The sequence below is a fragment of the Pedobacter sp. ASV28 genome (genome assembly GCF_016428855.1).
Taxonomy (GTDB): domain Bacteria; phylum Bacteroidota; class Bacteroidia; order Sphingobacteriales; family Sphingobacteriaceae; genus Pedobacter.
Genome location: NZ_JAELTN010000045.1, coordinates 1 through 41,873, shown reverse-complemented (window position 1 = coordinate 41,873; position 41,873 = coordinate 1). Strand labels below are relative to the sequence as shown.

At 41.3% G+C, this 41,873-nt stretch carries 45 protein-coding genes; 40 read left to right on the top strand and 5 right to left on the bottom strand.

Annotated features, from left to right (window positions below):
• On the bottom strand, window positions 1-522 hold a 522-nt coding region (locus JHD79_RS16135; RefSeq protein ID WP_199120334.1), incomplete at its 3' end, for a hypothetical protein.
• Window positions 523-793: 271 nt separating this feature from the next.
• On the opposite strand from JHD79_RS16135, the gene JHD79_RS16130 reads away from it, so the two are divergent.
• From JHD79_RS16130 to JHD79_RS16060, 15 genes are all read left to right on the top strand, one after another.
• A complete protein-coding gene (locus tag JHD79_RS16130) occupies window positions 794-2,059 on the top strand; it encodes a hypothetical protein (RefSeq protein WP_199120333.1) in 1,266 nt (421 codons plus the stop codon).
• 551 nt (window positions 2,060-2,610) lie between these two features.
• The gene (locus JHD79_RS16125) at window positions 2,611-3,780 is read left to right on the top strand and encodes a hypothetical protein (protein WP_199120332.1); all 1,170 of its coding nucleotides are present in this window, start codon (window positions 2,611-2,613) and stop codon (window positions 3,778-3,780) included.
• Between the two features lie 132 nt (window positions 3,781-3,912).
• Window positions 3,913-4,218: a hypothetical protein gene (locus JHD79_RS16120; RefSeq protein WP_199120331.1), complete on the top strand. Its 306-nt coding sequence runs from the start codon at window positions 3,913-3,915 to the stop codon at window positions 4,216-4,218.
• Between the two features lie 350 nt (window positions 4,219-4,568).
• Window positions 4,569-4,841, top strand: a complete 273-nt coding sequence (locus JHD79_RS16115; protein ID WP_199120330.1) for a hypothetical protein — start codon at window positions 4,569-4,571, stop codon at window positions 4,839-4,841.
• Window positions 4,842-4,862: 21 nt separating this feature from the next.
• Window positions 4,863-5,642, top strand: a complete 780-nt coding sequence (locus JHD79_RS16110; RefSeq protein ID WP_199120329.1) for a hypothetical protein — start codon at window positions 4,863-4,865, stop codon at window positions 5,640-5,642.
• A gap of 60 nt (window positions 5,643-5,702) precedes the next feature.
• On the top strand, window positions 5,703-6,680 hold the full coding sequence (locus JHD79_RS16105) for a toprim domain-containing protein (protein WP_199120328.1): 978 nt from the start codon (window positions 5,703-5,705) through the stop codon (window positions 6,678-6,680).
• A 691-nt stretch (window positions 6,681-7,371) separates the two neighbouring features.
• Window positions 7,372-8,427 (top strand): DNA cytosine methyltransferase, encoded by a 1,056-nt coding sequence (locus JHD79_RS16100; RefSeq protein WP_199120327.1) that lies wholly within the window; start codon window positions 7,372-7,374, stop codon window positions 8,425-8,427.
• Between the two features lie 9 nt (window positions 8,428-8,436).
• Entirely contained in the window at window positions 8,437-8,823 is a 387-nt protein-coding gene (gene mobC, locus JHD79_RS16095) for a plasmid mobilization relaxosome protein MobC (protein ID WP_199120326.1), read from the top strand.
• Between the two features lie 2 nt (window positions 8,824-8,825).
• Window positions 8,826-10,025, top strand: coding sequence for a relaxase/mobilization nuclease domain-containing protein (locus JHD79_RS16090; protein ID WP_199120325.1), 1,200 nt, complete (start codon window positions 8,826-8,828; stop codon window positions 10,023-10,025).
• A gap of 31 nt (window positions 10,026-10,056) precedes the next feature.
• A complete protein-coding gene (locus tag JHD79_RS16085) occupies window positions 10,057-10,803 on the top strand; it encodes a phosphoadenosine phosphosulfate reductase family protein (protein ID WP_199120324.1) in 747 nt (248 codons plus the stop codon).
• A 44-nt stretch (window positions 10,804-10,847) separates the two neighbouring features.
• Window positions 10,848-11,483, top strand: a complete 636-nt coding sequence (locus JHD79_RS16080) for a ParA family protein (protein ID WP_199120323.1) — start codon at window positions 10,848-10,850, stop codon at window positions 11,481-11,483.
• Window positions 11,480-11,833: a hypothetical protein gene (locus tag JHD79_RS16075; RefSeq protein WP_199120322.1), complete on the top strand. Its 354-nt coding sequence runs from the start codon at window positions 11,480-11,482 to the stop codon at window positions 11,831-11,833. Before JHD79_RS16080 ends, JHD79_RS16075 begins: the two co-directional genes overlap by 4 nt.
• Window positions 11,830-12,153 carry a hypothetical protein gene (locus JHD79_RS16070; RefSeq protein ID WP_199120321.1) on the top strand — a complete coding sequence of 108 codons (324 nt, stop codon included), beginning with the start codon at window positions 11,830-11,832 and terminating at the stop codon, window positions 12,151-12,153. The genes JHD79_RS16075 and JHD79_RS16070 overlap by 4 nt, the downstream gene beginning before the upstream one ends.
• 6 nt (window positions 12,154-12,159) lie before the next feature.
• Window positions 12,160-12,480 (top strand): DUF4134 domain-containing protein, encoded by a 321-nt coding sequence (locus JHD79_RS16065; protein ID WP_199120320.1) that lies wholly within the window; start codon window positions 12,160-12,162, stop codon window positions 12,478-12,480.
• A 38-nt stretch (window positions 12,481-12,518) separates the two neighbouring features.
• On the top strand, window positions 12,519-12,827 hold the full coding sequence (locus tag JHD79_RS16060) for a DUF4134 domain-containing protein (protein ID WP_199120319.1): 309 nt from the start codon (window positions 12,519-12,521) through the stop codon (window positions 12,825-12,827).
• Here the strand turns inward: JHD79_RS16060 and JHD79_RS16055 are convergent.
• Window positions 12,824-13,084, bottom strand: coding sequence for a hypothetical protein (locus tag JHD79_RS16055; RefSeq protein ID WP_199120318.1), 261 nt, complete (start codon window positions 13,082-13,084; stop codon window positions 12,824-12,826). The genes JHD79_RS16060 and JHD79_RS16055 overlap by 4 nt on opposite strands.
• Window positions 13,085-13,106: 22 nt before the next feature.
• On the opposite strand from JHD79_RS16055, the gene JHD79_RS16050 reads away from it, so the two are divergent.
• The 20 genes from JHD79_RS16050 to JHD79_RS15955 all read left to right on the top strand — a co-directional run bounded on the left by JHD79_RS16050 (window position 13,107) and on the right by JHD79_RS15955 (window position 33,988).
• Complete coding sequence (locus JHD79_RS16050) at window positions 13,107-15,608, top strand: TraG family conjugative transposon ATPase (protein ID WP_199120317.1); 2,502 nt, start codon at window positions 13,107-13,109, stop codon at window positions 15,606-15,608.
• Window positions 15,605-16,267, top strand: a complete 663-nt coding sequence (locus tag JHD79_RS16045) for a hypothetical protein (RefSeq protein ID WP_199120316.1) — start codon at window positions 15,605-15,607, stop codon at window positions 16,265-16,267. The genes JHD79_RS16050 and JHD79_RS16045 overlap by 4 nt, the downstream gene beginning before the upstream one ends.
• Window positions 16,264-16,920 (top strand): hypothetical protein, encoded by a 657-nt coding sequence (locus JHD79_RS16040; protein ID WP_199120315.1) that lies wholly within the window; start codon window positions 16,264-16,266, stop codon window positions 16,918-16,920. The genes JHD79_RS16045 and JHD79_RS16040 overlap by 4 nt, the downstream gene beginning before the upstream one ends.
• On the top strand, window positions 16,920-17,591 hold the full coding sequence (locus JHD79_RS16035) for a hypothetical protein (RefSeq protein ID WP_233164745.1): 672 nt from the start codon (window positions 16,920-16,922) through the stop codon (window positions 17,589-17,591). Before JHD79_RS16040 ends, JHD79_RS16035 begins: the two co-directional genes overlap by 1 nt.
• A gap of 3 nt (window positions 17,592-17,594) precedes the next feature.
• On the top strand, window positions 17,595-18,374 hold the full coding sequence (locus tag JHD79_RS16030; protein ID WP_199120314.1) for a hypothetical protein: 780 nt from the start codon (window positions 17,595-17,597) through the stop codon (window positions 18,372-18,374).
• An 8-nt stretch (window positions 18,375-18,382) separates the two neighbouring features.
• Window positions 18,383-19,519 (top strand): plasmid transfer protein, encoded by a 1,137-nt coding sequence (locus JHD79_RS16025; protein ID WP_199120313.1) that lies wholly within the window; start codon window positions 18,383-18,385, stop codon window positions 19,517-19,519.
• Complete coding sequence (traK, locus tag JHD79_RS16020) at window positions 19,519-20,139, top strand: conjugative transposon protein TraK (RefSeq protein WP_199120312.1); 621 nt, start codon at window positions 19,519-19,521, stop codon at window positions 20,137-20,139. Before JHD79_RS16025 ends, traK begins: the two co-directional genes overlap by 1 nt.
• Window positions 20,117-20,533: a hypothetical protein gene (locus JHD79_RS16015; protein WP_199120311.1), complete on the top strand. Its 417-nt coding sequence runs from the start codon at window positions 20,117-20,119 to the stop codon at window positions 20,531-20,533. Before traK ends, JHD79_RS16015 begins: the two co-directional genes overlap by 23 nt.
• 11 nt (window positions 20,534-20,544) lie before the next feature.
• The gene (traM, locus tag JHD79_RS16010; protein WP_199120310.1) at window positions 20,545-21,771 is read left to right on the top strand and encodes a conjugative transposon protein TraM; all 1,227 of its coding nucleotides are present in this window, start codon (window positions 20,545-20,547) and stop codon (window positions 21,769-21,771) included.
• A 12-nt stretch (window positions 21,772-21,783) separates the two neighbouring features.
• Complete coding sequence (gene traN / locus JHD79_RS16005) at window positions 21,784-22,626, top strand: conjugative transposon protein TraN (RefSeq protein WP_199120309.1); 843 nt, start codon at window positions 21,784-21,786, stop codon at window positions 22,624-22,626.
• Window positions 22,627-22,711: 85 nt separating this feature from the next.
• A complete protein-coding gene (locus tag JHD79_RS16000) occupies window positions 22,712-24,751 on the top strand; it encodes a TraM recognition domain-containing protein (RefSeq protein WP_199120308.1) in 2,040 nt (679 codons plus the stop codon).
• 47 nt (window positions 24,752-24,798) lie between these two features.
• Window positions 24,799-25,227, top strand: coding sequence for a hypothetical protein (locus JHD79_RS15995; RefSeq protein WP_199120307.1), 429 nt, complete (start codon window positions 24,799-24,801; stop codon window positions 25,225-25,227).
• 38 nt (window positions 25,228-25,265) lie between these two features.
• Window positions 25,266-25,661: a hypothetical protein gene (locus tag JHD79_RS15990; RefSeq protein WP_199120306.1), complete on the top strand. Its 396-nt coding sequence runs from the start codon at window positions 25,266-25,268 to the stop codon at window positions 25,659-25,661.
• Window positions 25,658-26,146, top strand: coding sequence for a M23 family metallopeptidase (locus JHD79_RS15985; protein ID WP_199120305.1), 489 nt, complete (start codon window positions 25,658-25,660; stop codon window positions 26,144-26,146). Before JHD79_RS15990 ends, JHD79_RS15985 begins: the two co-directional genes overlap by 4 nt.
• 171 nt (window positions 26,147-26,317) lie before the next feature.
• Window positions 26,318-27,526 carry an ArdC family protein gene (locus tag JHD79_RS15980; protein WP_199120304.1) on the top strand — a complete coding sequence of 403 codons (1,209 nt, stop codon included), beginning with the start codon at window positions 26,318-26,320 and terminating at the stop codon, window positions 27,524-27,526.
• A 29-nt stretch (window positions 27,527-27,555) separates the two neighbouring features.
• Window positions 27,556-28,359 (top strand): DUF4099 domain-containing protein, encoded by an 804-nt coding sequence (locus tag JHD79_RS15975; RefSeq protein ID WP_199120303.1) that lies wholly within the window; start codon window positions 27,556-27,558, stop codon window positions 28,357-28,359.
• Window positions 28,331-28,999, top strand: coding sequence for a hypothetical protein (locus JHD79_RS15970; protein ID WP_199120302.1), 669 nt, complete (start codon window positions 28,331-28,333; stop codon window positions 28,997-28,999). Before JHD79_RS15975 ends, JHD79_RS15970 begins: the two co-directional genes overlap by 29 nt.
• Window positions 29,000-29,110: 111 nt before the next feature.
• On the top strand, window positions 29,111-29,728 hold the full coding sequence (locus tag JHD79_RS15965; protein WP_199120301.1) for a hypothetical protein: 618 nt from the start codon (window positions 29,111-29,113) through the stop codon (window positions 29,726-29,728).
• A 156-nt stretch (window positions 29,729-29,884) separates the two neighbouring features.
• Complete coding sequence (dinB, locus tag JHD79_RS15960; RefSeq protein WP_199120300.1) at window positions 29,885-31,042, top strand: DNA polymerase IV; 1,158 nt, start codon at window positions 29,885-29,887, stop codon at window positions 31,040-31,042.
• 3 nt (window positions 31,043-31,045) lie between these two features.
• A complete protein-coding gene (locus JHD79_RS15955; protein ID WP_199120299.1) occupies window positions 31,046-33,988 on the top strand; it encodes a DNA polymerase III subunit alpha in 2,943 nt (980 codons plus the stop codon).
• Between the two features lie 90 nt (window positions 33,989-34,078).
• Here the strand turns inward: JHD79_RS15955 and JHD79_RS15950 are convergent, their stop codons facing one another.
• Window positions 34,079-34,399: an STN domain-containing protein gene (locus JHD79_RS15950; protein WP_199120298.1), complete on the bottom strand. Its 321-nt coding sequence runs from the start codon at window positions 34,397-34,399 to the stop codon at window positions 34,079-34,081.
• Window positions 34,400-34,688: 289 nt separating this feature from the next.
• On the opposite strand from JHD79_RS15950, the gene JHD79_RS15945 reads away from it, so the two are divergent.
• The 4 genes from JHD79_RS15945 (at window position 34,689) to JHD79_RS15930 (ending at window position 38,287) form a co-directional block, all read left to right on the top strand.
• Window positions 34,689-34,961: a helix-turn-helix domain-containing protein gene (locus tag JHD79_RS15945; RefSeq protein ID WP_199120297.1), complete on the top strand. Its 273-nt coding sequence runs from the start codon at window positions 34,689-34,691 to the stop codon at window positions 34,959-34,961.
• Window positions 34,962-35,102: 141 nt separating this feature from the next.
• Window positions 35,103-36,695 carry a vitamin K epoxide reductase family protein gene (locus tag JHD79_RS15940; RefSeq protein WP_199120296.1) on the top strand — a complete coding sequence of 531 codons (1,593 nt, stop codon included), beginning with the start codon at window positions 35,103-35,105 and terminating at the stop codon, window positions 36,693-36,695.
• A 131-nt stretch (window positions 36,696-36,826) separates the two neighbouring features.
• On the top strand, window positions 36,827-37,042 hold the full coding sequence (locus JHD79_RS15935) for a hypothetical protein (RefSeq protein ID WP_199120295.1): 216 nt from the start codon (window positions 36,827-36,829) through the stop codon (window positions 37,040-37,042).
• Between the two features lie 75 nt (window positions 37,043-37,117).
• Entirely contained in the window at window positions 37,118-38,287 is a 1,170-nt protein-coding gene (locus tag JHD79_RS15930) for a TlpA disulfide reductase family protein (RefSeq protein ID WP_199120294.1), read from the top strand.
• Between the two features lie 116 nt (window positions 38,288-38,403).
• Here JHD79_RS15930 and JHD79_RS15925 read toward each other — a convergent pair whose 3' ends face one another.
• Window positions 38,404-39,192: a hypothetical protein gene (locus JHD79_RS15925; RefSeq protein ID WP_199120293.1), complete on the bottom strand. Its 789-nt coding sequence runs from the start codon at window positions 39,190-39,192 to the stop codon at window positions 38,404-38,406.
• A gap of 769 nt (window positions 39,193-39,961) precedes the next feature.
• Between JHD79_RS15925 and JHD79_RS15920 the strand changes: the two genes are divergently transcribed.
• Window positions 39,962-40,816 (top strand): HD domain-containing protein, encoded by an 855-nt coding sequence (locus tag JHD79_RS15920; RefSeq protein ID WP_199120292.1) that lies wholly within the window; start codon window positions 39,962-39,964, stop codon window positions 40,814-40,816.
• A gap of 295 nt (window positions 40,817-41,111) precedes the next feature.
• On the opposite strand, the gene JHD79_RS15915 is transcribed toward JHD79_RS15920, so the two are convergent.
• Window positions 41,112-41,630: a DinB family protein gene (locus tag JHD79_RS15915; protein ID WP_199120291.1), complete on the bottom strand. Its 519-nt coding sequence runs from the start codon at window positions 41,628-41,630 to the stop codon at window positions 41,112-41,114.
• Window positions 41,631-41,873: the final 243 nt, after the last annotated feature.

Genomic DNA, 41,873 nt, shown 5'->3' with positions numbered 1-41,873 from the left:
CCTCAGCAGTTGCGCAACTTGATCATCAGTCATTGCCTTTTGCTGTTCAGGATTATGCTCTATGAAAAAAGCCAATCGTTCTTTTGCATTAGGAATATGTAACATTAATTCTCTATTTCGGCTTTCTAATAAGTTTTCCTCATAAATCTCTAAAAGCATTTTATAAAGATTAACATCATCCTCGGCCAACTTCTCTGCCCGTAGAAGATTTAAAGCATAGGCTTTTGTTGGTTTAAGCACTTCTATTACCTCAAGAATGCCTTTTTTGGAAAGAAAGCCGGTACTAGGAATTAAGAAACCGCTTTCCAGCATCCATATCGGGTATGACACTTCCCGGTACTCTACAGACCCTTTTAGAAGGCCACTAGATATATAGTAGAGCATGGGAACTGATTGCCATGCACCATTGCCAAACATCCATCCCTTTTTAAACTCGGTTTTGGTGAAAAGCTTTACAAGTACATCAATCGTTGCTTTGGTACCTGTATTGAGTTTTGATAATTTATCTATAAGAGCATTCATATTAAAGAATTGTTAATTACGAGGCAATTAACAACTAAAAAAGGACAGATTTACCTTACAGAATTTCAAAAAAAAATGTCACATATCTTATAAAACGTCTTTTAACGTGCTTGGAAGGCTACTTTTACCTGACAAAAATAAATTTCAAAATGTTCCACTTTTTTGTGATATTTACTATTTACAACACAGTCATCCCGAAATTAACGCATGTTCACAATGGCTGGTTTAAGTGGATATGCCCATATCTATGAAAAAATGAAAGGAACCAGATTTGTTAAATGTCTTCTCACAACTGCGCAACTTTGCCGAATTTTTTGGTGAACTACATAAAAACGGTAATGTAAACGAGGATTTTCTGATCCAAGCGGATTTGCTAAGGTCTAATTGGAAAGGCTTTAGGACAAAACTAGAAAAACGTATAGAGGAACAGGAAACTCCCGAAAAACTTTCTATACTAATTAGGGCCGTTCAGCACAACCTTACTTCATTCTCAAACACTATATATGATCTTTACAGAAGTTACGAGACCAACGATTATGGCGTTGTGCTAAAGGTAATGGAACTTTTCAGGGAGATTGGAGCGGAAGCAAACGAAATTTTGGATTTTCTGTACAGCAATTATCCCGAATACTATGATCTTACTTCGCCGGTTTCTCTATGGAAAATACGTGCCAACACAGAAGCGTATTCAAAGAACAGTTTAATTGTGTGGAATTTAGGAGATAGGAATGTCGAACCCGAATTGGTAGAGATCATAAAAGATCATTTAGGGATATTGTGCGATGCTAATAACGTGAGGGTGAAAAACTGGCAACAGTTCTTTTACATGGAGGTTTTGGCGGATCGTCTGCATTCATTTGTCAGGCTTCCCAAAGATAGCGACGATACCTTTAAGGTTATCAAATTGCTGATCGGTTATGACTTCAATCCACTTTCGTTTTACGAATTCATGCTCGAATACGCTACCCGCAAAGCCGGGCCGGATGGCCCATATGGAGATCAGGAAATGGAATTGCTATCGTTGTTGAGAACAATAGAAAATATCCGGCCAGAATGCAAGTATGGATATAATACAGAGGTACCACCTATTTCACAATCGATCAGCGGTTCCATAAAAAGAGAGCTAAAAATCATTGAGCGAATGAAAGCGGTGCATTTTCCATATCCAGATTCGAAGAAAAATATCATTACGAACTATTACTTCGAGACCAACACTACTTTAGAAGAATTGTTTCTTTTGATAAGGGTGATGCTTTCGGTTGACTTTATAAAAACGAGATTTAAATCAAATTTATACACCTTTATAGAAAGACATATCAGGACTGCCCGAACAAAGAAACCCTCGCCACAATATATGAGAAACATCATCGGCAGGGAGGTTCCAGATAGGGTGGTAAAAAAAATACGGCATTGGCTTGTAATAATGATAAATTATATAGATGCTAATTTTAAAGACCAGATTAAAATTTGGACGTTTGGAGGTTTTGCTATCTGGTTTCAAGAAGATGTAGCATACCTTTTGACTTTAATAGCCTAACGAGTTCGTTAAACCATTCGTAGCAGAAATGATCCATCTTCAAAACCTTTCCCCATCCTAAATCGGTTATTTCCCCAATCGTAATGAAGCCCATTTGTCTTGATTTTTGCTTAAAATATTCGCTTACGCCAAGTGTATCTATGGGCATGGATATTAATTCTTGACCGTCGTTTATATCGTACATACTAAGTGAATAACAGATATAGTGCTCTTTGTGTTCAACCAGAACCAAAACGACATAACTTTCCCACTATGGCGTATTCAATCAATCCAATAGCTCCCGTTTGATTGTTGATGCTAGATTTTTTCAGGCAACATAAATATTGCCAAGATATACTCCCCCTTTGCAATAGCATTTTGCTGATACTACAAATGTAAAAATACTGAACAACAAAAAAAACGTGTAATAAAATGTCATGTAAAAGTTTTGCCAAACTTGATTTTAGGGCTTATTGTGGCACTATGTGACATATTTCCAGTGTCACCCATTGCACTTTTTAAAGAGTGAAGGCATTTTCATTTTGTGGGAAAATTAACCTAAAATCCCTATTATGAATTTATCTTGCAAAATCTTTCATTGGACAGATGAAATCATCCATCCTAAAACTCTTAACAACAGCCAAATTACCAATGATGACCTTTTAAAATTGGAAAACGGTTTTTTGAAACAGCTTAAACAGGACGCAGACCTTGTTTTTTATAGTGGCAATTTTTCCAGAAAGCGAACGTTGGCGCAAGTCAGGCAAATGATAGTTATGAGCAACACCATCTATGGCTATCTTTTTCGGCTATCGCCAACCTGGAAGAGAAAAACCTGCCCACCTCAACTAAGGCAAACCTATCTGCATTTTCTATTTGCCATTGAAAAAATAATCGGAAAGGCCGAACAAATCATACCCGAATTATATATTGAAATCCCCCTTACCAATTATGGACTTTCGTTAAGGAAAATGCAGATCAGGGAAGCTGTTAAAAAGCTCTCCATTGCTTTAAACCATTTGGCTATCGATAAAAGACTTTATGAACTGGTAATACGGGACTTTTATTTATTTATTGGCAAAAAAGAAATTACCAGGTACGAGTATGATTATACGATCAACCTGATCAAAGAAATCGTGAGTTCAAACGTGGCCAATACCTTTGGCTTAATAAAAATGTTGTATCAACATGGATTTAACCCTAAGGGCTTTTTTTCCTACTATGCCAACGAGCTGGACAAAAAACTGATCGGCATTTCCGATCTTCACGACCAGTTGCAGATAGTCATATCCGAACAAGACATTTTTTTTGGCCTGCCAGAAAGCAATCAAAAAATGTTTATTAGCCAATTACCGATTGAAGATCAGTTTAAAATATTTTTATCCCAAAAGGAACGGCACTTAAAAGAAACCATAAATATTCGTAGAGCCCTAAACCTAGAAGAGCAGGGATCTAAACAAAAAAACAGGTTAAAGATATTTCTTTCAGTACCACAGCTAAGCCTGCTCATTAGGCTTTTTATTGAAAAGGGTCTTTTGCCAAAAGAGAACATTGGGGAACTGTTCGCTTTTTTTGCATCACATTTTTCAACTCCCCAGACTTCTTTAATTTCTGCAGAAAGTCTTCGTAAAAAATCTACAGACGTCGAATTTTCAACAGCTCAAAAACTCAAATCCCATATAATAGGGATGCTGAATTGGCTAAACGAAAATTACAATCTTTCCAATTTTAAAGGTTCATAGACTAATCCTTTACCGCTGAACTCCGACAGGGGGTGACCAATTTTCGGTCATCCCCTGTCCCTGTTTTTGCCTTGCCCTGAAGACTTGCTTTGTTCCAGAAATGATAGTTGAACCAACATTAAGGAACTTTTTATGAAGCTGAAGGAACTGTTTAACCTGTTAAAAGATGCAACCGAACAAGGAGCCAATAAAGCCCTTGGAAAAAGCAGATATTTTCAGGAGCAACATATCTGCAAGGCAGAAGCCTACAGGCTTTTTGGCCGGGGCAACATAGATCGATGGATCATTGAAGGGCTGATAAGCCTAAGCAAATCCCAATCGGGTTCCCGTTTATGCTTGGACCGAAAAAAACTCGAAGCGATCGCCGCTTCAAGTAACCGGATAACCTATCTGCCAGTAGCAGAGAGGCAAAACTCTTCATTTCCGAACGGTCTTTGACGTATAGGGATGAAGCATTATCCCGTGAGAAACGGGAAATTTTGCGAAGGTGAGGTTAAAGTATTCATTGTTTTGGCAATCATTGTCATTAAGACTACAATGAATTAAGCACCAATATCCGAAAGCGCATTGGCAGGCCGAGGGAATTATCGTGTATTGTTCCCAAATGGCCCGTATCGTAGGGTACGACGCTGGTAGTCCCGAATTTCAAACCGGCAAAGAGAATTTTTAACGGGTTCGTTGCCCGTTGCCGGTTCAATAGAGCCTGGTTGTCTACCTTAACTATCAGGTCTTAAACCTTCTCAAAAAATAGCTTAATCTCCTTATTCACCGCTTAATCCCAAATTTTAATGAATTCATTAACTGATCATCAGCTGTCGATGCTTTTGCGGGACGCTGCGGAAATGGGTGCTCTGCTTGCCCTAACAAAAGCCGGAAAAATCAGGCCTTATATGAGCAAATCAGAAGCTTTTAGGACTTATGGCCGGAAAAATATCGAAAGATGGATAGACCAGGGCCTAATAACTCCCCGAAAAGACGGCAACCACTCTGCACCCTGGCGCATCGAGCGCATTGAAGCAGAGGCAATCCGAAAAGCTGTTATTGCAATCCTCTACTTGTGAAACTTTTCAAAATAAAAAACTATGAATACAAATTCCCTAGATGCCAGTTCTATTTTAGAACGGGTCACCATTAGCATGCTCTTGGCATGTCTCGGCCACAGGCCGGTCAAGATTACCGGTAATGAAGAAGTGTTTTTTAACATCCTAAGAAATACCGACACCAAGCCTACTTTTATCGTTAATACACAATTGAATGTATGGTATGACAGCTCAACTAAACAAAACGGGAACCTTATCGATTTTTGCCATGCCTATTGGCCAGGGCTAAATGATGCAGAGATCACCGAAAAGATTGCCAAAATCGTTGCCGACTGCCAGGAACGACAAAAAAAAGAAAACCTCTGGAACAATAAAAGAAAAAGAAAAGCGGTAAAACTTCCTTATTACCAGATCGAGGAAACTAAACCGGTCGGTTGCAATATTGAATTAACAGCCTATTTACAAACACAAGGCCTTTGGGAAATAGCCATTGGCCAAATGAAAGAAGTATACTATTACTTCGTTGATGAAAAAGGCAAACGCAAAGACTTTTTCGCAGTCGGATGGCAAAATGAAAATGGAGGCTGGGAAGTCAGGAGCAAGAATTTCTCCGGCTGTTTGGGAAACAAGGGAATGACCTACATCCCCGGTAATAGTACCATGCTTGTTGTTTTCGATGATTTTTATGCCTACCTGAACTGGAAATACACCAACAAGTTGCCAGGCCCAAGCGTATTGATCCTGAACTATCCAGAATTTGCCAGCGTCGCCAACAAACGCGCGTCGAAATTCGAGGACGTAATTTTCTATATCGGAAATTAACGCTTCTTCTCAACAAATGTTCTCAAATCCGAGAACCATCAATCATTAAATTTTATTGCTATGCAGAGCTTCGTAGATGTTTCCACATTGAAGGACATTTCTATTGTCGATTTTTTGGCACGTCTTGGCCACCATCCAATAAGGAAAACAGGTAAGGAACACTTTTATCACAGCATGCTACGGGAAACGAAAAAGAACACACCCTCGTTTGCGGTTTGGGATGCAGGTTGTGTTTGGAAAGATTGGGGCGGAGCCAATGCCACGGGGATATTTAAGGGCGGTATCGTTCAGCTTGGTATGGCTTATTGGCCAGAACTTTCTTTTGTAGAGGTACTCAACAAGATACAGGAAGTGTGCAATATGGATATTTCCCTTATTCCCGAGTATGTTCCACCAAAAACATATGCGCCCGATCCAGAACCCGGCCTTTTCGAGTGGGAACTTGTCAAAACAAGCGAACTCGGCAATAATTACGTACTTGGAAAGTATCTGCGGGAAAGGGGGATTTTTGAAGAAGCCAAGAGCCAGGGCGTAAAGGAAGTCTATTACAAAAGAAAAAATTCCGAATACCCATCTATATTTTATGCAATTGCATGGCAGAACGAGCTTGGTTCGTGGGAGTACGCCAATCCCAAGGGCTTTAAGAGTTGCATAGGCCCCAAAGGAGTTTCAATAATACCAGGTGATAAAGATCATGTTGCCGTTTTCGAGGGCTTTATGGACTTTCTGACCTGGCGAAAACTACATCGGGAGACCCCAACGGTCATTGTCTTAAATGCCGTAACATTATTGGGCCGTGCAATCGACCGGATCAAGGAATTTCCAATCGTTGATGTTTACTTCGACAATGATGATACAGGCAGAAATTATACAGCGGGCCTATTGAAAATGGTTCCACAAGCCGTTGACCGAGCCTATCTGTATAATGGTTTTAACGATTATAACGATCTGTTGAAAGCGGAGCTGGCCAGGCAGGGAAATTCAATCGAGGCTGGCCAGCTTGGTACCATTCAGGAACTGCCATACCCAAAGCGATAGGAATAAGCAAACAACCCTTTATCTAACTCTTTAGCTATTTCAATATTTAATGCAATGTATATCCGACTATTAATATATGCCATTATATATGCCCCTATCTATCCATATATATGGATAGAGGCATTAACAACACAGCAAATATACTTCTATCTAATGGTATGGATATGCTGTTATCAACTTATCCCAATACCTGTATATCTGCTTATGTATATAGCCTGTTATCTAATAAATGTATATCTGTCTATCTGAATATTGGTTTATCCGAACAATTTATAAACAGATGGTGCTATATCCAGATATTTTATGCCCGACTATACCCAAATCCCGGAATTGCCCCGTTTTTTATCCCATAGGCATATGAACCTTTTTTGTTTTGTAGTCGGCAAGTTGTGTTTTTGTACGTACAGCCCGCCTTCGGCTGGGCTTCCCATACAAAAACTAACTTGCCTTAACCCGGCTAACCCCTTTGGGGAAAGCAGGGTTAAGGAAGAAAAAAGGTCGCAACTCCCTTTTTTCCGGCAAAGCGTTCCCCTCATTGAGACTACAAAAACCTAATTCTATTATAGTAAACCCTTAAAACAAAAAAATATGTAACAATCCATCTTTTATGGCCCAGGCCATCCGACAATCAATTTACCCAACGCTCTTTCGATCGGTTCAGTTGTAAACAACCAATTTCAAATTACAGCTTATGTTACTTAGACACGGAAGTTTGTTTTCCGGCATCGGCGGTTTCGACATCGCCGCTACCTGGGTGGGCTGGCAAAATGTTTTTTCCTGTGAGAAAAATACATTCTGCAAAGCACTGCTCGAATATTATTGGCCAAATGTATATCACTATGACGACATTTTTAATTTCACGGCAACTAAGTTTAGAGGACTTGTTGACATTATCAGCGGAGGGTTCCCCTGCCAACCTTTTAGTCAGGCAGGCAGGCGAAAAGGCAAAACAGATGATCGCTATCTCTTCCCGGAGGCTTGCCGAATTATCAGGGAAACACGGCCCAAGTGGATTGTTCTTGAAAATGTTGCTGGACTGTTCAGCATTCTCGAACCAGACAGTTTATCTGAAATGGAAATCAAAGCGGTTGAGCTATTTTGTCAGGACGATGACCAAAAAACTAACAGCACCATTGTTAAGCTCCAACGAAGAGTTATCGGAAGCATCATTTCGGAAATTATCGACGCAGGATATGTATTACCCCAGCTTGAAGACGGCACTCCAGTCATTCTGTGTATTCCGGCTGCTGCCGTCAACGCCCCGCATCAAAGGGATCGTGTGTGGTTTGTTGCCCACGCCGACGGCAACAGAGATCAGCAACAAAGGAACCACGGTCGAGCAGGTTCAGGACGGGCGTTCGCTGTCGGACAGAAAGAACGAAAAAGGGAACGGAGGCCAAGTATCATTGACGGATTTTCTAATCTATTATACCCTAAAGGCACCATCAATACCGCCACTTCAGGAACAGGAAAATATGCAAGCCTCGATTTTAAAACGGCTGATAAAAGTGCTTCCGAACCTAAAACAGATTGGCAAGACAAAATTCCCGGCTGGCAAGAGTGGCCAACTCAACCCCCGTTTTGTGGCGGAAATGATGGGCTTCCCACCGAACTGGACGGAATTACCTTTTCAGTTTGGCGAACAGAAAGCGTCAAGGCATACGGCAATGCAATAGTTCCGCAGGTTGCATTGGAACTTTTTCGGGTTATCGATGAGGTTGAACAGCTTTTCCATCAAACAAATTAATGCAAGAGTATGGCCTTCGGCGACATTCCCAACCGTAAAACAAGAAGATTTGAGCTAAGGCTAAGCGATCAAGAACTAAAAGAGTTCCTGGCTCTTGAAAAATCATTAGGCATAAGCAGGGCAGACATCGTTAGGATAAGGGTTCTGAAAAACTCTGCAAAAATGCTTGTAAATGCCAAAGACCTGCTGAAACATCTCGACCTTATCGGAACCGAGCTTGGAAGGTCTGGCAACAATATCAACCAGCTGGCCAAACATGCCAACACACTACAAAAGCATGGCCAGCTGGCCCCTGGTATTGCCACTGATTTTAATGCGCTTTTTTCCGAATATATAAGGCTTCAAAATGAACTTGAAAAATTAATCAGACAGCTGTTAAGGCAAATGAAAGGTTAGGAATGATAGTAAAAATACTTAATAAAAGCGAGACGTTCAAAGGGGTAACCTACAATACCAATAAAATGGAAATGGATAAGGGCGAGCTGATGAAAGTCGAGAACTTCGGAGCATTGCAGGGCATTGAACATTTAAGGCCAAAAGATTACATCAATTATCTTGAAGCTCGTTCGGCATCATCAGCCAGGATCAAGTACCCTCAGTTCCATGCGGTTATTTCATGCAAAGGAAAATCCCATACAAAAGAACAACTTACACAGCTTGCAACAGATTGGCTAAAGGGAATGGGTTACGAAAAACAGCCATATCTGTTGGTATTCCACAAGGATACCAATAATAATCATATCCACATCGTATCTACCCGAGTTGACCAAAACGGCAAAAAAATCAGCGATAGCTATGAGAAGTTAAGGGCCTATCAGGTGCTTAACAAGATAATGGGCCTCGATGAAAAGCAAAAAACAGATAACGAGATAAATAAGGCGCTAGCCTATAACTTCTCAACAAGGGCGCAATTTATGATGCTTTTGGAATGCCAGGGATATTCCCTACAGCTCGAAAACGACAAATACATTGTTTCCAAATATGGAACCAGACAGGGAGCTATCGATCTTCAAACGATTGATGCCCGAAGAAAATTGTACACAAAGGATATTAACCGCCTTGCGCAATTGCGTGCAATAATCGAAAAGTACAAAAAAACCCATAGCCCTGCAATCCTGCCAATTTCTACAGCCTTGCCCGAGGGCAGGCAGAGCAAGCCAACGGGCTATACTTCTGATCTTGCCGAGGTATTGGCATCGAAGTTTGGCGTACAGATACTTTTTCACGGCAAGCCCGGACTGCCACCATATGGCTATACGGTTATTGACCATTCCATGAAAACAGTTTACAAGGGCAAAGAACTGATGCCATTGGAAAACCTGATTGGAATGCCAAAAGATTTGACCAGCCAGGTCGAAGAGCCGTCAGCCGATTTTTCACGAGCAGACCAAGGCATTGTGATAGGCGAAGCCGAATCGCCTACTGGTAAAGGCGAACTTTTTATTCAACCCGATACAACTGCAGGGGTTCCCAATATAGAAGATACCACTTTCTTCCTGCCAGAAATAAATCTGGATTTGGCAGATGACATCGACGACGAAGCCATACTCGGCCGTAATCGCCAACGCAAGCGCAAAGCAAGAACAAACACCAGATAGCTACATAGCATTTTTCCGACGACAATTATTAATGAAACGCGTATTTAACCTTTCTGGCGGGAAGACTTCCGCCTATATGACCATTTCCGAAAAACCCAATTCCGATGACATCGTACTTTTTACAGATACAGGCAGAGAGCACCCTTTAACGTATAAATTTCTTGATGACATTGAAAAAAACGAAGGCTTCAAGATACATCGGGCAACCTATGTACATCGCCGAAGCCCGAACAAAACAGGGTTCGATGCGATGACCCATTGGAAAAGCTACCTGCCTAACCGGGTAAGAAGGATATGTACTGCCGAGCTAAAGATAAATACAGCCCGGAGGTACCTCAAGCCCTTCGTCGGAAGGCGCTTCGAGCAATATATAGGTTTCAGGTATGATGAACCCGAGCGGGTAAAAAAGTTCCGTAGTACCTACAAGAATACAGTTACACGTTTTCCGCTTTACGATAAAAAGATAACCAAGCCAATGATAGACCACTATTGGGGTTCCAAGCCCTACACGCTTGAAATCCCCTCTATTTTGGGAAATTGTGACCTATGTTTTTTAAAGGGCAAAAACAACCTCATAAAAATCATGGCCAAGTACCCGGAACTAGCGGATAAATGGATCGAGGATGAACGCAGATCTGCACAGATCAGAGGCAAAAAAGGGGGTACTTTTTTTAAGGATACTACCTATGAGGAACTTCTTAAGGTAGCCAAATCGCAGTTGACGCTATTTGACCTTGAAGAAGCATTGCCTGCCTATTCCTGTTCATGTACTACCTAGCAACTCTCAACAATATAACTCTACAACCCAATTACAGCACGATTATGTTAATATTGATAGGCAACCAAAAAGGGGGTGCGGGCAAAAGTACTATAACATTACTTTTGGCAAATTACCTCGCCCTGGTAAAAAAAAGGAAAGTAACGGTATTGGATATGGATTACCAGCAATCCATATCATCTAAAGCCGAAAAAGCAAAAATTTTAGAAAACGAGCCACTTTATGAGGTGGTTCCTGCCGATCTAAGACACTTTCCCGCCCTTCATTCATCTTTATCGAAAAGAGCCAATGAAATTGTAATTGTAGATCTCCCCGGTAAAATGGACGATGATGGGCTTTTGCCCATTTTCATCGCTGGCGATGTCATAATCTGTCCATTCGCCTATGATGAATTTTCCGTTGACAGTACCATTCTTTTTGCTATGGTATTAAGAAAGGTGAATGAGAGGGCACCATTTATCTTTATCCCAAACCGTATTAAGAATACGGTCAGGTACGAAACAAAGTCCGAAATCGAGAAAGTTATTAGGCGTTTTGGCCTCATTTCAGCAGGATTTGCAGATCGTGTAGACTTTCAGCGCATCAGCACCTTTCATACACCGCTGATCCTTATGCCCATCGTACTCCCGGTTCTCGACCTGATCTATGATCAGTTTCTAAATGGGGAGGAAAACGTATGAGCCAAATCAAATCCCTTGCGGACGAACTAAGGGAAACCATCAAGAAAGATGGCCAGTCCAAGCCTAAAGTACGGCCAGCCCATAAAGGCAAGCAGGAAGAAAAAGCTGAAAATACTGTTGGCCCAACACTCGAAAGGCTTTTTGATGATATTTTGGCTTTCGAACTTGATGGAAATGAAAAGCTCCTGATCCGCCTGAACGACAAAACCGTTTTTCTCCTCAAACAGCTAAAAATCGCCAAGTCCATTGATATGAACAAAATTATAGCCTACAGCCTGCAGGACTTTCTGAACCGGCATCCCGAACTAATACAATACGTCAAACAAAACATCAAAACAATCGAGTTATGAACTGGACACAATTTTTGCTAGGCCTTTCGGCCCTCTACCTTGTTTATTATTTTTTTAACATCCTATTTGACCTCTTTAAACCAAAGCCCGGCCAATCAACAGGCCCGGGCGCAGAAGAAATTACTTTTTACGAAGAAAACCTGCCCGAAACAGTCTATGCCGAAGAAAATGGCAAAGAGGAAATTGCACAAACCATCCCCGTAGAACGTCAGGCCATATCTTCGGGAGTTCTGCAGGCCACTGGGGGAATAAACCTAAAGCAACTTTTTTCTTTGGCTCAATCCGATCTGATCGAATATACGAAAGCCATTCCTTACTAAAATTCCATGAAGTTCAAGCATTTCCTATCAAAGACAACTCCGGTTGTCTTTTTTTTTGTCCTGCCATTTTTGGCTTCGGGCCAATCGCCCCCGGGTATAGGCGAGTTCTATAGCGCCAGTAGGGAAGTCAGCCGTTGGTACTTCAGCCTTTCGGACCTGGTGCTGGTACTCGGCGCAATCAGCGGAATGCTTGGAGGGCTTCGGGTCTATTCCAACTGGCAATCCGGCAAGCACCATATAGATGCCCAGGTTATGGGCTGGTTTTTTTCCTGCCTTTTTCTTTCCATGCTGGGCGCAGTTCTTAAAGCCCTTTTCGGGGTGCACTAATCAACAAAACCAATTTTTCACTTTTTAATTTCTTGACTATGACAGTAAAGACCAAAAAACTGTTTGCTTTTGCCGTGCTTTCCATGCTGACGCAATCCTCTTTTGCCCAAGGTGGCGGTTCGACAGGGATCAACGCCGCTACATCGTCACTGACCAGTTATGTTGACCCTGTATCAACCCTGATCCTTGCCATTGGAGCAGTGGTGGGACTGATCGGCGGTGTGCGAGTATACATCAAATGGAATGCGGGCGACCAGGACATCAACAAGGAGCTTATGAGCTGGGGCGGTTCCTGCCTTTTCCTTGTACTTGTTTCGGTAGTTATCAAAGCATTTTTCGGGGTTTAATGGCTACCGGGTATCCAATTTATAAGGGGCTTCAAAAGCCCCTTATCTACCGTGGCTTTAAGGGCAAATTTATCTATTGGGGCATTGGCTCCCTGGTGGGTGGCCTGCTGACAGGTGGCCTTGTAGGTGCTCTCACAAGCATGTACCTGGGCGGTTTCCTGACTATCATCCTGATCTGCGGTGGGCTCGGCTATACATTCTACCGCCAAAAAGACGGGCTCCATGCCAAAAAAAGGCATCACGGGGTCATTGTCCATCCTGTAAACCTAAAAATCACTTATGCAAAAAGAAAGAAAGACGGCATTTCAGATGCCATATGCAGGCATTGATGACTATAATGGCCTGCAACTTCTATATGGTGACCGGGGCGACTTCTCTGCCATATTGCACATTACCAACCCTGTACTGCAATACTCTGCCGACCCTGATAGCTATATGGTATACCAGGGCGTACTGCTGAATATCATCAAGGTATTGGGCGAAGGCCACATCGTGCAAAAACAGGATGTATTTATCCGCAAAAAATATAGGCCAGTGCCCGCTGAAGAATTTCTACAACAAAAATACCATCAGCACTTTGAAGGCCGGGAATACACCGAGATCAATACCTACCTAGTTATAACCCGGCAGATCAAACGGGGCGCGTTTTACACTTTCGACAAGAAAGTCCTTGCTGATTTTTCCCATAGCATGGATAAGCTTTTCGACCTTTTGGCAAACGCTGGATTTAGCCCATCGTACCTATCGGAAGCCGAAATCAACCGGTATATAACAAAGGTACTAAGTATGGAATTTGCACTCCCGAATATTACCCTAAACAATATTCAAAGTACCGACCGGCAGTTGAATATGGGCAACTTGGCAATCAGGTGCCTAAGCATGGTCAATACCGATTCCGTCGATCTGCCAGAAAAAGTTTCTCCCTACACCGAAAAGCAGGAGAGCAAGGGAATGAAGGACTTCCCGGTCGATAACCTATCATTTCTGCACCAGGTTCCCGGCTATAAAGTCATAATATACAACCAGCTATTGGAAATTCCATCCCAACAGGCCATTTTGAATAAACTTGAACTCAAGCGCAAACGGCATTCGGGTGTACCAGACCCTGCCAATCTGATCTGTGTCGAAGATATAGACCTTTTGCTTGTCGATGTTGCCAGGGAAAACCAATTGCTCGTCAATGCGCATTATTCGATGATAATCTGTGCTGAACAGGAAAATATCGGCAGAGCGGTAAACTATATCGAAGCCGCCCTTTTTCAGCAGGGCATTATTCCGTCCAGGAACGCATACAACCAGCTTGAACTGTTCCGTTGTGCATTGCCTGGCAATGGCGTAGAACTAAAAAAATACGACTGGTTTTTGACTACTGCGGACGCTGCGCTATGCCTGTTTTTCAAAGAGGCACTTCTAAGGGATGAACCATCTGATTTTCTGATCCGCTTTACCGACAGGCAGGGCGTGCCTGTAGCGATAGACCTATCGGATTTGCCACTTCGCACGGGTCGCATAAATGCGAGAAACCGTTTTTGTTTGGGCCCTTCGGGTGGAGGAAAGTCGTATCTTATCAATGCGCTCGTAGAGCAGTATATGCTTTACAATATGGATGTTGTCATTGTAGATACCGGCCATTCCTATTCAGGCCTTTGTTCTTATTACAAGGGAAAATACATTACCTGGTCGGATAGCAGGCCGATTACGATGAACCCTTTCGCCATTGCCGAAAGCGAGTACAACATCGAGAAGAAAGATTTTTTATGTACGCTGGTCAGCCTATTATGGAAGGGTGCCGAAGGCACTATTAGTACGGTAGAAAGGGACGTTATCTCAAATGTCATTTCGGCCTATTATAGCCAGTACTTTGATGGCGAAAACGATCAAAAGAATAGAATCGAGGAATTGGGCTTTAATTCGTTCTATGAGTTTGCACTAAAAAAAATACCTGAAATCAAAGCGGAGGAAAAGATACCCTTTGAGCTGGACGAGTTTCGATATGTGCTAAAGAAGTTTTACAGGGGCGGTGAATTTGAAACGATCCTGAACGAAGCGACTGACCAATCCCTGTTTTCAGAACGCTTTATCGTCTATGAAATCGACAACTTAAAGGAAAACAAGGTTCTGTTTCCCATAGTTACGCTTGCGATAATGGACGTATTCATCCAAAAAATGCGTCATCGATCTTCACAGCGAAAGGCGCTGATCATTGAAGAGGCATGGAAGGCAATCGCATCCCCATTGATGGCAGGCTATATATTGTACCTCTACAAAACAGTCAGGAAGTTTTGGGGCGAGGCAATCGTAGTTACGCAGGAACTAGCAGACATCCTCGGCAATTCGGTAGTCAAAGACAGTATAATCAGTAATTCGGATACAATTTTCTTGTTGGATCAAAGCAAATTCAAAGAAAACTACGGGGAGATCGCAAAACTTCTATCAATTACCGAAACCGAGCAGAAGAAAATATTTACCATTAACAACCTCGACAACAAAGACAACAGAGGCCGTTTCAAAGAAGTGTATATCCGCCGGGGTTCTACTGGCGAGGTCTACGGTGTTGAAACTTCGATTTATCAATACCTTACCTATACAACCGAAAAGCCCGAGAAAAGCGCTGTCGAGCTATATGCAAAAGCCAATGGAAGCTATCAGCAAGGGCTTGAAGCATTTGTTTCCGATTTTGAAAAAAGCGGGCTGGCGCTTGGTGCATTTGTCCGCGAGGTCAACACCAACGGAGTGCAAAGCCCATTGTCAACCGAATATTTTAAACCTGATTTTACATGAAAACAATACTTTTGATTGCGGGGCTCTATCTTTTTGTTTGCCCGGTATTCGCACAGATTTACTTTGACCCTGCAACCGCAGGTGCAATGGCCGCCCATTCGGGAGTTATTAACGGCCAGTTAAACAGAACAAATGACAACTTAACCCTGATCCAACGGGGACAGTTGGCCGTAACAGGCCAATTGGTCATTGTCAATGATCTTCAACAACAGATTTATAGGGGCCTTAGCGAGGTTTCATCGGCAGTTCGCTCATTGCTGGCAATAGAGGACATTGCCGAAATATCCGTAGATATTGTAACTGATGTAAACAAGGCTGTTACTTTGGCGCAGGCCAATCCGCTTTTGCTTTTGTTTGCAGAAAACGGAGCAAGGGAATTTAAGCGCCGGGGTACAGCCCTGGCTGTTGAAGTGGGTTCGTTCGTCCTGCAGGGCGGGCTCAACAACCTCATGGATAGCGGAGAAAGGGCAAAGCTCCTCAATCGTATAAGAACCGAACTTATGATATTACGGGGCGTAGCCTATGGAATGCAGAGGACAATGTATTGGGCCAGACAAAGAGGCATCCTAAATTCCCTTAACCCATATGCAGGGTTTATCAATATCGACAAACAGATCGCTGACGATATTATCAGAAACGCCAAATATTTAAAGCAATGAAAAAGTTAATGTTACTGGCCTGCCTGTTTGTTGGTGCCAATATAAATGCCTTTTCTCAATTGAACGTCGAGCTGTTGCACCAGCTTGTAGCAGAAAGCAAAAGCGAGCATAGCAGGCAGAATGAGGCAAGGAACAGGCAGGCCGTTGCCTCTGCTCACGAAGAGGTAAACAAAACCCAAATGGGGAAACTAAGGGCCAAGTATCGCGAACTGCAAAGCCGTTTCCATACCGTTGGCCTGGCGATAGACCTTGCACAGATTGGTTTAGAAGCAAGCCCCCTGCTATCCGAAATCATCAGACAGCAGGGCATAATCTACAACGTGGCCAAAGACAATCCCCTGCTAATTGCCATTGCCGTACAGACCGAAATCGATCTTGTAGACCGGGCGAGAATGCTTGGCAATTACATTGCCGGTATAGCATTGAGCATCGGCGAGATCAACCAAATGAAGGCAAGCGACCGGAAAATTCTTTTCTCCCATGCACTCACAGAACTTCGGCTGATCGAAGGGGCAAGCAAAGGGCTGGCTATCTGTATGCAACAGGCGAACTATAAAAGATCAATCGATCCGTTCAAAAACTTTATCGAGAAAGATAAACAGCTGGTCGATGATATAATCAGAAATGCAAAAATCCTAAAAGGCCCGAACTGATGAGACAGATCATATTTATTGCAATGTTTTTATCGGTAGCCGGAACAAGCATTGCGCTTGGCCAGCGGATCGTTTTTGACAGAAACCATTTCAGCATTGTCAACGAGAATGGGGCGGTGCGTCTTGGGGCTGAAAACACCCATAATAGTTATTTGAATACCATAAACAGCAGACTGGAAGATATTAACCTGAATATCGGTGCTGTTGTTGTAGTCCAAACCCTTATCCGAAATTCGCTTGTGCAGGTTAACCATGCGCTCAAAAGTGGGATTGCCTTAACACAGATTGCGGAGATAAGCGGTGAAATCATACGGGAAAGCAATGCGATGATCTCCATTGCCCAGGCAGACCCCTATCTGTTGCTTTTTGCCGAGGATGTAGCCCGCCAAATGAAGAGCAGGGGGATAAACCTGGTAAGCGAAGTTTCCGGGTTTGTTTTGCGGGAGGGAAACAATATCCTTATGGACTATGAAAAGCGCGAAGCATTGTTGCGCAAAATAACACTCGAATTAAAAGTCATAAGGGCGCTTTGCTTCAGCATGGCCAAGTCCATGTATTGGGCCAAAATGAACGGAGTGCTGAAAACCGCCAATCCGTTTCGGGACTTCATTAACCAAGACCTGCGAATTTCAGGTGAAATCATAGACAACATAAAACATTTAAAAAACTAAAAAATGAAAAAGCAAGTTTTAGCCATTCTATTTATCAGCATGTTTTTCCAATCATTTGGCCAGCGCCCGATCAGGGATAAACATATCACCAATCAGCAGGAGCGCATGGTATTTAAGCAGTGGGACAGAAAAAAGTTCACGCCAACAAGTGGTTTTTTGGGGCTTAATCCCGAATACTGGCTTACCTGGGCATGGCATCCCGACTACCCAAAAAAAGATTTGCGCCCTCTTGGTCCCGTTGGCCCCCAAACTCAACGCCTTGCCCTGGTCGCCGCAATGCAGGGGTCTACCAACGGATATAAACTACATTCCGATACATTAAAAAATACCGCAGTAACAGAGGCGGTAAACTATTCTGCTGTTTTCAGTACGGTAGATCCTTTGTGGCAACTTTACTACAGACATGAGTTTGAACCGCTACTAAGCCAGCAGGGAAACGACTTGCTTAACGGTATCCCTGCAAAGGAAAGGGATTATTTAGTGCGTACAGGGGTTTATGATTGGTACCGAGAAGAAGCCTCGGGTATCCGGGAAAGGCTTGAAGGCGCACAAAATGCGACAATGGACAGGGGGGCTAGGATAATTGCCTACCACCGTCTTTTCTTGGAATACCGAAAACTTTCGGCATCCTGGGAGGCCAAACGCCAATATGCCCGCAAATTCCTGGGCCTGAACGAAACTGCATCAAGGATCAGATCAAGGGAACAACCAATCATACCTGGCAACGGCTATCGAACAGACAAACAAATAGCCGATGATATTTTGGCAAAATCAAAACTTTAAACACAAAAATGAACGCAACAACTTTGATAACCGGCACAGCCGGTTTTTTTGTGCAATCAGGTTCAGGCAGTGTGCCGGACAACTTTAAAAAGACCTTTAATTTTTTGCAGGGCAATGGGGTCTACGAAGAGGGTATGATGCACTTTCTAACAAAAATGAAAAACACTATTTGGACACATTATGATGCCTTTATTGCCGATGCCCAGGCACTGTCCGCCATATTCATGCTGATTTTTTTTGCCATTAAATCCTATGAAATGATGTCAGGCGACAAAAAAATGGAAGTGATGCCCCTGCTTCGACCATTTGGCCTGATAATGATAATTCTATGGTGGTCAGCTTTTACCCGAACCGTCGCCTTTCCAACCAATATTATTGCAAACAAGACCGAGGCCATGTTTAATAGTAGCCAAATCCAGATTAACAACCTAAGGATGGAAAGGGCACAATTGATGGTTCAGGTAGCCGATCAACTGCTTACCGTTCAGGCCCAAACGGAAACGGCCAAGCAGGAGGCCGATACGTGGTACGAAAATGCCTGGGAAAGTGTAAAATCCAGCGTAAAAGAAGGATTTGCCGAAGTTTGGAACCCAATTGTCGAGCTTCGGAACCGTATGCAGGTTGGCTTTCAGCTTTTGGTTACTTCACTTCTCGAAACGCTGGCACTTTGGTTCCTGCGTATTTGTGTTTACGTTATTTTCATCATCCAGATTATATTTTCGACAATCCTGATCATATTGGGGCCGTTTTCAGTTGCCATCAGCATTATTCCCGCGTTTAGGGACAGTTTTAGTACATGGGTCGCACGTTTTATTTCGGTTAACCTTTATGCCGGTATAGGATACCTGGTACTTTATGTAGCGTCGTTGTTCCAGCACTTTGCCCTGGAAGCCGAGATCAGCAGGTATAAAGAATTGGTAGAGACTTCCGGCGAAAGCCTCGAAAAATTGGGATGGTTTGCAAGTAACGGGGTGCTTTCGTTCGGAATGGTTATCGGAACATTTCTAATCGGGGGCCTGACCATGCTAACAGTACCTAGCATCAGTACTTGGATCGTATCCACATCGGGCATCAGCTCTGCTACTTCAACAATGGGCCGAGGCGCCACCAATTTATCCAGGATGATAACTAGAATGATGAAATAATGATTATCAGAAACATTGAAACCAAAATCCGCCTGGCTACTTTTCTTTCTGCAGGTAGCTTTATCCTAACGGCTGTTATTGTTCTAATAGTAACGTTTTTTGCCTACAGGCAAGTTGCAGAAGCAAGGAAGAACATTTATGTACTCGATGCCAACAGCGTTCCGTTGCTTGCTAGGCAGACGAGTGTCCAGCTTAACCGGGGTGCAGAATACCGCTCGCACATCAATCTATTTCATGGGCTATTCTTTTCGCTGAGCCCTGATGACAAGTTTATCGAATATCAGATGAAAAGGGCCATGTACCTTATTGACGAAAGTGGTGCGCTCCAATACAATAATCTAAAGGAGAAGGGCTTTTTCAATTCGATACTTTCATCTAGCGCGGTACTGACCATTCAGACCGATAGCATCGTAGTCGATGAAGCTCGAAAGTATTTTCGTTATTACGGGAAACAAAAAATTGACCGAAGAAGTTCGGCAATCATACGATCTCTTGTTACAGAAGGTTACCTCAAAGACCTTGATATACGATCCGACAATAATCCCCACGCAGTGCTGATTACGCGTTGGAAAACATTGGAAAACAAAGACCTCGAAAATGTTCAGAAAAACTCATTTTAAACCTAAAAAAGCTCTTTTTGGCGAGATAGCAAAAGAGTTTGCAACCTATTTTTCCCGCTTTGGCAATTGGTTCGCCTGTATCTGCGCACGGTATCCCAAACCGATATTTTCGGGCATGCTTGCCTGCATGCTGGTTTCGGGAGTGCTTGCCTTTACAGTAATGCGGGTAAAAAGGGAGAAGCCAGTGCTTGCGCCAACAAACGCAACATCGCCCGTAGCCGACGGGTTTGGGCAAATAATGGATGCGGGGCAGTCTTTAAAAAGTGTGCTGGCCCTGCAAAACCAGGTCAATACCATATTGCATAAGGATAGTCTTACCGGCGCAGATAGCGCAATGGTAAAGGATGCTATTATGCAATTGGAGGCCATCCATAAACAGTTAAACGTAAAGTAAACCGAAAAGTTATGAGAATTGATATTAAGAAACCGCGCTATATGGTTCCGCTCATATTGTTTCCCTTTCTATGCCTGCTTTTTTACTCGTGGAAAAGCAGTTTTGGGAAAGAAGCGCCAATAACAGAAAAAGGCAACGCATTGCAGGAGAATTTGGCGGATGTTTCAGATGGCGTAAAAAAGAAGGGAATTGAAGACAAGCTCGATGCCTATCGCAAGCAGTTTAAAGATGCTGATGGTTATACGGCCGTTGGCGGAATTGGAGAAGAGCAGGCCATAAGGCAACAAATGCCAGATCTGTACAACCAGAGAGAAAAGCGTATGCTAGACAGTATTGACAGCGAAATGAAGAGGAAGTTTGGCACCGCAAGTGTTTCCACTCAAAGGCCAAAGACTTCTTTTTCCGATGCTATACCCAAAAGAAACAATACGAATGGCTACGATGCAGATCGCGATTTGGCAGTTGCGCTTTCAAAATTAAAACAACAACAGTCGTCTTCAAATGGTAATGGCCATGCCCAGCCTGGCGGTTCAGCTCAAACCGACCCTATGAAAATATTCCGTGAACAAATGGCCCTGATCGACAGTATGGGAAAAGCCAACGATCCCGAATACAAGGCTGAACAGGAAAAAAACAAGGCAATGGCCTTGGCAGAGCATGAGCGGAAGAGCCAAAAAAAGCTAAAGGTTTCCAAAAGCCCTATTTCTGCAGAATATTTTAATACAATCTTGCCGGCCACAGAAGAAAGCCCCATTAGGGCCATAGTAGATCAGAGCATTACTGGCTATTCAGGTTCACGGCTTCGCATAAGATTACTCGATGACATTAACGCTGGCAAGTTTCTCATAAAAAAAGGAACATATTTATATGCGCAAATCTCGGGCTTTACAAGCCAAAGGGTAAATCTGATGATCAGTTCCATTTTTTACAACAATAACATATTACCTGTGAGGCTTGAAGTATACGACAATGACGGTTTGCCCGGTCTTTATGTTCCGGCATCCGCCTTTAGGGAGTTCACAAAAGTGCTGGGCACAGATGCAAGTCAGGGAATGACCATCCAGCAACAGGCAGAAAACAACAATCAGCTTGTTATGAGCATGCTCCAAAAGATGTTCCAGTCAACCACTACTGCCGTTGGAAAGCTCATTCGGAGCAATAAGGCCAAGCTGAAATACGATACCCAGGTCTACCTGATCGATCCAGAAGAACTAAAACAGAAACAAAATTCATACTAAACATAATCCGTTATGAAGAGATTCATCGTCTTTTTGATGGCCGTACTATGCTTCGGCCAATTGCTTTTTGCCCAGCAGTCAGCGGGAACCAAAAGTACATCGCTACCCGATATTTTTATCACTGGAAGCAATTCCATACATTTTATTTCTCCGGAGAATATCCAGTATGTAGATATTACTTCCCATGCAGTTGCAGGCGATCTGCCCTTAAAAAATCTGCTCAGGCTAAAAATGAAGCCTGATACCATCCAAGCCTTTAAATCGGCTGGTGAATACCTTGGCATCGTGACCATTGTAGGAGAAAGTTTTATTGCACAGTACAACCTGCATTTTATTGATAACCCTACCTTTCCGTTTTTGGCGCAGATCAATATTTTGCCTGAACATTCCAGGCCTTTGGATATTCCCGGCATGAGCTTGACATCAAAAGAAATGCAAGCCTATGCAGTGCGAATGATGGAAGCGAAAATTGGCCGACCAAAAAGGAGTGCGAAAGACTTTGGCATTCAAGCAAGATTGAACAATGTTTTTACTGCCGGAGATTATGTTTTCCTTGACATAAGCTATTTCAATGATACTAATCTTTCTTATCAGATTGACGAACAGCGCTTCAAGATTGATGATAAGAAAATTACCAAAGCGACAAACGTCCAATCGGTAGAAGTCAAACCCGTATGGCAACTTTACAATATTCAGAGCTTCAAAAAGCATTACAGGAATATTTATGTAATTAAAAAGGCCACATTCCCAGGGAACAAGGTAATGAACATCGAACTTACGGAAAAACAACTTTCAGGCAGGATGCTAACCCTCAAACTGAAGTATGGCGATATTCTACGGGCCGACAGCTTTTAAAAAGGCATCTTTTACAATTAACCGCTAGAGACCTAGCGGTTTTTTTATGCCCTTTAGTCGAGATCGAACCAAAAACAATTTCTTTATGGAAGAAACAAAAGAACAGCAGAGCCTGCACAGGTTTCTACAGTTTGGTATCTATTTGTCCGTGCTTATCGAAATTTTCGTGTTTTTCTATGCTGAAAAGCTGTTTGGGGATATGCCCAACGACAAGTTTGGATTGCAGTTTTTTGCGGTAAAACTTACAAGGATACCAATTTATCACCAGTTGCTTTATAGCAAGCTGTTTACCCTTGCCCTGATCTGCTTAGTTTCAGTTGGTACCCTCAGCCGGAAAAAGAAAGACCTTAATCCAAAGAACCATATTGTTTACCCTTTGGCACTTGGGCTGTTGATTTTCTTTTCCGGCACTTGGTTCCAGGGCAGGCAACAAGGGCCTGTATTGATGAATGCCAATTGGTATGACCTGGCCTATATTGCCAGTGCCTTTTTAGGTACGTTACTGATCCACGTAGCGATGGACAACGTTTCAAAAATGATCAGTTCTAAACTTGGCAAAGACAAATGGAACATCGAAGGCGAGGCATTCATGCAACCTGTAAAGCCCATTGTTTCGCCCTATTCTGTAAACATACCCATGCTCTTTTATTATAAGAACAAGGTTCGTAATGGATTTATTACGTTGTCCAATTTGTTCAGGGGACTTTTGCTGGTTTCCGTGCCTGGGGGTGGGAAGACATTTTCGGTAATCATACCGATTATCAAGCAGTTTCTGGCCAAATCTTTTACCATGTGCATATATGATATTAAGTATCCCGACCTTGCAAAGGTAGCCTACCATCATTATTTGCTAGCCAAACAGCAGGGACGGTGCGCCAATTACGGGTTTAATGTACTTAATCTGAACGATCCCGAAAAAAGCAGAAGGGCAAACCCTTGGAAGCGGGCCTATCTGCAAACGTTGGCCGATGCATCAGAAACGGCGGAGGGATTAGTTGAAGCCCTGAAAAAGGGCGACAAGTCAAGCGGTAGCGACCAGTTCTTTACGCAGTCTGCCATAAATTTCCTTTCAGCGTGTATCTACTTTTTTAGCCAATTTGAACGGGGCCGGTATTCCAGCCTACCCCATGTACTTTCTTTTCTCAATCTGTCCTATGAGGATATTTTTAATACCCTTTTCTCTGAACCGGAACTAATCTCCTTGCTTTCGCCATTCAAAAGTGCCTACAATGCGAGAGCATTCGACCAATTGGAAGGCCAGGTCGGAACACTTAAGATTTTTATTAGTCGCCTTGCTACCAAGGAAACCTATTGGGTATTTTCCGGTGATGATTTTGATTTGAAGATCAGCGACCCGAAAAACCCATCCATTTTGGTACTTGCCAATGATCCGCTTACGCAGAGCATTAATTCTACCTGTTATTCGGTCGTTTTGAACAGGGTTACCAAATTGGTAAATACCAAAGGCAATTTGCCGGTAGGTTTGGTCATTGATGAGGCTCCTAGCTTATACATTTTTCGTATCGAACAGGTTTTGAGCCAGGCCAGAAGTAATTTAGTGGCTACCGTCCTGGGCATTCAGAGCCTTCAACAGTTCCAGCAACAATATGGAAAAGAAACCTCAGCAACCATAACATCAGTGGTCGGAAATGTGCTATCTGGATCGGTGCAGAACAAAGATACCCTTGATTGGCTGGAACGGCTGTTCGGGAAAGTGAAACAGCAAAGCGAGAGCCTTAGTATCGATAGGAACAAAACATCGATCTCAATTAGCGAAAAACTTGAACCGCTTATTCCCGCAGGAAAAATCGCCTCATTGAAATCTGGTGAAATGGTCGGATTGCTGGCAACGGATGCAGTAGAGAAATACACAGGCCAATTTAATTCATCGGCAGTCAACTGCAGGGTAAACCTTGATGTTCAGGCGATAAAAAAAGAAGAACAACATTATCGAGACCTGCCTACCTATTATGATTTCAAGGGCAAAAAAGATGAAATTCTCCGACAGAACTTTAACCGGATAAACCAGGAAGTACAGGAGTTGGTAAAGCAGTTCCGTTCGGCCCAGCCCTCAGTATCAATACCCCAGCCAAAAGGCATGATGAAGCAGGACTTTAAAAAGTAAACGACTTCGTACAAGACAATCTATTTGCTACCTAAAATTTTAAAGTTATGGAAAATGAAATCCTTGGCACCTACGCACAGGTGCACCCATTTTTAGACGATCCCATACAAAAACAGGGTCAATTGGGAATGATAACCTATGTCGATCCCCAAAGAGATGATGTGTATCTCGCTTTCGGAAATGGTGTACAGGGCCTATATAGCAGTGATAGTTTGATGGTCATGAGAAAATCGAATGAAATCTACCGCGATACCATTTCAAAAGTTGCTGAACTATCTACGCCCGATTTTAAAACTCTTTTAGAAATAAGCCTCAAAATGCAATCAGCCAATCCGAGAGAACATAAGAATGCATTGGAACTTTCCCTTACAAACGATGTCACGAGGAAGTTCAGCCAAATCAGTTTACAGGAGAAACTGGGTATTGATAACAGCCAACAATTGGAACAACAACCTGCCCACTCCCGTGGGCGATAAAATTTAGAATTATGGAAGAACTGTTTAACAAATCGGTTATGGTACATCCCCTGCTTACCAATGATCCGACACGCATGCAGGGCCAGATCGGACTGATCTCGGAAATTGATTATGAAAAAGGCGAAGCGCAGGTGCGGTTTCCTTATGAGGTAGTGGGAATTTACCCAATAAGTGCCCTTTTGTCGCTGTTGCCAAAGGAAATGATATTGGCGAGCATTCAGGAAAAACTGACGGAATTAGAGCCAAAGGAAATAAGGATACTGCTCGACATTTACAGATTGCAACAGGATGGCCGACCTGGTGCCATTGAAGAAGCATTGCGCTGGGCGATTGCCTATCAAAATGTGGGTAAACATTCGACCATTTCCTTAGAGGATTTCATTGAACGGGGGCTTTCCGAAAATATCGATAGGCAACAATCCCGTGGACGATGAAACGGAGCTTGTTTGCATGCAGTCTATTGTTCACCCTTTTGCTTTGCAAAACCGGCTTTGCCATTGCATCAGATACCACAAAAAAACAAATCAGCCTACCATTAATTAACCTACGGCTTACATCAGGCTTTGGCTACCGCATCCATCCGATAACCAAACAGCACGATCTGCACAAAGGCATAGACCTTTCTGCCCGATGTGATCCCGTATTAAGCATATTGAAAGGTAGGATAACCGATACCGGTTATAACCCTGTTTTAGGCAATTATGTAAGAATTGGGCATGGAGAATTTCAAAGTATTTACGGGCATCTTTCTCAAATTCTTGTGGGCAGGGATGAACCGGTTGAAGCCGGACAGCCTATAGCTGTTACGGGAGCCACAGGTAGGGTTACCGGAGAACACCTGCATTTCAGTATTAAATTCAAAGATCGGTATATCAATCCCCTTCACTTTTTATCGTCACTGTTACTACCTGAACAGTGACATCCACACAATAACGATTCATTATGGAACCAAGTTCAAGATCATTAGAGGACAAGCTCAATATGCTTGCCGATGGCCAGGCTATTGGCCTTACCGCAGTCGAAGCCTCAATTTACGGCGTAGACTACGCAGATGTATTGTCGGAGGAAGACCTGGAGGAGGAACGCGAGTATGACGAATGATAAAGTAAAGGCCCTGCATGTTGAAGTAGCAGAAAAGCTGATCGAACAGCTCAAAAAAGGAACTGCACCCTGGCAAAAGCCTTGGAGCAGTGGCAATATACCAGCATTTGAACTGCCATATAATGCAGTTACCGGAAACCGTTATAAAGGCATCAATACGCTTTCTCTATTGCTTCGCGGGCATGAAGACCCCCGTTGGCTTACTTTCAAGCAGGCATCAGCCAACGACTTGAAAGTAAAAAAAGGAGAAAAAGCCTCACTGATACAATTCGTCAAGACTACTTCTTTGGTAACAAAGCGGGATGAAAACGGAAAACAGGTGTTGGATGAGCAAGGCAAACCAATTAGGGTTAACGTAAAACTTGACCATCCAATGGTTACTACTGCCTGGGTATTTAACGCATCCCAGATCGAGGGCATGCCAGTCCTGCTAAAGGAAGGTGCCGATGATTTAAGCTGGAACCCCATTGAAAAGGCCGAAGAGCTTATTACGGCATCCGGTGCACAAATCGTCCACAAAGCAGGTGATGATGCTTTCTACGATCTATTTGAAGATAAGATTACCTTACCGCTAAAAGAACAGTTTGATGCTCCCGACAAGTACTATGCTATCCTTCTGCATGAGCTTGGGCATTGGACAGGCCATAAAAACAGGCTTGATCGTAGCATGATGAACCTGTTCGGTACCGATGCTTATGCTCGCGAAGAACTAAGGGCAGAAATCGCTTCGCTTTTGATAGGGCAAGAATTGAGAATTGGACACGACCCCGGCCAACATACCGCATACGTTGATAGCTGGATTAAGATTTTGAAAGATACACCTTTTGAAATCCACGCCGCTGCTGCTGACGCGGAGAAAATATTCAATTACATCATGGCATTGGGGCAAAAAAGGGAAATCGTTGCCGACAATCAAACCGCTTCCCAAAAGAAGCAGTCAAAAACTGGTACGACCTCAAACTACCTGTCCCTTGGCGACACGATCGCCTACAAAGACACTCTTTTTAAAGTTCAAGGGCATCTTAAGCAAGGCAGGTTGCGTATGGAAGACTTAGGGTCTGGTAATCAGTTTATCCTTTCAAGAAACGACAATCTGTATGCTTCATTGCTGGCAGTGAAACAAAATCCTGCTATAGAATTAGCCATAGAGCCAGGTCATCAACAAACCAATTTCCCAACGCAAATCGGCAGACATTAACTAATTAAATACAATTAACTGTTTTTATTATGGAAACACCAATTAAGGAAAAAGAACTCCCTATAGAGGAACTGGAAAAGCTGGGCCTTTACAAAGATGGCGCACTGACATTGCAGGACGGCGACATCGCCGCACTGCTGGCTGGCCGTAGGACTGAATTACGCAGTTTATATAATCTTGAAATGGACGGATTTAAGATCAGCCAGCTTGATGCAAAATTATCTCTTTCACGTGGGGAAAATGGAAAGATTGGCCTGAAAATACACCCCATTTACAATGAGGTGCAGGCGCACCCGCTATTGGACGAGAAAGAAACCAAACAATTATTGTCGGGAAAACTTGATAAGATTAGCAAAACCTTTGATGATAAAGGTATTGAGCGCAAGTTGATAATTGAATATGATGAACAGACAAAGGAGTTTGTTTCCTATTACCCTTATCAGGTTGAAGTACCATTTAAAGTAAATGGAGAAATCCTAAATGAAAGCCAGAAAAAAGCATTTCAAAATGGAGAGATTGTGGAATTAGAGGATGGTACCCGCTTGAGGCATAGCGCCACCGATAGCAAGGGTGTTAAATCTGATGCCAAAAGGTTAATCTTCTCGGTGCTTTTTGATGGTGGACTTTCGTATTTGGTAATGCGGGGCCTACGCCATCTCGCAAACAATGGCGATCTTCAAAAAGAAGGTTACACCAAGGGATATAATCAGGCACTTGCAGATATGATGTTGGGAAAACCTGATAGAGAACAGGATATGACTGTTGGAGATCATCAAGCTCATTCCATAAATTCCCAACATAGCCGTGGATATGGGCGTACCGGGTCGCGCTAACCATCTACCGGCTAAAAAGGGGCCTGCAAACCTTTCAAAGTTAATCCTTGAATTTTTTAAACCAGCAATAATACTTTCACCAGAGGCATTGCTATTCACATTTAAAGATGAAAACCATAGCAGTATTGATACCGAATACTGGTCTGCAGATAAGCATCTTGTTCCAAGATCGCCCGGAACCTGGTTATTTTTCACAGGATTTCAAATACAGGTAAGGCACTTGTTTCTAAGTCACTCCGCTACTGATATTCTTTGCTTTTGCCATTATAGCCCAGCCTGGTTAAAGCAGTCTGAAAGTATTGCATTTGCAACCTTGGGGCTTGTCGTGTCAACTGATCAAATCCATTATCTGAAGTCCCTTTTTCTTAATGCAAAGGTGCATACAGTTTTTGATGATGGGATAATAGGCCGTGTGACCGACTGCAAGATTGCATTGTGGATGAAAGGAAAAGATGCCGAATTTAAATTGACTGGCGACTGTATGCTTGTGCTCTATAACAAAAAGAGGTTTTCTATTCCGTTGGAAGAATTTTCATTAAGCCGGTTTGAAAAAACAGTATCTCTAAGAAGCGGTATCCGTACCCATAAGCCTAAAGAAGGCTTTAACAGCTACCACGATTTTTTTGTCTGCTCCGAATAGCAGTTGGCATTACCTAACAGCACCCTGGTTCCTACGGGCCGGGGTGCTTTGCCGTGCCCTAATTTTTTCGCTCCCGATAAACTATTGAATACTAACCTAAATTTTGAATGTATGAAGATTGAATTAAGGAACATCAAGTTTTCAGAAGAAGCTACGAAAGAAACCTATGCCTACACCGCCAACCTATTTATAGGTGGCAAACGGGCGGGTATCGCCGAAAATAAAGGGAATGGCGGTGAGACAATCATAAAGGCCAACAACGAAAGAGGCCAGAAACTGATCGATCAAGCGGAAAGGTGGTGCCGAAGTTTACTTTCGGAAGAAGCCCAAATGAATAGGCATCCCTTATCTATGGAGCTTCCGTACTACGCCGATGAACTGATTACAGAGTACATTATTCAAACAGAATTGGACAAGTCGATGCAAAAAGGTATTGTTTTTGGCGTTCCAGATGGAACTTCCTATTATATTCAAACTTACGCAGTACCCTTTTCAGGAGTATTGATACATCCTAAAGGGCCTGAAATTATTGCCAATACCATATCAAACAAAATATTCAAAGACCTGAAAGACGGCGTAAAAATACTTAATACAAATATTCCAGAAAGTATTCTAAAAATGGCTGGACTTTCAGCCGATCAATATGTTAAGCCAAATGTTGCGGATATTAAGACCAATTATCCTTTAGAACGTCAGTCAGAAAATAACTACAGAAACCGTACAAGATAATAGTGTAAGAATATATAAAATGGCGATAATAACTATCGCCATTTTTCAATTAATTGTTTTCATTCGGCCGATCATAAGATTGTTAAAATTTACTCAAAGGATTTTTTGTGAATGCTAAAAATATTAGCATAAATTTGTGTTCTAATTTTTCAATTTATGGATAGCGAAAAACACATCATTCACATGGATCAAGATGCGTTCTTTGTTTCTGTTGAAGTTCGCAAAAATCCATCTTTGATAGGCAAGCCTGTAATAATTGGAGGAACTTCAGAAAGGGGCGTTGTGGCATCTTGCAGTTATGAGGCGAGAAAATATGGTGTACATTCGGCAATGCCGTCCAAAATGGCCAAACAGCTTTGTCCCCATGCCATCTTTATTAAAGGCAATATGGATGCCTATTCCAATGCTTCCCACGAAATTACCGATATTATCCGCGAAAAAGTGCCTCTGTTTGAAAAGGCGAGCATTGACGAGCACTATATTGATATGACCGGCATGGATAGGTTTTACGGCTGTATGCAATATGCCCATGAGCTAAGGGAAAAGATCATCAAAGAGCTCCATTTGCCTATCTCATTCGGGCTATCGGTTAATAAAACGGTAGCTAAGATGGCCACAAATGAATGCAAGCCAGATGGTGAAAGCAATGTAAAAATGCCCGAAGTGCAATCTTTTTTAAACCCGCTATCCATCCGTAAAATTCCGGGCTTAGGCGAAAAGACCTTTATTAAGTTAAGCGATATGGGGATAAAGAAAATCCATACCCTAACGCAAATCCATCCCGAGCAGATGCAAAAACTGTTGGGCAAACCTGGGCTGTCTCTTCTTGAAAAATCAAAGGGAATAGATAACTCGCCCGTGGTTCCCTACGTAGAACAAAAATCGATAGGTACCCAATGTACATTTAAGGCAGATACGATAGATGTTGACCTGCTGAACAACCTGCTTACCTCTATGGTCATTGATATTGGCTACCAATTAAGAGAGAAACAGAAGCTCACCGCGTGCATTACCGTAACGATAAGATACTCCAATTTTGAGGATGCCACAAAACAAGCTACCATCCCCTATACTTCTCTGGACAGTGTTCTGATCGAAAAGGCAAAAGAACTATTTAAACAGGTTTACCAAAAAAGAATGCTTCTGCGCCTGATCGGGGTACGGTTTTCCAATCTGGTTGCAGGCTTTGAACAGATCGATCTGTACGGCCAATCGACTGAACAGTACGGATTAGTGCAGGCCCTTGATAAGATAAAGCGCCGTTTTGGGCAAAATGCGGTTACCAGAGCTTCTATTCTGGATTTAGATATTTAAAATATGTATCTGAATGTTCATTCCCATTATAGCCTGCGATATGGCACAATGTCAATCGAAAAATTGATTGATGAAGGCTTGGCACGTGGAATAAACCAAATGGTGCTAACAGACATCAACAATTCGACGGGCATCATGGAGTTTATTCGGCTTTGCAGGGAAAAAGGCATAAAACCAATTGGGGGCTTGGAATTTAGAAAAGAAAATAGGTTGTTATACATCGGAATTGCCAAAAGCAAGGAAGGAATGAGGCAATTAAACGAATTTCTTTCAGACCATAATCTGGCGCAAACAGACCTGCCAGAACAGGCTCCCGAATTTTCAGAAGCATATTTTGTTTATCCTTATGGCTATAAAGGGCTACTTAAGACAAACCATTATCTCGGTATCCGTTTCGACCAACTTCATACCTTGTACGGCTTAGAACTAAAAGAAATCAAGTCCAAGTTGCTGGCATTGCAACCTGTAGTTTTTTCTGACCGCATTGGCTACAGGCTCCATGAATATTTGCGTGGGATTGACCTAAATTCCTTATTGACAAAGGTATTGCCAGATGATAAGTGCAGGGAAACCGATCAGTTTCTAAGGCCGGGCGAGTTGGAGGAAAAATTTGCCAAGTATAGCTTCATACTGGATAACACCCGAAACCTGATGAACAGTTGCGAAATGGATTACCCCGCAGGCAAGGTTAAGCTGAACCGGAAAACTTTTACAGGAAGCAGAAAAGACGACCAGGAACTGCTTCAAAAATTGGCGATGGAAGGTATGGCATACCGTTATGGTAGGGGTAACAAAAAAGCACTGAAAAAAGTAAAAGATGAGCTTCAGGTTATTTTTGGCCTTGATTTTTGTGCCTATTTCCTTATAACATGGGATATTATCAGATATTCTATGGCACAGGGCTACTATCATGTAGGCAGAGGGTCTGGTGCCAATAGCACGGTGGCCTACTGTTTGAGGATTACCGATGTTGATCCAATAGAACTCGACCTTTATTTTGAGCGCTTCCTGAATGCGCAACGAACAAGCCCGCCCGATTTTGATATTGACTATTCGTGGGATCAGCGAGAAGACGTACAGGATTATGTTTTCAAACGGTACGGTCGTTATCATACAGCTTTGTTGGGCACTATGTCAACATTTAAGGACAGATCGATAATTCGGGAGATCGGGAAAGTGATGGGACTGCCAAAATCGGAAATAGACGGTTTTACCGACCCCACCAAAGCAATATTGAATAGGGACAACGACACCTTTAAAAAGATAACCGCCATACACAGTATCATGTCTGAAATGCCCAACCAACGGAGCATCCATGCTGGTGGCGTTTTGGTATCCGAAGAGCCAATTACCTACTATACGGCCTTAGACCTGCCCCCCAAAGGGATGCCTACCGTACAATGGGATATGTATGAAGCCGAGAAAATAGGCTATGATAAGTATGATATTCTTTCTCAACGTGGCATTGGGCATATCAAAGAAGCAGTACGGCTGGTAGAAGAAAACCAAAAGAAAAGGATAGATATTCATCAGGTAAAGGATTTTATGAAAGATCAAAACCTGAATGAAAGGCTTAAGTCGGGAAATACAATTGGTTGCTTTTACATAGAATCCCCTGCAATGCGCCAATTGCTTACTAAATTGAGGTGCGATAATTATTTGACCCTGGTAGCCGCAAGTTCCATTATCAGACCAGGGGTAGCGCAGTCTGGAATGATGAAAACCTATATTCAGAATTTTCATAGCCCACATACTGTAAAATATTTGCATCCCGTAATGGAAGAGCAATTAAAAGAAACATTCGGCGTCATGGTCTATCAAGAAGATGTAATTAAAATATGTATTCATTATGGTGGAATGGATGGCACCGATGCTGACATTTTAAGGCGCGGAATGAGCGGTAAATATCGCTCAAGGGCGGAGTTTGATAAGCTGGTGCAAAAATTTCACCAGGGCGCTGCGGAATTGGGAAGGCCGGAAGATATTACAAACGAAGTGTGGAGGCAGGTTTCAAGTTTTGCCGGATATAGCTTTTCCAAAGCGCATTCGGCCAGTTTTGCGGTTGAAAGTTATCAAAGTCTTTTTCTGAAGACCTACTATCCAATAGAATTTATGGTGGGAGTGCTAAACAATTATGGCGGTTTTTACAGTCGTTGGCTGTATGTACACGAGCTGAAAATGTCTGGGGCCAAAGTTCATTTGCCTTGCGTAAACCACAGTTCGGCAGTGGTTTCGGTTATGGGTACAGATGTTTATCTAGGCTTAATTGGAATACAAGGGCTGGAAAACCAATACATTGAGGCTATTCCTAATGAACGTCGGTTAAATGGCACTTTTCTGAATTTGGAAGACTTCCTAAAGCGCACATCAATAGGACTGGACCAGGCAATCATCCTCATCAGGGTTGGAGCATTGCGCTTTACGGGCAAAAGCAAGAAGATACTGCTTTGGGATGTTCACATGCTGTTGGGAGGAAGCATCAAGCCCCGAAATGATGCCGAACTTTTTAATCTTGCGCCTAAAGAGTATTCAATGCCCAAATTAATAAACACGTCGATAGAAAATGCCTATCACGAATTGGAAATTTTGGGCTTTCCGCTAAGTCTATCGATGTTCGATCTGCTAAAGACAAAATACAGAGGGGATATTCTTGCAAATGAGCTAAAGAAATATATTGGAAAAACGGTTAAAATGGTTGGCCAATATGTTTGCGAAAAAACAGTACATACGAAAAACAACAAGAAAATGTGGTTTGGGACTTTTCTCGATGCCAATGGGCATTTTTTCGATACGACACATTTTCCAAATACCACTCCAAATTATCCTTTTAGGGGTGCGGGATGTTATCTTATCTTAGGAAAGGTTGTCGCTGACTTTGGCTTTCCAAGTATAGAGGTCATCAAGTTTGCAAAATTAGAGTTAGTTGGAAATCCCGTTATGGATTAAATCTGGCCGATCAATAAAGGCTAATCACATTCTTGATAAATAGCAAGTTGCGTATCAGATAGTTTTTCGCAATTATTCATAAATAGTACCTTATTTAATTTTTTGTAGTGGAACTGGACTTGTGGCCTTGACGAGAACAAATGTATGCTTATAGCTTATATAAGAAATATTCAGCTTTTTCGAAATCTCGTCCAACACGGTCTTGATATTTGCATTTTTAAAATTCACATTTATTTTTCTTTCAACATTGACTTCTTTTTCGTTCCAGGCCACGGAATACCCAGTCTGCTTTTTAATTTCTTTTATAATCTGGATCAATTCCGCCCCCTTTTTTCTAAAGGTCATTTTTTTATTTAGCTCATGGGTATTTACCTGTAAAAATGCTATTAGGATAAGTAATGTCACTTTCATTTTAATGATGATTTTTGGTGGTGTTCAACCTCAACCGCCTTTTAGCTCTTGCCTTGAATAAATACGATTGGTTCATTATTAAGTATTCGATAATCACTGCCATAAAAGACAGATTTACATTTGATAATTTTTACAGAAATATAATTAAAAATAGAGACATGTCTCTATTATAGTTTTATAAAAATCATTTTTCTATTGCTTGAGGTGTATGTTTTCTTTTGCAGAAACCAAATGAACAAAACGGAGACATATCTCCATTTTTAGGTTCAATTTTTTGCTCCATTGCACTATGGCAAAAAAGTTGACGGAAGTAGAGCAATACATTGTTGATTTTGTCTTGAAAACAAGATTAGAGCGAAAATTAACACAAGAAGATATTGGCTTTATTCTGGGCGTTGACAGAACATTCATCTATCAGGTCGAAAACCAAAACCATCGTGCAAAATATAATGTTAACCATATTAATTTGCTAGCAGATCATTGGGGCATCTCACCTAGAAAATTCCTGCCCGAAAAAGCCATATCAGTTAATAAGCCCGAAGATAAGGGCAAATTATCTTAGAAAGACCATCCAATATGAACTAAAAAGTTCTATTTTTTTACATTCCCTTTCTGCCGCAAGAAAGTTACTTACATGACTAGAGACATGTCTCCATTGTAATTAATTTAGATAAGCTTGATAAACTAAGCTATAATCTATTCTATGTTAAATTTTAATGGGCGGTACGATAATCTTACCAGTGCAACAATATATTTAATAAATCAGCTAGGGATCAGGGTTCATCCTAGAACAATACAGGAAGAACTATTGGCACATCCGGATTATCCGAGCTTGCTTGCCGTCAGCGACAGCCTATCTCAATGGTCAATCCCAAGCGGGGCCTATTATATTGACAAAGACAATTACGATCCAACAGATCTTTCATATCCATTTATTGCCCATACGCATGGTAAAGGCGGTCGATTTATTTTAGTAAAATCCATTTCAAACAATAGGGTCTTCTATTCAAATGAGAACAGTAGCGAAATGGTTGATACCGAAGAAAAGTTTTTAAAAAGCTGGTCTGGCTACATCTTATGTGCATATCCCAATGAAAAAAGCGGGGATACCAGATACAAGTCTCAAGTCTTAAAAAGTACAATTGAGAGCTTAAAACTACCATTTGGTATTTTGCTACTAATCGCTATACTGACGCTCGGATTTTCTGCTACAATAATAAATTGGCAATACATATCAATTATAGCATTAAAATTAATCGGGGTATTTGTGAGTGTTCTGCTTCTCATCCAAAGCTTTGATGCAAACAATCCATTAATTAAGAATATTTGTGGACTTGCAGGTTCAAACAGTGATTGTAATGCAATTCTGAAATCAGAAGCATCAAAAGTAACATCGTGGCTAAATTGGAGTGAAGTTGGTTTCTTTTACTTCAGCGGAACATTTCTTTTTTTAATTTTCCAACCAGGATTGTTACAGCCAATTGCATTACTTAACCTATTGGCTTTACCCTATACAATATATTCTATATCATATCAGTATAGGGCAAAAACCTGGTGTGTGCTGTGTTGCTCTGTACAAGTTATCCTACTAGCCGAAGCAATGGTTTTGGCATACAATAGCAATTATTCTTTTAGCTCCTTAAATATTGATGTTAGAAATATCAGCATAGCGATTATTTCATTCATTGGGCCTATCATTTTATGGGCTATGTTGAAGCCATTCTTTGTTAAAGCAAGTCAGCAATCGGAACTTAAGAACCAACTCAAAAAATTCAAGTACAATATTGATCTATTTAACGAGCAACTGCAAAAACAACCAAAATTCTACGTAGACAGCAATCTTCATCCTGTTGTTTTGGGCAATCCAAGTTCAAGCATCACTATAACAATGATTAGCAACCCCTATTGTAACCCTTGCGCCAAAGCCCATAGGACTTTAAGTGAATGGCTAAAATTTAGGGACGATCTACAAGTTAAAGTAGTATTTACATCCGGTGATGATGAGCAAAACTATAAGACAAAAGCCTCACGGCACTTAAGTGCGCTACGCAAACATTATGATATGGATATTGCTGAAAAGGCCATGAATGAATGGTACAATTCAGTTAGAAAAAATTATGAAGCGTGGGCAGAAAAATATCCTGTCGAAATAACAAACGACATAAAAATGTCAATGGATGCCCAAAAGAATTGGATTGATATGTTAGATATTGAATATACTCCTGCCTTTCTTATCAATGGATATAAATTACCTGATAACTATAAGTTAGAAGAGATCAAATTCCTATTAAACTAACAAAAGAAATTGATCAATGCATGGGGAAGTTGCAAATGAACCGTGCCAACCAGTATGATGTTGTAAAAAGCATTCCGTTTTTATGGTTTTTACGTTGTAAAAAAACAATCAAATTTAAACATTAATCAAACATGAAAACAGCAACACTGCTTAACAAAGCCGAAATGAGAAATGTAATCGGTGGTAACGAAGATCTAAACAAATGTAAAAAGGATAGCGAAATTGGATGCACGATGAGCTCTAACCAAGATGATGAGCTAAAATGCTGTCCTGGTATTGTATGTGAAACCAATGCCAGCAATACCGGAACAATCTGTAATGGTGATTCAAGACCAATTACACCATAATTCTATTGTTGCCCTAAGTAATTAGGGCAACAACTTTTTAGCATAAAAACTATTGCACTTATAAACTAACAACCAATGAAAATCTTTAAATCTTTAGCCCTATTTTTATTTCTTTTTTTCTGTGTGACTTTAAATGTTCACGGACAGAAAAAGCCACTTTCTGTTAAAAGCACTTATAGTATTAAGGGTTTCATTGAGGATTATCCAGAAGGACAAATTTATTTGGCATATTATTCAGGAAGCAAAAAAAAAGGTGTTACTGATACTGCAATCGTCAAGGATAATAGATTTATTTTAAAAGGTGCATTAAATGAACCTGTAATTGCCTTTGTAAAACTGAATAACAAAAATCAGACTTACGTTTTCATAGAACCAGGAGCGATGTCAATCACACTGAAATTAAATGAGTTTCAAAATGCCCGGTTAACTGGTTCTAAAGCCCAAGATTTATATGTAGCACTCGAAGCAAAGAAAAGTGCTATAAGGGGTAAATATGCCAATATTCTTTCGGCTTACAAATCAGAAGCCGACCCTGCTAAGAAAGATACGCTGAAAGCGCAACTCAATCCTTATTATTTGGAAAGCAGGCAAGCTGATCTGTCCTTCTTTGATAAATACCCAAGTTCTGTTATTACAGGGTTCTTGATCGCCAATGGATACGTAAATAAATTGTCTTCCGATCTGTTAGAGCATTACTATAAACAAATGAAAGGTGGTGAGGGTATAATGGCCATTTATAAAAAACAAATCGCTGATGGGATCGAAATGATAAAGCGAAATGAGATGGGCAAAAAGGCCATGGATTTCAAAACAATTGATATTAATAATGATAGTATTAGCCTTTCCCAATTTAAAGGTAAATATGTTTTATTAGATTTTTGGGCCACTTGGTGCGTTCCATGTAGAGAGAAAACTCCTCATATGATCGATTTGTATAACCAGTACAAAAGCAAAGATTTTGTAATAATTGGCATTGCTGACGATGATTATCGTTTAGATGCTTGGAAAAAAGCAGTAAAGGAAGATAAATTGCCTTGGATAAATATCTTACGAGGTCAGGATAAAGAAAAAGCTTCAAGAAGTATACCTAATAAAAACGACCTTTCCGAACTTTTTGGAGTTCATGTTCTTCCGACACTTATATTGCTTGATAAAGATGGAAAAATTATAGATAGGTTTATTGGCAATGACAAAATCGAAAATGAACGCATGGACCGAAAGATAAGTTCTCTGCTAGATAAATAACATAAACCTCAAAATGCCAATTTATGGGTTTGTGCGTCATAAATTAAATTAAGAATTGGAATGTACATGTACATTCCAATTCTTAATACCATGTTTTTCAATCTAATAACTCTGATTTAACCCATTTCGTCCGTTTCAACGGCAAGTTCAATAACATGATGAACCAAGAACGCACCGATCAAAGAAAGCGCATAGTCACGATCTATGGGCAACATATCTGGTCTTAACAGCTCTTCATCAATATATTTTTCGGCATTCCACAGTTTACGAACCATATCAGGGTTTTCTGGTTCAAGCCTTTCTATGACATGCTCAAATACCTCATTGGCTGTTTTAATAAATTCTATTCTATCTTCTCCCATCAATGGTAGGGCAGTAATTTTAGCGGTAATTTTATTTTCCATTTCCTTTTTCTTTGGTTTAACATTTTGATTTTCAATCTTTGGTATTTCTGTTTCTCTCGCCAAGCGGTAGTCTATGCCGTCACTTTGATGGCCATCTACTTCGTCAAAAACAGCCTTGAAAATGTCCAGTCTAAACTCGTCATCAAATAGAAAACCTTTGTCTCGTTCTTCACCAGAAATATAAATGTCCCATTCAATAACACTAACTTTGTGCATGTTGTCAAATAGCAGTTTCGATAATTCCAGTGCCGATGGGGACGCTTTCAGCAAATCTGTCCATTTTCGAAATCCCGCCAAAAGTGCAATATAATGCTGAGCGTTCATTAGGGTGAAATTGTCTTCATCGATATCGAAATCGAGAACCAATGCATCTATATCGAAAAATTTTGGCGCATACCTAAAAAGGTCACGGCCATACTCAGGATCGAAATATGATTCTTGGGTTTTAAAATCTTTGTGCAGTTTTTTTGCTTGGAGTTTGAAATACTCAATTGTTTTCATAATAAAACATTCCTTTAATACCGACTTATTAACCAGGGTTTTTGCGTTCGTAATCTTGTTTGGATAATAAGCAGGCAGGTTTGCTTTATTAAACAATTAATTTGGCTGATGAAATCTTTGCACGAACGGGCTAGCTTGCCAAAAGCATAAGCAATTATAGAAATAAAAATAGTTATTGTCAATACCTACCTAAATATCGCTTATAACATTTTTTGGCGATGAGGGGTCAACAGATTGTAGCTTTTCCACTTCAGACAACTATTGAAATCTTTAATAAAATTGTAATTGTCTACTCGATTGCGTATATTTGAGTAATTAATAACCGGTCACAAATACGTACCGGAATATTTCTGAAATACTGTAACCTGTTGGTTAATAAATAGTTAGAAGCGATGGGCATCCGTCTGTTAATCAGAGGGTCGCTGGTTCGAGCCCAGCTTCGGGAGCTAAAAAGGGCAAGCACGGTAAAACGGTCGCTTGCCCTTCTTTTTTACCTCCATAATTAACTTTTAATCAGCTATATAAGTTGATAAAGAAAATCGACCTTAGTGGTTCGACCTTGCAGTTGTTCAATGGTGAATTTTTCAGGGAATATTGAATTAACAATCTCCATTCGAAATATAGTTATTGATTTTCAGTGTATTACGTCCAGATTTGTTAACTTGATAATTGCTTTTTCCAAAATCTCTTCCACTTCATTAATAGACTTAGTTTTTGAAGGTAATTCTGAGGGATTGCTTTCTAATAATAAAATTTTCTTCTTTGTATTATGATGTCAAGCGATATTTTTTACGGCAATTTCGAACTAGAAGCTATACTAAGTGATCTCATAAGCTCGGGACCCGTTCAAAGGTTAAAAAATGTTCATCAGGGAGGTGCCATTTTTCTGGTCTCTCCAAATGTTGGCCACAGTAGATATGAACATTCTATCGGAGTTATGCTTCTTGTAAGGAAACTTGGAGGTAGTCTGGAAGAACAGGTTGCGGCCCTTTTACACGATGTCTCCCATACTGCTTTTTCCCATGTAATCGATTATGTCCTGCAACAGAAAGGGGAAGATTATCATGAGCAAATTTTTGAAGAAGTAATAGCAAATTCCGCTATACCATCTATTCTCGCTAAATATGGATTCAGCACTTCCTTATTGGAAGATCCGAAGTATACCTTGCTTGAGATGCCTCTTCCTGCCCTCTGTGCGGACAGGATAGATTACACCATTAGGGATTTATATCATTTTGGCCTAATCAATATTGTTGAGGTATATGATTTTATAAATGAACTTGGTGTTCAGGGCGGAAAGATTGGTGTTAAGAGTGAAAAGGTAGCTTCATGGATTGCCAGTAAATATCTTCAGCTCAACAATGAGTATTTCAGAAAACCCGAACATATATTTGCCAATACCAAGTTTGCTGAATTGATTGCTCGTGGACTTGAAAAAGGCACTATTATCTTGTCTGATCTCTGGAGGGATGACCCTACAGTTTTATCGATGATAAAGTCTGATCATTATCTCAATTCAGAACTTGAAAAAATAAAAAGCCTTGACGGTTTCGAAAGTTTTTCCGGATCTGGAAAGACGTTCAAAGAAAGAATTCTCAAGCCCATGGTCATTGATACTGCCTAAAAAATTATCTTTTGCTGCTCGCCTAATTGGATAATCTTAATATATAGTTATCGCTACCTATATTGGCCAATTTAGCCAAGTAAGCTATAATCTGGTTCGAGAATTGCACTCTTAGGGAGCTTAGAAAGCCACAACGAAAGTTGTGGCTTTTTTGTTTAAACTCGCTGGGCGAGAAGTTGATGCCAAATCATTTAAATGATCCGAATGAACATGCACTGTGGAGCAAAAAAAAATCGGATAAAAAGAACGCTTCGTAACTTAGGGTTGTTTAGTGACCTAACCCAGAAAATGGTCTTTAATACCTGTTCCAGAACGGTGGTGGTTCAATACCCAACGATCTTAGGTAAACATAACCTTGTCCTCGGTGATGGATCTCATTATCGATCCAGTAAAGTATAATATTGGTAGTTTCTCCTTCCCATTGACCGAATGATTTAATGGTCTCTTTAAAACGTTCAGCAGGAATTTGCCACCAAAACGTATTGATGTCATTGGTTACCTTATCCCAAACACGTAATAATTCTTCTTTAGTTTTAATGGTAGATTTACCAGGCCTGTAGTCTTCTTCCGGTAAAAAATCCCAGTTGCCGGTAACAATTCCTCTTATACCTGTTCCAGAAAGGCCCATAATTTCCTTTGCGAGTTCGAAAAACGTCCGCATTCCGCCAATGCTGTAGGTATGAAGCTGTTCTTCAGGAAAAGCCTGAATAACCTGCCTTGTTAATTTGCGGTGTCCTTGCCAATGACTTAATAATGCTTCTGGAGTTATGATACCCAAATCCAGCGGTCTTGATGATTCTTTTGTAATTTCCATTTCGGTGGTTTTAAATTATGGAACAAAGAAAATAATCGACGATGACAACCCTATGGCAGTATGAAAATAGAAGAACTAATTTTTATTAATTGTTTTGTAGGGAATCATGGCTTTATATGTCTAATCGATTCTAAAGTAAAAAGGGCTGTGATTTTTCTAAATGTTTTCAAATATTGCAGCGTACATACGTGAGTGTGTATAGCGGAATGCCTATTTCATATCGATTTATTGCAGACAAATAGG

Coding starts and splice junctions, on each gene's coding strand:
- JHD79_RS16075 (WP_199120322.1), top strand. CDS start 11,480: ATGAGCCAAATCAAATCCCTTGCGGACGAACTAAGGGAAACCATCAAG.
- JHD79_RS16000 (WP_199120308.1), top strand. CDS start 22,712: ATGGAAGAAACAAAAGAACAGCAGAGCCTGCACAGGTTTCTACAGTTT.
- traM (WP_199120310.1), top strand. CDS start 20,545: ATGAGAATTGATATTAAGAAACCGCGCTATATGGTTCCGCTCATATTG.
- JHD79_RS15920 (WP_199120292.1), top strand. CDS start 39,962: ATGATGTCAAGCGATATTTTTTACGGCAATTTCGAACTAGAAGCTATA.
- JHD79_RS16040 (WP_199120315.1), top strand. CDS start 16,264: ATGAAAAAGTTAATGTTACTGGCCTGCCTGTTTGTTGGTGCCAATATA.
- JHD79_RS16100 (WP_199120327.1), top strand. CDS start 7,372: ATGTTACTTAGACACGGAAGTTTGTTTTCCGGCATCGGCGGTTTCGAC.
- JHD79_RS16060 (WP_199120319.1), top strand. CDS start 12,519: ATGACAGTAAAGACCAAAAAACTGTTTGCTTTTGCCGTGCTTTCCATG.
- JHD79_RS16055 (WP_199120318.1), bottom strand. CDS start 13,084: ATGGACAATGACCCCGTGATGCCTTTTTTTGGCATGGAGCCCGTCTTT.
- JHD79_RS15950 (WP_199120298.1), bottom strand. CDS start 34,399: ATGAAAGTGACATTACTTATCCTAATAGCATTTTTACAGGTAAATACC.
- JHD79_RS15935 (WP_199120295.1), top strand. CDS start 36,827: ATGAAAACAGCAACACTGCTTAACAAAGCCGAAATGAGAAATGTAATC.
- JHD79_RS16015 (WP_199120311.1), top strand. CDS start 20,117: ATGTTCAGAAAAACTCATTTTAAACCTAAAAAAGCTCTTTTTGGCGAG.
- JHD79_RS15945 (WP_199120297.1), top strand. CDS start 34,689: ATGGCAAAAAAGTTGACGGAAGTAGAGCAATACATTGTTGATTTTGTC.
- traN (WP_199120309.1), top strand. CDS start 21,784: ATGAAGAGATTCATCGTCTTTTTGATGGCCGTACTATGCTTCGGCCAA.
- JHD79_RS15990 (WP_199120306.1), top strand. CDS start 25,266: ATGGTACATCCCCTGCTTACCAATGATCCGACACGCATGCAGGGCCAG.
- JHD79_RS15995 (WP_199120307.1), top strand. CDS start 24,799: ATGGAAAATGAAATCCTTGGCACCTACGCACAGGTGCACCCATTTTTA.
- JHD79_RS16085 (WP_199120324.1), top strand. CDS start 10,057: ATGAAACGCGTATTTAACCTTTCTGGCGGGAAGACTTCCGCCTATATG.
- JHD79_RS15955 (WP_199120299.1), top strand. CDS start 31,046: ATGTATCTGAATGTTCATTCCCATTATAGCCTGCGATATGGCACAATG.
- traK (WP_199120312.1), top strand. CDS start 19,519: ATGATTATCAGAAACATTGAAACCAAAATCCGCCTGGCTACTTTTCTT.
- JHD79_RS16025 (WP_199120313.1), top strand. CDS start 18,383: ATGAACGCAACAACTTTGATAACCGGCACAGCCGGTTTTTTTGTGCAA.
- JHD79_RS15930 (WP_199120294.1), top strand. CDS start 37,118: ATGAAAATCTTTAAATCTTTAGCCCTATTTTTATTTCTTTTTTTCTGT.
- JHD79_RS15940 (WP_199120296.1), top strand. CDS start 35,103: ATGTTAAATTTTAATGGGCGGTACGATAATCTTACCAGTGCAACAATA.
- mobC (WP_199120326.1), top strand. CDS start 8,437: ATGGCCTTCGGCGACATTCCCAACCGTAAAACAAGAAGATTTGAGCTA.
- JHD79_RS15985 (WP_199120305.1), top strand. CDS start 25,658: ATGAAACGGAGCTTGTTTGCATGCAGTCTATTGTTCACCCTTTTGCTT.
- JHD79_RS15975 (WP_199120303.1), top strand. CDS start 27,556: ATGGAAACACCAATTAAGGAAAAAGAACTCCCTATAGAGGAACTGGAA.
- JHD79_RS15965 (WP_199120301.1), top strand. CDS start 29,111: ATGAAGATTGAATTAAGGAACATCAAGTTTTCAGAAGAAGCTACGAAA.
- JHD79_RS16035 (WP_233164745.1), top strand. CDS start 16,920: ATGAGACAGATCATATTTATTGCAATGTTTTTATCGGTAGCCGGAACA.
- JHD79_RS16090 (WP_199120325.1), top strand. CDS start 8,826: ATGATAGTAAAAATACTTAATAAAAGCGAGACGTTCAAAGGGGTAACC.
- dinB (WP_199120300.1), top strand. CDS start 29,885: ATGGATAGCGAAAAACACATCATTCACATGGATCAAGATGCGTTCTTT.
- JHD79_RS16125 (WP_199120332.1), top strand. CDS start 2,611: ATGAATTTATCTTGCAAAATCTTTCATTGGACAGATGAAATCATCCAT.
- JHD79_RS16080 (WP_199120323.1), top strand. CDS start 10,848: ATGTTAATATTGATAGGCAACCAAAAAGGGGGTGCGGGCAAAAGTACT.
- JHD79_RS16105 (WP_199120328.1), top strand. CDS start 5,703: ATGCAGAGCTTCGTAGATGTTTCCACATTGAAGGACATTTCTATTGTC.
- JHD79_RS16120 (WP_199120331.1), top strand. CDS start 3,913: ATGAAGCTGAAGGAACTGTTTAACCTGTTAAAAGATGCAACCGAACAA.
- JHD79_RS15925 (WP_199120293.1), bottom strand. CDS start 39,192: ATGAAAACAATTGAGTATTTCAAACTCCAAGCAAAAAAACTGCACAAA.
- JHD79_RS16030 (WP_199120314.1), top strand. CDS start 17,595: ATGAAAAAGCAAGTTTTAGCCATTCTATTTATCAGCATGTTTTTCCAA.
- JHD79_RS16110 (WP_199120329.1), top strand. CDS start 4,863: ATGAATACAAATTCCCTAGATGCCAGTTCTATTTTAGAACGGGTCACC.
- JHD79_RS15980 (WP_199120304.1), top strand. CDS start 26,318: ATGACGAATGATAAAGTAAAGGCCCTGCATGTTGAAGTAGCAGAAAAG.
- JHD79_RS16045 (WP_199120316.1), top strand. CDS start 15,605: ATGAAAACAATACTTTTGATTGCGGGGCTCTATCTTTTTGTTTGCCCG.
- JHD79_RS15915 (WP_199120291.1), bottom strand. CDS start 41,630: ATGGAAATTACAAAAGAATCATCAAGACCGCTGGATTTGGGTATCATA.
- JHD79_RS16065 (WP_199120320.1), top strand. CDS start 12,160: ATGAAGTTCAAGCATTTCCTATCAAAGACAACTCCGGTTGTCTTTTTT.
- JHD79_RS16070 (WP_199120321.1), top strand. CDS start 11,830: ATGAACTGGACACAATTTTTGCTAGGCCTTTCGGCCCTCTACCTTGTT.
- JHD79_RS16050 (WP_199120317.1), top strand. CDS start 13,107: ATGCAAAAAGAAAGAAAGACGGCATTTCAGATGCCATATGCAGGCATT.
- JHD79_RS16115 (WP_199120330.1), top strand. CDS start 4,569: ATGAATTCATTAACTGATCATCAGCTGTCGATGCTTTTGCGGGACGCT.